This is a genomic window from Polaromonas sp. P1_F8 (assembly GCF_056405635.1).
On record NZ_JBFUBS010000008.1, the window covers coordinates 1 to 54,529 of the forward strand.

The 54,529-nt window shown below is 61.2% G+C and carries 59 protein-coding genes (1 of these 59 cut by a window edge); 26 read left to right on the plus strand and 33 right to left on the minus strand.

Going from position 1 to position 54,529, the window contains the following annotated elements:
- Window positions 1–65: 65 nt before the first annotated feature.
- The 4 genes from AC1D1J_RS20375 to AC1D1J_RS20390 all read left to right on the plus strand — a co-directional run bounded on the left by AC1D1J_RS20375 (window position 66) and on the right by AC1D1J_RS20390 (window position 2,662).
- Window positions 66–1,049 carry a hypothetical protein gene (locus AC1D1J_RS20375; protein ID WP_477695706.1) on the plus strand — a complete coding sequence of 328 codons (984 nt, stop codon included), beginning with the start codon at window positions 66–68 and terminating at the stop codon, window positions 1,047–1,049.
- 11 nt (window positions 1,050–1,060) lie between these two features.
- A complete protein-coding gene (locus tag AC1D1J_RS20380; RefSeq protein ID WP_477695707.1) occupies window positions 1,061–1,531 on the plus strand; it encodes a DUF6883 domain-containing protein in 471 nt (156 codons plus the stop codon).
- Window positions 1,532–1,539: 8 nt separating this feature from the next.
- Entirely contained in the window at window positions 1,540–1,770 is a 231-nt protein-coding gene (locus AC1D1J_RS20385) for a DUF4926 domain-containing protein (protein WP_477695708.1), read from the plus strand.
- 337 nt (window positions 1,771–2,107) lie between these two features.
- Complete coding sequence (locus AC1D1J_RS20390) at window positions 2,108–2,662, plus strand: hypothetical protein (protein WP_477695709.1); 555 nt, start codon at window positions 2,108–2,110, stop codon at window positions 2,660–2,662.
- 180 nt (window positions 2,663–2,842) lie between these two features.
- Here the strand turns inward: AC1D1J_RS20390 and AC1D1J_RS20395 are convergent, their stop codons facing one another.
- The 3 genes from AC1D1J_RS20395 to AC1D1J_RS20405 all read right to left on the minus strand — a co-directional run bounded on the left by AC1D1J_RS20395 (window position 2,843) and on the right by AC1D1J_RS20405 (window position 4,483).
- Window positions 2,843–3,037 carry a DUF3606 domain-containing protein gene (locus AC1D1J_RS20395; protein WP_477685963.1) on the minus strand — a complete coding sequence of 65 codons (195 nt, stop codon included), beginning with the start codon at window positions 3,035–3,037 and terminating at the stop codon, window positions 2,843–2,845.
- Between the two features lie 403 nt (window positions 3,038–3,440).
- Window positions 3,441–3,944, minus strand: coding sequence for a hypothetical protein (locus tag AC1D1J_RS20400; protein WP_477695710.1), 504 nt, complete (start codon window positions 3,942–3,944; stop codon window positions 3,441–3,443).
- Between the two features lie 170 nt (window positions 3,945–4,114).
- Entirely contained in the window at window positions 4,115–4,483 is a 369-nt protein-coding gene (locus tag AC1D1J_RS20405) for a helix-turn-helix domain-containing protein (protein ID WP_477685961.1), read from the minus strand.
- Between the two features lie 143 nt (window positions 4,484–4,626).
- Between AC1D1J_RS20405 and AC1D1J_RS20410 the strand changes: the two genes are divergently transcribed.
- Together AC1D1J_RS20410 and AC1D1J_RS20415 are read left to right on the plus strand one after the other, a co-directional pair.
- Window positions 4,627–5,496: an XRE family transcriptional regulator gene (locus AC1D1J_RS20410; RefSeq protein ID WP_477695711.1), complete on the plus strand. Its 870-nt coding sequence runs from the start codon at window positions 4,627–4,629 to the stop codon at window positions 5,494–5,496.
- An 82-nt stretch (window positions 5,497–5,578) separates the two neighbouring features.
- The gene (locus tag AC1D1J_RS20415; protein WP_477685959.1) at window positions 5,579–6,949 is read left to right on the plus strand and encodes a sensor histidine kinase; all 1,371 of its coding nucleotides are present in this window, start codon (window positions 5,579–5,581) and stop codon (window positions 6,947–6,949) included.
- A gap of 25 nt (window positions 6,950–6,974) precedes the next feature.
- Here AC1D1J_RS20415 and AC1D1J_RS20420 read toward each other — a convergent pair whose 3' ends face one another.
- The 12 genes from AC1D1J_RS20420 to AC1D1J_RS20475 form a co-directional block, all read right to left on the minus strand.
- Window positions 6,975–7,559, minus strand: a complete 585-nt coding sequence (locus AC1D1J_RS20420; RefSeq protein WP_457279564.1) for a response regulator transcription factor — start codon at window positions 7,557–7,559, stop codon at window positions 6,975–6,977.
- A 211-nt stretch (window positions 7,560–7,770) separates the two neighbouring features.
- The gene (locus AC1D1J_RS20425) at window positions 7,771–9,102 is read right to left on the minus strand and encodes a tryptophan--tRNA ligase (protein ID WP_477685958.1); all 1,332 of its coding nucleotides are present in this window, start codon (window positions 9,100–9,102) and stop codon (window positions 7,771–7,773) included.
- A complete protein-coding gene (locus AC1D1J_RS20430; protein WP_477685957.1) occupies window positions 9,099–9,767 on the minus strand; it encodes a site-2 protease family protein in 669 nt (222 codons plus the stop codon). The genes AC1D1J_RS20425 and AC1D1J_RS20430 overlap by 4 nt, the downstream gene beginning before the upstream one ends.
- 141 nt (window positions 9,768–9,908) lie before the next feature.
- Entirely contained in the window at window positions 9,909–10,544 is a 636-nt protein-coding gene (locus AC1D1J_RS20435) for an L-threonylcarbamoyladenylate synthase (protein ID WP_477685956.1), read from the minus strand.
- Between the two features lie 41 nt (window positions 10,545–10,585).
- Entirely contained in the window at window positions 10,586–11,491 is a 906-nt protein-coding gene (locus AC1D1J_RS20440) for a DMT family transporter (RefSeq protein WP_477695712.1), read from the minus strand.
- Complete coding sequence (locus tag AC1D1J_RS20445) at window positions 11,491–12,351, minus strand: 3',5'-nucleoside bisphosphate phosphatase (protein WP_477648054.1); 861 nt, start codon at window positions 12,349–12,351, stop codon at window positions 11,491–11,493. The genes AC1D1J_RS20440 and AC1D1J_RS20445 overlap by 1 nt, the downstream gene beginning before the upstream one ends.
- A gap of 267 nt (window positions 12,352–12,618) precedes the next feature.
- On the minus strand, window positions 12,619–13,371 hold the full coding sequence (locus AC1D1J_RS20450) for an aspartate/glutamate racemase family protein (protein ID WP_477695713.1): 753 nt from the start codon (window positions 13,369–13,371) through the stop codon (window positions 12,619–12,621).
- Window positions 13,372–13,391: 20 nt separating this feature from the next.
- Window positions 13,392–14,105, minus strand: a complete 714-nt coding sequence (locus AC1D1J_RS20455; RefSeq protein ID WP_477695714.1) for a GntR family transcriptional regulator — start codon at window positions 14,103–14,105, stop codon at window positions 13,392–13,394.
- Complete coding sequence (locus AC1D1J_RS20460) at window positions 14,102–14,986, minus strand: ABC transporter permease (RefSeq protein WP_477695715.1); 885 nt, start codon at window positions 14,984–14,986, stop codon at window positions 14,102–14,104. The genes AC1D1J_RS20455 and AC1D1J_RS20460 overlap by 4 nt, the downstream gene beginning before the upstream one ends.
- Window positions 14,987–15,901, minus strand: coding sequence for an ABC transporter permease (locus AC1D1J_RS20465; RefSeq protein WP_477685951.1), 915 nt, complete (start codon window positions 15,899–15,901; stop codon window positions 14,987–14,989). It lies immediately after the preceding gene.
- A gap of 156 nt (window positions 15,902–16,057) precedes the next feature.
- Window positions 16,058–17,353, minus strand: a complete 1,296-nt coding sequence (locus AC1D1J_RS20470; RefSeq protein WP_477695716.1) for an ABC transporter substrate-binding protein — start codon at window positions 17,351–17,353, stop codon at window positions 16,058–16,060.
- A gap of 72 nt (window positions 17,354–17,425) precedes the next feature.
- Window positions 17,426–18,493: an ABC transporter ATP-binding protein gene (locus AC1D1J_RS20475; protein WP_477695717.1), complete on the minus strand. Its 1,068-nt coding sequence runs from the start codon at window positions 18,491–18,493 to the stop codon at window positions 17,426–17,428.
- A 260-nt stretch (window positions 18,494–18,753) separates the two neighbouring features.
- On the opposite strand from AC1D1J_RS20475, the gene AC1D1J_RS20480 reads away from it, so the two are divergent.
- A complete protein-coding gene (locus tag AC1D1J_RS20480) occupies window positions 18,754–19,422 on the plus strand; it encodes a glutathione S-transferase (RefSeq protein ID WP_477695718.1) in 669 nt (222 codons plus the stop codon).
- Between the two features lie 46 nt (window positions 19,423–19,468).
- Here the strand turns inward: AC1D1J_RS20480 and AC1D1J_RS20485 are convergent, their stop codons facing one another.
- The 3 genes from AC1D1J_RS20485 to AC1D1J_RS20495 form a co-directional block, all read right to left on the minus strand.
- Window positions 19,469–20,221, minus strand: a complete 753-nt coding sequence (locus tag AC1D1J_RS20485; RefSeq protein ID WP_477695719.1) for a DUF2325 domain-containing protein — start codon at window positions 20,219–20,221, stop codon at window positions 19,469–19,471.
- A 226-nt stretch (window positions 20,222–20,447) separates the two neighbouring features.
- Window positions 20,448–22,172 carry a single-stranded-DNA-specific exonuclease RecJ gene (gene recJ, locus AC1D1J_RS20490; protein WP_477669732.1) on the minus strand — a complete coding sequence of 575 codons (1,725 nt, stop codon included), beginning with the start codon at window positions 22,170–22,172 and terminating at the stop codon, window positions 20,448–20,450.
- A gap of 18 nt (window positions 22,173–22,190) precedes the next feature.
- Entirely contained in the window at window positions 22,191–23,207 is a 1,017-nt protein-coding gene (locus AC1D1J_RS20495) for a hypothetical protein (protein WP_477695720.1), read from the minus strand.
- Between the two features lie 115 nt (window positions 23,208–23,322).
- On the opposite strand from AC1D1J_RS20495, the gene AC1D1J_RS20500 reads away from it, so the two are divergent.
- Both AC1D1J_RS20500 and lolD read left to right on the plus strand, forming a co-directional pair.
- Complete coding sequence (locus AC1D1J_RS20500) at window positions 23,323–24,576, plus strand: lipoprotein-releasing ABC transporter permease subunit (protein ID WP_477695721.1); 1,254 nt, start codon at window positions 23,323–23,325, stop codon at window positions 24,574–24,576.
- On the plus strand, window positions 24,569–25,303 hold the full coding sequence (gene lolD, locus AC1D1J_RS20505; protein WP_477695722.1) for a lipoprotein-releasing ABC transporter ATP-binding protein LolD: 735 nt from the start codon (window positions 24,569–24,571) through the stop codon (window positions 25,301–25,303). Before AC1D1J_RS20500 ends, lolD begins: the two co-directional genes overlap by 8 nt.
- A 306-nt stretch (window positions 25,304–25,609) precedes the next feature.
- Here lolD and AC1D1J_RS20510 read toward each other — a convergent pair whose 3' ends face one another.
- Both AC1D1J_RS20510 and AC1D1J_RS20515 read right to left on the minus strand, forming a co-directional pair.
- Window positions 25,610–26,200, minus strand: coding sequence for a hypothetical protein (locus tag AC1D1J_RS20510; RefSeq protein WP_477685943.1), 591 nt, complete (start codon window positions 26,198–26,200; stop codon window positions 25,610–25,612).
- Window positions 26,201–26,315: 115 nt separating this feature from the next.
- Window positions 26,316–27,029: a hypothetical protein gene (locus AC1D1J_RS20515; RefSeq protein WP_477685942.1), complete on the minus strand. Its 714-nt coding sequence runs from the start codon at window positions 27,027–27,029 to the stop codon at window positions 26,316–26,318.
- A 266-nt stretch (window positions 27,030–27,295) separates the two neighbouring features.
- Here AC1D1J_RS20515 and AC1D1J_RS20520 point away from each other — a divergent pair, with 266 nt between their 5' ends.
- The 4 genes from AC1D1J_RS20520 to AC1D1J_RS20535 are packed head-to-tail and all read left to right on the plus strand — an operon-like array spanning window position 27,296 to window position 30,225.
- Complete coding sequence (locus AC1D1J_RS20520; protein WP_477685941.1) at window positions 27,296–27,571, plus strand: DnaJ domain-containing protein; 276 nt, start codon at window positions 27,296–27,298, stop codon at window positions 27,569–27,571.
- 45 nt (window positions 27,572–27,616) lie between these two features.
- Window positions 27,617–28,198, plus strand: a complete 582-nt coding sequence (locus AC1D1J_RS20525; protein ID WP_477695723.1) for a hypothetical protein — start codon at window positions 27,617–27,619, stop codon at window positions 28,196–28,198.
- A gap of 30 nt (window positions 28,199–28,228) precedes the next feature.
- Complete coding sequence (locus AC1D1J_RS20530; RefSeq protein WP_477695724.1) at window positions 28,229–28,987, plus strand: hypothetical protein; 759 nt, start codon at window positions 28,229–28,231, stop codon at window positions 28,985–28,987.
- Between the two features lie 14 nt (window positions 28,988–29,001).
- The gene (locus tag AC1D1J_RS20535) at window positions 29,002–30,225 is read left to right on the plus strand and encodes a hypothetical protein (RefSeq protein ID WP_477695725.1); all 1,224 of its coding nucleotides are present in this window, start codon (window positions 29,002–29,004) and stop codon (window positions 30,223–30,225) included.
- Between the two features lie 369 nt (window positions 30,226–30,594).
- On the opposite strand, the gene AC1D1J_RS20540 is transcribed toward AC1D1J_RS20535, so the two are convergent.
- The 4 genes from AC1D1J_RS20540 to AC1D1J_RS20555 form a co-directional block, all read right to left on the minus strand.
- Window positions 30,595–31,083 carry a nuclear transport factor 2 family protein gene (locus AC1D1J_RS20540; protein ID WP_477695726.1) on the minus strand — a complete coding sequence of 163 codons (489 nt, stop codon included), beginning with the start codon at window positions 31,081–31,083 and terminating at the stop codon, window positions 30,595–30,597.
- A gap of 76 nt (window positions 31,084–31,159) precedes the next feature.
- Window positions 31,160–31,558: a hypothetical protein gene (locus AC1D1J_RS20545; protein WP_477685936.1), complete on the minus strand. Its 399-nt coding sequence runs from the start codon at window positions 31,556–31,558 to the stop codon at window positions 31,160–31,162.
- 102 nt (window positions 31,559–31,660) lie between these two features.
- Complete coding sequence (locus tag AC1D1J_RS20550; protein ID WP_477695727.1) at window positions 31,661–32,029, minus strand: hypothetical protein; 369 nt, start codon at window positions 32,027–32,029, stop codon at window positions 31,661–31,663.
- 118 nt (window positions 32,030–32,147) lie between these two features.
- Window positions 32,148–32,426, minus strand: coding sequence for a hypothetical protein (locus tag AC1D1J_RS20555; protein ID WP_477695728.1), 279 nt, complete (start codon window positions 32,424–32,426; stop codon window positions 32,148–32,150).
- A gap of 349 nt (window positions 32,427–32,775) precedes the next feature.
- On the opposite strand from AC1D1J_RS20555, the gene AC1D1J_RS20560 reads away from it, so the two are divergent.
- From AC1D1J_RS20560 to AC1D1J_RS20575, 4 genes are all read left to right on the plus strand, one after another.
- Window positions 32,776–33,267: a VOC family protein gene (locus AC1D1J_RS20560; protein WP_477685933.1), complete on the plus strand. Its 492-nt coding sequence runs from the start codon at window positions 32,776–32,778 to the stop codon at window positions 33,265–33,267.
- 308 nt (window positions 33,268–33,575) lie between these two features.
- Window positions 33,576–33,791 (plus strand): glycine zipper 2TM domain-containing protein, encoded by a 216-nt coding sequence (locus tag AC1D1J_RS20565; protein ID WP_477685932.1) that lies wholly within the window; start codon window positions 33,576–33,578, stop codon window positions 33,789–33,791.
- Window positions 33,792–33,874: 83 nt separating this feature from the next.
- Window positions 33,875–34,726: an alpha/beta fold hydrolase gene (locus AC1D1J_RS20570; RefSeq protein ID WP_477695729.1), complete on the plus strand. Its 852-nt coding sequence runs from the start codon at window positions 33,875–33,877 to the stop codon at window positions 34,724–34,726.
- Window positions 34,727–34,767: 41 nt separating this feature from the next.
- Complete coding sequence (locus AC1D1J_RS20575; RefSeq protein WP_477695730.1) at window positions 34,768–35,124, plus strand: nuclear transport factor 2 family protein; 357 nt, start codon at window positions 34,768–34,770, stop codon at window positions 35,122–35,124.
- Between the two features lie 45 nt (window positions 35,125–35,169).
- Here AC1D1J_RS20575 and AC1D1J_RS20580 read toward each other — a convergent pair whose 3' ends face one another.
- The 8 genes from AC1D1J_RS20580 to AC1D1J_RS20615 all read right to left on the minus strand — a co-directional run bounded on the left by AC1D1J_RS20580 (window position 35,170) and on the right by AC1D1J_RS20615 (window position 43,683).
- Window positions 35,170–36,240, minus strand: a complete 1,071-nt coding sequence (locus AC1D1J_RS20580; protein WP_477695731.1) for a VWA domain-containing protein — start codon at window positions 36,238–36,240, stop codon at window positions 35,170–35,172.
- A 48-nt stretch (window positions 36,241–36,288) separates the two neighbouring features.
- Window positions 36,289–37,245, minus strand: a complete 957-nt coding sequence (locus AC1D1J_RS20585; RefSeq protein WP_477685928.1) for a DUF58 domain-containing protein — start codon at window positions 37,243–37,245, stop codon at window positions 36,289–36,291.
- A 135-nt stretch (window positions 37,246–37,380) separates the two neighbouring features.
- Entirely contained in the window at window positions 37,381–38,400 is a 1,020-nt protein-coding gene (locus AC1D1J_RS20590) for an AAA family ATPase (RefSeq protein ID WP_477685927.1), read from the minus strand.
- A 21-nt stretch (window positions 38,401–38,421) separates the two neighbouring features.
- Complete coding sequence (locus AC1D1J_RS20595) at window positions 38,422–39,366, minus strand: S1C family serine protease (protein ID WP_477685926.1); 945 nt, start codon at window positions 39,364–39,366, stop codon at window positions 38,422–38,424.
- A gap of 218 nt (window positions 39,367–39,584) precedes the next feature.
- The gene (locus AC1D1J_RS20600) at window positions 39,585–40,445 is read right to left on the minus strand and encodes an ABC transporter permease (protein WP_477685925.1); all 861 of its coding nucleotides are present in this window, start codon (window positions 40,443–40,445) and stop codon (window positions 39,585–39,587) included.
- Between the two features lie 118 nt (window positions 40,446–40,563).
- A complete protein-coding gene (locus AC1D1J_RS20605; RefSeq protein ID WP_477695732.1) occupies window positions 40,564–41,451 on the minus strand; it encodes an ABC transporter permease in 888 nt (295 codons plus the stop codon).
- Between the two features lie 30 nt (window positions 41,452–41,481).
- Window positions 41,482–42,585 carry an ABC transporter ATP-binding protein gene (locus tag AC1D1J_RS20610; protein WP_477695733.1) on the minus strand — a complete coding sequence of 368 codons (1,104 nt, stop codon included), beginning with the start codon at window positions 42,583–42,585 and terminating at the stop codon, window positions 41,482–41,484.
- A gap of 21 nt (window positions 42,586–42,606) precedes the next feature.
- Entirely contained in the window at window positions 42,607–43,683 is a 1,077-nt protein-coding gene (locus AC1D1J_RS20615; protein ID WP_477685922.1) for an extracellular solute-binding protein, read from the minus strand.
- A 227-nt stretch (window positions 43,684–43,910) separates the two neighbouring features.
- On the opposite strand from AC1D1J_RS20615, the gene AC1D1J_RS20620 reads away from it, so the two are divergent.
- The 9 genes from AC1D1J_RS20620 to AC1D1J_RS20660 all read left to right on the plus strand — a co-directional run bounded on the left by AC1D1J_RS20620 (window position 43,911) and on the right by AC1D1J_RS20660 (window position 53,834).
- Window positions 43,911–44,756: a TatD family hydrolase gene (locus AC1D1J_RS20620; protein ID WP_477685921.1), complete on the plus strand. Its 846-nt coding sequence runs from the start codon at window positions 43,911–43,913 to the stop codon at window positions 44,754–44,756.
- Window positions 44,753–45,274 (plus strand): DNA-deoxyinosine glycosylase, encoded by a 522-nt coding sequence (locus AC1D1J_RS20625; RefSeq protein WP_477685920.1) that lies wholly within the window; start codon window positions 44,753–44,755, stop codon window positions 45,272–45,274. Before AC1D1J_RS20620 ends, AC1D1J_RS20625 begins: the two co-directional genes overlap by 4 nt.
- Window positions 45,274–46,041: a class I SAM-dependent methyltransferase gene (locus AC1D1J_RS20630; RefSeq protein WP_477685919.1), complete on the plus strand. Its 768-nt coding sequence runs from the start codon at window positions 45,274–45,276 to the stop codon at window positions 46,039–46,041. The genes AC1D1J_RS20625 and AC1D1J_RS20630 overlap by 1 nt, the downstream gene beginning before the upstream one ends.
- A 55-nt stretch (window positions 46,042–46,096) precedes the next feature.
- The gene (tfpB, locus tag AC1D1J_RS20635; protein ID WP_477685918.1) at window positions 46,097–47,899 is read left to right on the plus strand and encodes a type IV pilus assembly ATPase TfpB; all 1,803 of its coding nucleotides are present in this window, start codon (window positions 46,097–46,099) and stop codon (window positions 47,897–47,899) included.
- Window positions 47,900–48,070: 171 nt separating this feature from the next.
- A complete protein-coding gene (locus AC1D1J_RS20640) occupies window positions 48,071–48,556 on the plus strand; it encodes a tripartite tricarboxylate transporter TctB family protein (RefSeq protein ID WP_477685917.1) in 486 nt (161 codons plus the stop codon).
- A 12-nt stretch (window positions 48,557–48,568) separates the two neighbouring features.
- Window positions 48,569–50,083: a tripartite tricarboxylate transporter permease gene (locus tag AC1D1J_RS20645; RefSeq protein WP_477695734.1), complete on the plus strand. Its 1,515-nt coding sequence runs from the start codon at window positions 48,569–48,571 to the stop codon at window positions 50,081–50,083.
- 96 nt (window positions 50,084–50,179) lie between these two features.
- A complete protein-coding gene (locus AC1D1J_RS20650; protein WP_477695735.1) occupies window positions 50,180–51,148 on the plus strand; it encodes a Bug family tripartite tricarboxylate transporter substrate binding protein in 969 nt (322 codons plus the stop codon).
- A 124-nt stretch (window positions 51,149–51,272) separates the two neighbouring features.
- A complete protein-coding gene (locus tag AC1D1J_RS20655; protein WP_477685915.1) occupies window positions 51,273–52,883 on the plus strand; it encodes a gamma-glutamyltransferase family protein in 1,611 nt (536 codons plus the stop codon).
- A gap of 36 nt (window positions 52,884–52,919) precedes the next feature.
- Entirely contained in the window at window positions 52,920–53,834 is a 915-nt protein-coding gene (locus AC1D1J_RS20660; protein WP_477695763.1) for a DMT family transporter, read from the plus strand.
- Window positions 53,835–53,922: 88 nt separating this feature from the next.
- On the opposite strand, the gene AC1D1J_RS20665 is transcribed toward AC1D1J_RS20660, so the two are convergent.
- On the minus strand, window positions 53,923–54,529 hold the 3' portion of the coding sequence (locus tag AC1D1J_RS20665) for a M48 family metalloprotease (protein WP_477695736.1). 419 nt of this gene lie beyond the right edge of the window; only the last 607 of its 1,026 coding nucleotides appear in the window; its start codon lies beyond the right edge, outside the window; the stop codon is at window positions 53,923–53,925.

Below are 54,529 nucleotides of genomic sequence, written 5' to 3' on the forward strand. Positions count from 1 at the left end.
AGTGAAGAAGTGAAGAAAACGTCGCCACCCTGACAAGCCGAGACGCGTCAACGGCCAACGGCGCGTTGAAGAACACCCTGACCCTGCAGCAAGCGCAGGAACTGCAGGTCCAGCAGCAAAAGGCCAAAGAGAACGCCCAGGCTGCGCAATACATCGGCGCCGTCATCACCAACGCCATTGGCGACCTGGCGGTGAAAAACAAGTGGCCGGAGGGCAGCTGGCAGAAGACCGTGTTGCATGGAATGGCCGGGGTGATACAAGCCAAGGTGGCGGGCACTAGCGCGTTGAGCGGCGCTGTTACAGGTGCGCTGAACGAACAATTGCTGCCGATTATCGAGGCTTACCTGAAAGAACAAGGCATCCCACGCTACAACCAGGATGGCACGCCCAACCAGGAATTCAACACGCTGTTGATTGCGAGTTCAACGTTGGCAGGCGCTGCGATTGGTGCGGCAACGGGAGGCGCCAATGGAGCTGGTTCAGGCACCCTGATTGCAAACAACGCTACGGTTAACAACCGTTTGTTGCATGAGAATGAAAAGGCCAAGATCAAGGAATTGGCAAAAGGGGATGCGGAGCGCGAGAAGAAGCTGGCCGATGCAGCTTGCTATTTAACCCATTGCTCAGCGGGCAAAGCCGATGGTGATCCAGTTAAGCAAGACCTGGTTGCCCAGGAAGCGCGCGGTAAAGAGTACGCCGCCGAAATCGCCCTGTTGCAGAACACGGAACTCTTCACCTACACCGATGCTGATCGGCGCCTGGATCAGCTAAATTCGCTCGACGCCAAAGGAATAGGCGGGCTCAACAAAACGGAACTGGACGCCAAGAACCGTGAGATCGCAGCTTGCCGGACGATAGATACCTGTGAGCAGGGCGTTAAGACCCGCTATGACCGCTTGACGAGTGATCGCACGGAAACCGTGCTGACGTCCATAAACGTCATGAAGATGTATGACCAGTGCGCTATCGGCGATACATCTTGCGTGGCTGGTTCACTCGCGCAGATGACGGCGCTGTCGATAGATATGAAGGCGCGCGCCATACGATAGACAACATCGACATGGTTGGGCTGACCGCGCGTATCGGTGCAGCACAAAGTGATCTGGGGGTCTGGACTGCATTTGCGAATACCGCTGGTGCTGCTGCTATCGGGGCAACTGCCAGCAACGCAGGTAATGCGGTTACTGCAGTTAAGGGCGCGCTGCCCAATGCAGCAAAAGCGGTAATTGATCCAAATAAGTTCACCGCCTACGCATTGAACCCGCAGCATCCTGTTGGAGGAGATAAGGCGAGAGTCTTTGAATCGGCTTTAGGGTACAACCAGTCCAATGCCGATCAGTTGATGGGGAAATTTCAAGAAGGAGTTTTGAAAAATCCGGCGGTGATGGGTAAAGCCGATCAGTTCGGACCGCGGTTTACGGTGGACATGTCGATAACTGGTCCAAATGGCAAAACCGCCTTGGTGAGAACTGGCTGGGTACTTGATCCGGGAACCACAGTACCTAGACTTGCAACTGCATATGTGAAGTAGGAAATGTCATGATTTTTTCAATTTTTGATGTAGTTACATTGCTTAACGATATTCCTGAAGAGGGTCTGCGTGCTGGCATGTTGGGGACGGTAGTCGAGGTATACGAATCACCGGTCGTAGCATATGAAGTTGAATTTTGTGATGCGATGGGCCGGACTGTTGGGCAGCTTGCGTTGCTGCCTGAGCAAATACAGCTTTCCACCGCTGATGAAAGTCGGCATGCCCCCAAGGGGAGTTAATGGGGAGGCGGAGTTGAAATCTCCGATTGGATAACTATGTCAGGTGATATTCAAATTGGTGTTGAATTTCGCCGAAATGTGATCAGGGTGGAGCTAAATTTCCATTCAAAGCTGAGCCATTTATGCTCTATCGACCGGTCTAAAGGAAGAGCAGTGGGAACCTAAGAGTCATATCACCATCGTGAGCGGAGAAGCGGGTCAAGAGTTTATGGAAAGACTGGGTCAGGCTGCAGCGCAATTCAACAGTGAGTACATGTTCGAGCCATTGGTGCTCGACGTGCGCGCGCCAAGAATGACGCTTTAATAGCGACGATTAAACCAAGTAGGCAACACCAGAATGAAAAAGGAAGCTAACACCAACCTCAGAATTTTGGTGGTTTTTGCAGGGGTTGCGCTGCTCTCCGCCTGTACCACCTACCCCAAACCAAGCTATAAATATGTAGCCGCGTCGCCGACCGATCCGGAGTTTGAATTTCAGTCGGAGTTCGGCGTCAACACCGGCTTCATCGCGAAGTACCGCAACCCTGACAGCAACCGCTGCACTGACTACGACACGGTGCCCTACCTTCAGCAGCCAGACTCCTATCTGCGCAGCGAAGACAGCAAGACGATCTGGAAGGTCTCGGCGCCGCCCGATCAGCAGTTTGTGATTTTTGGCGGATGGCATATCCGCCCGCAGACGATGCCTACCGGTGTCGGGGCGATGGCAACGTCTGTGTATTACCCAGGCTCACGCTGCGAAGTTGCCGCGCAAGCCGTCATTCCGAAAGCCGGTGAAAAATATCTTGTGAAGTTGTTTGCCGACGGCCCGAAGTCTTGCAAGCTAGTCATCACCTTCAGGGACGGAGGGCCGGCGCCGGTGACCAAGGTGCAGGAGTGCAGCAGGGACTGAGAATCACCTGTGGCGCAGCCCAGCGGCTACCGACACCACCCAGTTTGGCGAAAATTTTGGCGCCAAAGTCTATTTCCGCAACGATCACGCCGCGCAAGAGTTGGTGATGGACTGCAAGGTAGTGGTGGAAGGGAAACCCGGAAAGGCTTCCGACACTGACGGCTATGCCTCAGCTCGTAATCATTGCTGGCAGGTGTCTCTGCTGCGATGAAAATAACTGCGGATCTCATCGGGTTCGCTGCCTACCGCATAGACCGCCACACGCAATTCATACTCTGTGCATTTCAACTCGGAGCACCACGCCTCCACGACGCGCGGATTAGTCAGGCTGATGCGGTTGGTCGTGCTGTCTGCGTCAGGAAATTTTTGTGACATGACGTACCCTCTTCAAATGGGACATTTCATGGAGGCCCACTGAAGCGAAGCAGTGCGGACCTGTAGTAAGTAATTGGTGCAAAAAATCACGCCATATTGCACCGACCACGCTTTACCTGTGCACTTTCCTATATTTCGATGAATATCACATCCTTCAATTAGAGGAGATGTTTGCAGAGGCACATGTCACGATATGTGACAAGGCTGGCGCCATGAAACCGTTCCATGCGCTCATGCTGCTGTGGTTTTTTGGGTTTGCTGCTGCTCACGCTGACGGCACGGATGCGCGGTGCTGGTGACTGTCACTGCCGCTGCGCCTGGCAGAGGCGGCGGCTGCCGCAACGGCGTCGGTGGCCCCCTCAGGACAGTACCGGCGAAGGATGGAAGGCTTTCCAGGCTACGGTTACGCTTTCAGGCGGTCGCCGCTGTTTAATGGGCTGGTCATCGCCTGCACAAATTCAACGCACATCATCCTGATGGGATGAACTTCGGCTTCGGTCACGCTGGCTTTGGCCATTGCCGCTTTCTCGATGTCTTCGTTTTCCAGTTCTACAAAGACGTTTTCACCGTCGTGGGTACGTAGATGAACGCGTAACTTGATTCCGGTGCTGGATAGCAGCATGTGATTCCTTTGTGATCGGGTTGACTGGATGTCGTGTCGGTGTGGATGAGGTGGCCGCCGTAGCGCGGCGCCGGCCATTCGTCTTTCGATGAATTCATTTCTGGCTGCCTGCCAGTCAACCCATCGGCGGATGGGCCAATCGGCCCATTTAGTCACCGTCTGGGTGGCGGGTTCCTGGTCCGGCTCAAGGCCGGGCAGAGTTTGGCAATCGGGGGTGACGCTGTAGCTCAGCCGGCTGGTCTGGTGGCGGCTTTCCACAAAGCCGCCCGCTTCCAGCATGTCCATGGCTTGCTGGACATCGTTGGGTTCGTACGTGGGTTTCCAGTGAGGGAGAAGCGAGGCCAGCGTCCACCAACCGCCGGTGGCGCGCAACCGCAACCACAGGGCGCGTACATCGTGGGTGATAAGGTCGCCCATGATTGATCGCGATCTCGCTCAGGCGCTCTGATGATGTTTTACGGTTGGGAGCACGGAGGCCCATCCGTGAGGGCGTTGTTGGCGGTCAGCTCATGTGCCAGTTTGCGCTGAGCCTGATTGCGCTGGTGCGGCATGGTGACCGTGATCTTGCGCGTTTGCTGAAAGGCCAGCGCCCGGCTGGCGGGATTGAGGTAGCGCGACGGCCAGAGATCCTCGGGTCTTTTGTCGAGGGCGCGAGCCACGAGCTGCTCGGCTGCCAGCCAGGGGCTGGTCAGCACGCGTTGTATGTGGCTGTAACCGTTTTCCATGGCAATTTTTCGAAGACTGGTACCGCGTTTGCGGAGGGCAGCAATGACATCGGCGGGGTGCATATCTTCCTGTGCGGGTGTCGATTTAATTGTGCTCATATCTAATATTTTGAGTACAAAACAAGCCAAGTCAAACATTTTTTTCTGCTTGTTTCAATTTGTGCTACTTTTATTGTATTTTTTACCAATTAAATGAGTGTTATGTTTGCTCATTTTGTGCTTGGGGGAACAAAATAGTGTTCATGAACACAAAAGAAGCAGCATCGGGGGAGGGCGGTTCTGGCTCATCTGGCAAGCTCCAGCACTATTCCTTTACCGCAGTAACGCCGGTCAAGGCGGAAGAGCCTGTTGCGTGGTACCTGCATGAGGCCGCAGCAGCCGTCGACAAGGCGAGTGCCAGGTCAGTGCGAACCGAAGCCAGGTCGGTTTTCATGCGCCAGTTTGGCCAGCGCTGCCGCATGGCCCGGGGCACAAGGGAAATCAATGAGGTTGCGGCTACGGTCGGGGTTCACCGCAACACCATCTGGAACATAGAGCGTGGCGACAGCCTGCCGGATGCGTTCGAGCTGGAAGTACTCGCCAGGGAATACCGGTTGACGCCCGGGCAGCTACTGGGCCGGGAAGCTCCAGACGAAACCCGGGCTGCTGCGGCAGTGGCGCGCGACGTGCGCGCGGTCGAGACCGGCACGTTTGTCTATGCGCCCCTGTTTGACCTCCGCGCTTCGCCGGGCCGGGACGTATTCAACGACCTTGGGTCGGTCGTGGCGATGCGTCCCTTTGATGTGCAGTTCATCCGGTATGACCTGGGCATTGACCATAACGACATTGTCATGTCCACGGTGGCGGGCGCCTCCATGGAGCCGTGGCTGCATTCCAGGGACGCAGTGCTGACTGACTTGCGGGATCGCGATGCCCTGACCGAGGGCATGCACATGGTACGGCTTGACGGCGCCTTGCTGGTCAAAAAACTGCAGCGCCTGCCCGGCAAGATATTGCGCGTCAGCAGCTACAACCCGGCGTATGAACCGTTTGACATCCAGGGCTACGAAAGTACGGACCGGGATTTTGCCGTGCTTGGCCGCGTGCGTTGGGCCGGCGTGACTTTTAACTGAGCGTAAGTCCCTAGACCGCAACGCAACAGGCGTGCGCCGCTGATGGCATTGCGCCCCCGGATGCGACGTAAACTCGCATTCCATGGACCACCCCACAGCGATCCGGCCTATCCAGGGCGCGCCAGATATCTCGCGCGAGGATTGGGTGGAAATGCGGCTGATCCATATCTTCATGCGGTATGCCCGCCCGGCCCTGCATTCCGCGCTGGTCCTGATCGTGTCCATGGTGGCGATTCTTTACCGCCATGTAGACCTGCTCAGTCTGGGCATCTGGGCAACGGCGGCGACGCTGGTGACCCTGGTGCGGTACCGTGTCATCGGCATCTACCAACGTTCCCTGGTGGGCGTCAGCGGCCCTGCGTTGCGCGCATTCATGGCGCGCTACACGTGGACGTGGCCCATGAGTGCCATGGTCTGGGGTGCATCGATGTTTGTGTACTTCCTCAAAGCGCCCGTCTATGACCAGTTCCTCGGCATGATCGTCCTGGTCGGAATGGCCGGGTTTGCGGTGGGCACCTTTTCCTCCTGGCTCCCCTGCTTCAAAGGCTATGTGAACGGCCTGGGCATTTCCACCCTGACGGTATTTTTCTACCAGCTGATGCTGGAAAGAGGAATTTCTTCCACGTTCAATACCTGGGGCATGGTGGTGCTGATCGTGATTTACTGGGTGGTCATTCGCGTGTCCGGCCAGCGCTTTCACCAGGTGCAGCGTGCCAATCTCGAACTGCAGTACGACAACTCCGAACTGATCAAATCGTTGACTGAAAAAAGCCGTGCTGCCCTTGAGGCCATCGAGATCAAGAACCGCTTTATCGCCAGCGCCGCGCATGACCTGCGCCAGCCGGTGCATGCCCTGGACCTGTACGCCGGCTGGCTGGCCGCCGAGCCAGAATTCGTGGCGCAGATAGCACCCAAGATCGTCCGGTCCACCAAGGCGGTCAACGACCTGTTCAACTCCCTCTTCGATCTGGCGGGGCTGGAGTCCAGCCCACTGCGGGTTAACCTGCAGACCGTAGACCTGGCGGGGCTGGTGCAGGATCTGGAGGCGCAATACGCACCCTTCGCGCGGGAGCGCAACCTGCGCCTCAGGATCCGCCCTGCGGTGGGACAGGTAAGGTCCGACCCTGTACTGCTTCAGCGGCTGGTCGGCAACCTGTTGTCGAACGCGCTGCGCAACACGCATCGAGGCGGTGTGCTGCTGGCTGTGCGCCGGCGGCGCGGAGTCCCATGCATCGAGATATGGGACACCGGTGTGGGCATCGCGAAAGAACACCAGAAGGCGATCTTTCAGGAGTTCTACCGGATTCCCCTGCAGGGTACCGAAGAAGGTTTTGGGTTGGGCCTGGCCATCGTTTCGCGCCTGAGCGAGGCGCTGGGGCATCCTGTGAGGCTTGCTTCCAGGAGCGGGCGTGGCAGTGTCTTCTGGGTAGAGTTGCGCACGCCGGGCCAGTGACCCGGCCCGGTGTTGCCCGACGTTGTTAGAGCAAGCCCTGGGTGCGCGCCAGGTGGCTGGCCTGCGAGCGGCTCTTGACATTCAGGCGCCGGAACAGCCGCCACAAATGCACTTTCACCGTGTGCTCGCTGATCTGCAGCTCTTCGGCGATGTCGCGGTTGCTCATGCCCTTGTCGAGCATGACCAGCAACTGCTTTTGCCGCTTTGACAGTTTTTCCGTCGGGGTGGATGGCTCCGGGTCGAGTTCTTCGCTCAGGAAGACGCGCAGGACGTTCGATATCTCGGTGGCCCCCGCAGACTTCTGGATGTAGGCATCGGCACCTGCCTCGATGGACAAGTCCTCGTAGTCCTGGGCCGGCGCGGCCGACAGCACTACCAAGGGCACGTTGGGGAATTGGTGTTTGAGCTCACGCACGCCCGAAACACCATTGGTGTCAGGCAACCTCAAGTCGAGGCAGATGAGTTCGGGGACACCGTGTTGCTGCACGGCAGGCATTACCGCGGCGAGCCGGTCCAGCTCGGTCACAGTGGCCTTGCTGCTAAGGCGGCGAATCAACATGACAACCGCTTCGCGCATCAGCGGATGGTCATCTATTACAAAAATACTCATTAGTTCACGTCTGAAGTATCGTTCCTGTCAGCTATCGAGCATAACTGGTGAATGTCAACTTTGGGGCACTAATAAACTTGAAATTGCGGTATTTTTTCAGGGTGGTAATACCCCAAAACAACAATGAATAAGTCTTTCGTACCAATGTGATTCTGTTGAGAGCCGCCGCGTACGGCTAAAGCCCCTGGCCCAAATTGCTTAATCCCGCAACTCAGGGGGTTACAGGTGCAAAGAAACGTAGCGCCGTTTCCACCTCGGCCGCCTCGATACCGGGCAGGATTTGAAGCTTATCTTGCAGTGCAGCAAGCGCGCCGGCCCCTTCGTTCTGCAGGGTGGAAATCAGCAGCGCGGCATCACGGGGAGATTCAAAGCCCTGGCTCTGCAGAAGCACCTTGGCATCAGCATCCTGCAGCTTGAAATAGAACTGGCCGTCCTTCTCGCGGTATTGTTTGAAGGCCGGAGCAACACTTTTGACTGACTTCCCTTTCGACGCGCCTGCCGGTTTTGTCGCGAGGTTGCGCAAGCCAACGGCGCGACGCAACTCGCCCATGAAAGGCGTGGCCTCCGCGCGCGCCTTCTGCGCACCCGCTTGCAAGGTCGCCTCGATCTTTGCCGGGTCGCTGATGAGGTCGTGGTATCGCTCACGCATGGGTGCGACTTCACGGTCAATGCGCTCGAACAGCAGCTGTTTGGCATCGCCCCAGGCAATGCCTTCGGCATAGGCCTTGCGCAGAGCCTGCGTTTCGTCGGCGCTCGCAAAGGCCTGGTAAATCTGGAACAGCGCCGAGCCCTCGACTTCCTTGGGCTCGCCCGGTGCGCGTGAATCGGTGAGGATGCCGGCGATCAGCTTTCGCATCTGTTCGCGTGGGGTGAAAAGCGGAATCGTGTTGTCGTAGCTCTTGCTCATCTTTCGTCCGTCCAGCCCGGGGAGTAGCGCGACCGATTCCTCCACCACCGCTTCGGGCAGCACCAGGTGCTCGCCGTAAAGGTGGTTGTAGCGCTGGGCCATGTCGCGCGCCATTTCGATGTGCTGGATCTGGTCGCGCCCCACCGGCACCTTGTGCGTCTTGAACATCAAAATGTCCGCGCCCATCAGCACCGGGTACATGAAGAGGCCGGCAGTGACGTCGGCATCAGGGTCGTTGCCGGCCGCCTCGTTCTTGTCGACAGAGGCCTTGTAGGCATGGGCACGGTTGAGCACGCCCTTGCCCGTCACGCAGGTTAGCAGCCAGGTGAGTTCGGGGATTTCGGGGATGTCGGACTGGCGATAGAACGTCACGCGCTCCGGGTCCAGCCCGGCGGCCAGCCAGCTGGCCGCGATCTCGAGTGTGGATTGCTGGATGCGCGCGGGCTCGTCGCATTTGATCAGCGCGTGATAGTCGGCCAGGAAATAAAAGCTGCGGACATCATCGCGAAAGCTGGCCTGGACCGACGGCCGGATCGAGCCGACATAGTTACCCAGGTGGGGCGTGCCGGTGGTGGTGATACCGGTGAGGAAACGGGTAGTGGAAGCGCCGGCGCCGGCTTGTTTATTTGTCATCATTTCACCAGCATCGCCAACGGCGTCAAAACGGTTTGGATCACGGTAAAGGTTACGTCCATCAAGGGGCGCATCCAGAGGTTGCTGATGACGCCCGAAATCACCAGCCCCATCACGATAAAAAAGCCCCAGGGTTCGATGCGCGACACCAGCATGGCCTGCTTGTAGGGCAGAAGGCCGACCAGCACGCGGCCGCCGTCCAGCGGAGGGAGCGGAAACAGGTTGAAGACGAACATCACAACGTTGACCAGGATGCCTGCCTGGCACATCTTGATGAAAAACGGCTCTGTGATGTCGGCGCCTGCAAGGAAGTAAAACAGGACGCCCCAAAGCAATGCCTGCAGCAGGTTCACGCCGGGCCCGGCCAGCGCCACCCAGATCATGTCGCGCTTGGGGTTGCGCAAATTTCCGAATTGCACAGGCACCGGCTTGGCATAGCCGAACAGGAAAGTGCCCGATGTGGCGATATACAGCAGCAGTGGCATCAGGATGGTGCCGACCGGGTCGATGTGTTTGACGGGGTTGAGCGTGACGCGGCCCAACATCCAGGCGGTGTTGTCGCCGAAGTAGCGGGCGACATAGCCGTGCGCGGCTTCGTGCACGGTGATGGCGAACAACACGGGCAGCGCGTAAATCGCGACTGTTTGAATCAGATCGGAAAAGTCCATGCCTGATTATCGCCCCCACGGTCGCTCACTTCGTGTAGCTCCCTGCCCCCCGAGGGGGCCGCCCGCCTGCGGTCTGGCAAAGCCAGTCCCGCGGCTCATGCTTGAAGGGGCGTGTGTGTTGACCGCGTTCCATTCGGCACGTTATAGGCCTAATCTGGCCACATCACCCCGGCCCTGCCGCACCACGACAGGCTCGCCGCCGTCGCCCATGGCCGTCAGGTCGATCACGGTGGTCGGCTCCTGGTGGCAGGCGCCTGCGTCGATCACGGCGGCCAGTTCATGCTCCAGCAGCTCGCGGATCTCGTGCGCATCATTCAGCGGCTCGGTGCCGCCCCGCGGAATCAGCGTGGTGGCCAGCAGCGGCGCGCCATGCAGCTCCAGCAGCGCCTGCAGCACCTTGTGTTCGGGCACGCGCAGGCCTATGGTCTTGCGCGACGGATGGCTCACGCGGCGCGGCACTTCCTTGCTGGCTTCGAGGATGAAGGTGTAGGGGCCGGGCGTGGCGGCTTTGAGCAGCCGGAACTGCTTGTTGTCGACCCGCGCGTAGTTGGCCAGCTCGCTCAGGTCGCGGCAGAGCAGGGTGAGGTGATGCTTGTCGTCAACGCCGCGGATACGGCGCAGGCTGTCGGCCGCGGCCTTGTCGTCGAGGTGGCATACCAGGGCATAGCTGGAGTCGGTCGGCACGGCCGCAATGCCGCCGCGCTCCAGCAGCGCCACGGCCTGCTTGAGCAGGCGCGTGTGCGGGTTCTCGGGGTGAACTTCAAAAAACTGGGACATGGTGACTCAGGTGGCTTGGATGTTGTCCGGGTATGCCGAATTCAAGACTCAACCGGCTCAATGGCGACCCGGCTGTCGCGCACGGCGAGCCACGCGCCGGTTGCCCCGCAAACGGCGATCATGGCCATGCCCACCATGGACCAAAGATCAGGCACATGCGAAAACGCCAGCCAGCCGCCAATCATGGCAAAGCCGATCTGCGCATACAGAAAGGGCGTGAGGGTCGACGCCGGCGCGCGGCCGTACGCCAGGATCATCATGAAATGGCCCACCGTTCCCAGGAAGCCCATCAGGCAAAGGCCGGCCCACAGCGTCCAGGCGTCCAGCCAGGTCCAGACAAAGGGCAGGGCCAGCGAAGCCACCAGCGTGCCGACCCAGCCGGTATAAAAGTGCATGGTGAAGGGGTCTTCGGTGCGCGCCAGGCGGCTGGTCAGGATCTGGAACCAGGCGTTGGTGACCACAAGCCCCAGTGGTAGCAGCATGGCCCAGGTGAAGTCGTCGCCGTCGGGCCGGATGATGATCAGCGTGCCGGCAAACCCGCCAATGACCAGCGCCCAGCGCAACCACGACACCCGCTCTCCCAGGGTGAGGGATGCCAGCAGCGTGATGACCAGCGGCGTGATCATGACGATGGCCGTGAACTCGCCGACCGGCATGTGCTTCAGGCTGAAAAACGCCAGCATGCTGCTGCACAGCAACAGTACACCGCGCAGGCACTGGAATTTCGGGTGTGCAGTGCGCAGCACAGACCAGCCGCGCGACGGTAGTACAGCCACGGTGGTAGCAACGGCCTGGAAGGCGTAGCGAAACCACAGGGCCATCAACAGCGGCACACCGGCGGAAATGAATTTGGTGGTGGTGTCCAGAATCGCGAAGCAGGCCACTGCGGCTACCAAAAGCGCAATGCCGGTCGGAACGTGCGAGGTGTTGTTCGCGGGGCCGGCCATCACTGGATGCGGTCCGCCAGCAGCTCCCACACCGGTGTCAGTTCGCCCGGCAGAAAGGGCAGGGTGCCCAGGTCGGTGTGGCTTTCGTCGGGGCTGTGGAAGTCGCTGCCGCGCGAGGCGGCCAGGCCGAACTCTTTGGCCGTTTCGGCGTACCTGAGGTATTCCTGCGGCGTGTGGCTGCCAGTGACAACCTCCACGCCACGCCCGCCATGGGACTTGAACTCGGTGAACAAGGCGTATTCCTCGTTGGGGGTGAACTTGTAGCGGCCCGGGTGCGCAATCACGGCAATGCCCTTGGCTTCGGTGATCCAGGTGACGGCGTCGCGCAGGTTGGCCCAGCGGTGCGGCACATAGCCAGGCTTGCCTTCGGTCAGGTATTTGCGAAAGACCTCAGGCGTTTCGCGGCACACGCCGGATTCCACCAGGAAACGGGCAAAGTGCGTGCGTGAAATGAGCTCGGGGTTGCCGACAAACTTCAGCGCGCCTTCGTAAGCCCCCATGATGCCGACCTTGGCCAGCGAGTCCGACATCTCCATGGCGCGCTGTTCACGGCCGCCGCGGGTATTGCGCAGGCCTTGTTGCATCGCAGGGTCGTTGGCGTCGAAACCCAGTCCGACGATGTGGACTGTTTGCCCCGCGAAGGTAACGGACACCTCGGTGCCGGTGAGGTAGTGCATGCCCTGCGCTTTGGCAGCGGCGGCGGCGCGGTGCTGGCCGCCTATTTCGTCGTGGTCTGTCAGGGCCCAGAGTTCGACCCCGTTGGCCTTGGCCCGCTCGGCCAGTGCCTCCGGTGTCAGCGTGCCGTCTGACACCACAGAGTGGCAGTGCAGGTCGGCATTCAGGATGTTTTTGGGAGTCACTGAGCCATTTTAGGCTTTGCGGGGTAATGGTGCAGGCCGGGCGCAATCTCCCTGGCCCCAGGAGGCTCGCTTTGCGCGTGCGCGCGATGCCTTTGCACTGAAGGCGGTTTTGAGATGTTTCAGGCCGCTAGCCCAATAAAAACGGGCGCGAGCAGCTATGAATTTAATAGCGTTTTCAGCCTGACCTGATTCACGCCACTAATCTTGAAACGATTGGTTGCTATGAAATATATAGCTGCTCGCGCCCGTTTTTATTGGGCTACAGCCTTAAAGCCCCAAAGCAGTGAGCTCCGGCGAGAGTTTCTCCCATGGCACGTCGAAGCCCGGCTGGCTGCGCTGCGGTGGCGGCGCATGGCTGCGCAGGGCCCAGTGGGCGCCGGCCAGCACGCTGTCGATCAACGGCACGCTCACCCCGGGTTGCAGGGCCGCGGCCATGCCTGCCAGGCCTGCACCCCCCAGAATGACGGCCTGCGCGCCCAGCTGGCGCACCGCGTCGCGGCAGGCCTGGGCGAGCAGGGTGCGCGCGGCGGTGGGGTCCGCCGCAAGCTGTGCCCCGGTCGGCGCGACGGTGTGGATGCCGGCCAGCGAAGGCGCATGGCCCAGCGCCTGGGCCAGCCGCTGAAGCATCGGGCCCCAGCGTTCGCCCCCGGTGACGATGGCAAAGCGTCCGTGGCGCGCCGCCTCGATAAACGCTGCTTCGGCCAGGCCGGTGACCGGCACCGGGCTGCTTTCGCGCAACGCCAGCAGGCCGGGGTCGCCAAAGCAGCCGATCAGCACCGCATCAGGTGTTTCTGGTGCGCCACCCGTTTCACCTGTGCCGGCCAGCGCAGCGGCCCAGGCGTCCAGCGTGGCGTGGGAGGCGACGGCATAGCTGGCTTCATCCGAGATATAGGGCGCACCGAACCGGGCGGTGACGGTGTGCACGTTCACATGCAGACCGGCGGCCGTTTGCACATGGGTTTGCAACAGCGCGCTGACCGAAAGCGACGTGTTTGGATTAATGACCAGCAGTCGACGCATGGTTAGGCATTCACCTCTGATCAACTGAACAGCGTAGACAGATCAGGCGCGTCATCCGCCGGCGGCGTGAACTGCAGTTGCGACTCCAGCCGCGTCAGGTGCTCGCGCATGTGGCGCGCGGCTTCCTGGACGTCGCGCAGGCGAATCGCGTCAAGCAGCTTGCGGTGCTCACGGCAGCCGCAGGCGGCGGCTTCGTCGCGGCTGTCCTTGTGGGATGTGCTGTAGGTCATCAAAATCAGCGACGTGCGCGAGGTGAGCTCGCGCAGGATGCGGCCCAGCGTCTGGTGGCCCGCGCGTTCGGCGATCTGCAGGTGAAAGTCGCCCGACAGGCGGATCGCGCGGTGCATGTCGCCGGCCAGGCGCGCGGCTTCCTCGTCGTCGATGCAGCGTTTGAGCTGTTGCATGTCGGCCTCGCTCGCCTTGGCAATGAACAGCTCCACCAGCGTGGGTTCAATCAGCCGGCGCACCTCGAAGACTTCGCGCGCCTCCTGCTCGGTGGGCTGGGCCACGGTGGCCCCGCGGTTGGGGATGAGGGTGACGACCTGTTCATTGGCCAGGCGCACCAGCACCGGGCGTATGCGCGTGCGCGACACGCCGAAGGCACCGGCCAGCTTGTCTTCGACCAGCTTGGTGCCCGGCGGCAGGCGGTGGTCCAGGATGGCCGAGATCACGCGCTCATACATTTCGCTGTCGGTCAGGGGGGGTGCCTGGGTTACGGGCGTTGCCTCGCTCATCGGGTGCCTTTCTTTTGCCGGCGGCCCAGCCACCAGGCCAGGCCCAGGGCCAGCGCCATGACCAGCAACGACACCACAGTGGTGACGGTACCCAGAGCATAAATGGACGGCGTGGTGACGGTGGTGGTCAGCCCCTGCAGCTCCAGCGGCAGGGTGTTCACGTCGCCGATGGCCTGCGAGGTGCGGGCGATTTCGTCCCAGCTCAGGGTAAAACCAAACATGCCGATGCCCACCACCGACGGCGCAATCAGCGGCAGCACCACATGCCGGAAACCCTGCCACGGCGTGGCGCCCAGGTCGCGCGCGGCTTCTTCATAAGCCGGGTTGAAGCGGTTGAAAATCGCGAACATGATCAAGAGGCCAAAGGGCAGCGTCCAGGTCAGGTGCGCGCCCAGCGCCGAGGTGAAGAGCCCCAGCGACGTGCCATACCCTTCCAGCGCATCGGCCATGCCGAAAGCCTCCAGTGCTTTCTTGACGCCGGTGTCGAGCAGGCGAAACTCCAGGCCAATACCCAGCGACACGATGATGGACGGCATGATCAGGCTGGCCACCACCACAAAAAACAGCGTGTTGCCGCCCGCGAGCTTCTTGCGAAAGGCCAGGCCGGCCAGCACCGACAGCACCACCGTGAAAGCCATCACGGCCAGGCCCAGGCCCAATGAGCGTTTGAGCGCCGCGCCGATGTCGACCACACCCAGCCCTTCGGCCAGCTTGTAAAACCAGTGCAGCGACACGCCGCGCAGCGGAAACGTCAGCCCGCCTTCAGGCCCCTGAAAACTCAGCACCACGATGACAAACATCGGGCCATAGAGAAACAGTACAAACAGCGCAAAGAATGCGGCGAGAAACCAGAAGCCGGCGGGGCGTTTGTCGTTGGTCATTCAGAGCTCTTTCCGGATGTCGACCAAGCGGGTCAGCGCCCAGATGATCATCAGCACGATGGCCAGCAGGATCACCGCATTGGCCGCCGCCAGCGGAAACTGCAGGTAAGACGTCTGCACCTGGATGATCTTGCCGATAGACGCGATCTGCTGGCCGCCCATGACGCCGATGGTCACGAAATCTCCCATCACGATGGTGATGACAAAAATCGAACCGATGATGATGCCCGTGCGCGACAGCGGCACGATGACGTTCCACAGCGTTTGCCAGGCCGAGGCACCGCTGTCATTGGCCGCTTCGATCAGGCTGCGGTCTATGCGCATCATTGAATTGAAGATCGGCACGATCATGAACATGGTGTAGAGGTGCACAAACGCCAGCACCACCGAAAAATCAGAAAACAGCAGCCACTCCACGGGCTGGTTCACGATGCCCAGGCCCGTCAGGCTCTGGTTCACCAGGCCATTGCGGCCCAAGAGTGGCACCCACGAGATCATGCGGATCACGTTGGACGTCCAGAACGGGATCGTGCACAGCACAAACAGCAGCGTCTGCACGCTTTGCGAGCGCACATAAAAAGCCAGAAAGTACGACACCGTGAAACCAGTCACCAGCGTGATCAGCCAGACCAGGAAACTGAATTTGAACGTCGACAAATAAGTCTTGAAGGTGACGCACAGCTCAGACGTATTGCCGCAACCTTCAAAGATGGCGAAGTAGTTCTTCAGCGTAAAACCGGGCAGCAACTCATATTCATTGAAATCCCAAAAGCTGACCATCAACACCAGCGCCAACGGAACCAGAAAGAACACCACAAACACCGCCGTCAACGGCGTAGCCTGCCACCAGGCCGCAAGGCTGCGCCCCGGCACCTTGGCCGGAGCGGAATGCGCAGCAACTGCAGGAGCACTCATAAATATCCAAAAGTAAAAAAATGAGCTACCAAGGGCAAGCGAAGCGAAGCCTGTTCCAGGACACCGCGGAACCGGCTTTGCCGGGCCGCAAGTGTCGTCCCCTGCAAGGGGAGAGGACGCTACACGAAGTGAGCGTCAACAGGGGTGTGCCGATTTTTAGGCAGCTACGAACTCATTCCATTTCTGGACCATGTAATTGTTCTCATCCATCACCGCATTCCAGCAAGCGATGCCGCCCATGCGCGCTTCATAACTGCCGCCGTCGCGCACCGCGCCGGTCTTGGCCAGCACATCACCGTTGGGGCTCTTGATGTCCTGCGAAGCCGGCTTGCCTTCCATCCAGTAGGCCCACTCATAGGCTTCCATCTTGGCCTTGGCGGTTTCCAGCACGGCGCTGTAATAACCCTGGCGGTTCAGATACGCGCCGGCCCAGCCGTCGAGGAACCAGTTGATGAACTCATACGCACCGTCCAGCTTCTTGCCCGACAGCGTGGCGGGCAGGCCGAAGCCCGCTGCCCAGGCGCGGTAGCCTTCTTTGAGCGGCTGGAAGTTGCAGGCGATGCCCTTGGTGCGCACGGCCGTCACGGCGGGGCTCCACATCGACTGGATCACCACTTCGCCCGAGGCCATCAGGTTGACCGACTCATTGAAGTCTTTCCACAGCGCGCGGAACTGGCCGGCCTTCTTGGCTTCAATCAGGGTGGCGATCGTCAGGTCGATCTCCTTCTTGGTCATGTTGCCCTTGTCCGGGTACTTGTAGATGCCCTTGGCTTCCACCACCATGGCGGCGTCCATGATGCCGATCGACGGAATGTTCAGGATGGCCGCCTTGCCCTTGAACTCGGGGTTCAGCAGCTCGGCCCAGGAGCTGATGGGGCGCTTGATCAGGTCGGGGCGTATGCCCAGCGTGTCGGCGTTGTAGACCGTGGGAATGAGCGACATGAACTGAGTCGGGCTTTTGGCGAAGACCTTGCTTTTTTCGCCTTCGAGGTAAATCACCTTCTTGGGCGCGGTGCCCTGGTCGCCCACGGCCTTGCCGGCCACGGTGCCGGTGGTGAAGAGCGTGGTGATCTTGTCGGCGTTCTTGATGCGCTTGGTGTCAATGCCCTTGAGGTTGCCGGTGGGCACGATCTTTTTCAGCGAAAAGTATTCGGTGTCGATCAGGTCAAAGCTGTTGGGTGCGGTCACGGCGCGCTTGGTCACGTCGTCGGTGGTGACGGCCACATACTGAATCGTGATGCCGGTGTCGGCCTTGAACTTCTCGGCAATCGCCTTGTCCTGGTTCACCGCGGTGCCCAGGTAACGCAGTACGATTTTTTCCTGCGCGTGCACGGCGGGGAACAGGCCCGTGGCCAGAATGCCGGCCGTGCCCTTGAGCAAAGCGCGGCGCGGCACGCCGCCCACAGAGGTGTCGGTGGCGGTGTCTTTTTGATCAGGAAGAGCGTCGGACATGGTGAAAACTCCTGGTGGCTTGGGTAAAAATCTTCTTGCGAAGGGACGGGTAAAAACTCGGTAATCCGGGTGTCAGGCACTAATGACGGCAGGAGGGGCGGTCTGCAGCGTGTGCGCCGCCTCGGGCGCCCATGACAGCTGCACGCTGTCACCCGGCGCATAAGGCCGGGCCGCAAACGTCGCCTCGGGCACCATCACCGACAACTCGGCGGTGGTGTGGGCCGTCGGTGAAACGCCCGGGTTTTGCAGGCCCAGCAGCACATACGGGCCCTGGTATTCGACGTCGGTCACCACGGCGCGCCGGTTGTGCGGCGCGTCGGGCGCGGCCTGGCCGGCCGGGGTGATCTGCATGTGGTCGGTGCGCACGCCGATCTTGCCGGCGGGGGTGTCCAGCACGTTGTGCCCGCCCATGAAGCGCGCCACAAACTCACTCGCGGGGCGGTTGTAGATTTCATGCGGCGAGCCCACCTGCTCGATCAACCCGTGGTTCATCACCACCATGGTGTCGGCCAGTGCCATGGCCTCTTCCTGCGAGTGCGTGACGTGGATGAAAGTCAGCCCCAGCTCTTTTTGCCAGCGCCGCAGCTCGGCGCGCATCTGGATGCGCAGGAAAGGGTCCAGCGCCGACAGCGGCTCATCGAGCAGCAGCACGCGCGGCTGCGTGATCAGCGCGCGCGCCAGCGCCACGCGCTGCTGCTGCCCGCCCGAAAGCTCAGCCGGCTTGCGTTCTGCCAGGTGGCCCATCGCGACCCGCTCCAGCAAGTCTTTGGCCTGCTGGCGGCGGGCCGCCTTGTCCACGCCTTTCATCTTCAAACTGAAGGCCACGTTGTCGAGCGCTGAAAGGTGCGGAAACAGCGCAAAGCTCTGAAACATCATGGCCGTTCCGCGGCCGGCGGCAGGCAGGTCGGTGATGTTGCGGTTTTCCAGCAGGATGTCGCCGCTGGTGACGGACTCGTGGCCCGCCATCATGCGCAGCGTCGTGCTTTTGCCGCAGCCCGAAGGCCCGAGCAGGCAGCAGTAGCTGCCGCTGGCAATGCGCAGGTTGATGCCGTCAACCGCTGGCTTGTCTTGCTGCGCGTACCGTTTGGTCAGCGCAATGGCTTCAATGGCGGCAGGGGGCGGGCTGGCAAGAGCGTTCATGCCAACCTTCTGTGCAAGGCTTGTGCCAGCTTTGTATGCGATCTATGACTAGATTGTGTACAAAATGCATGGTTCTGGTGCTGAAGAAGCCGTGCCTGCCTGCCATGCTGGTGCATGCTGTAACCAGAAGTTCCTGAAACTTCCGGCTGTCAGGTTTGGGGTGCCGCGTTCCCCTTTTCAGGTCTTCTCCCTGTCACCGCCGGAGCTTGAAGCCAGCAGTCCATGGCCTACCATCAGCGCTGTGTCTTATGGAGCCGCCCTTGATCACCTTGCACCACCTCAACAATTCCCGCTCGCAACGCATCCTCTGGCTGATGGAAGAGATGGGCCTGCCCTATGAAATCCAGCGCTACCAGCGCGACCCCAAAACCATGCTGGCGCCGCCTTCACTGCGCGCGGTGCATCCGCTGGGAAAGTCACCGGTGATCACCGATGGTGAGTTCACGCTGGCCGAGTCGGGCGCCATCATTGAATACCTGGTGGCGCGCTACGGCGCCGGCCGCCTGGCGCCCGAGGCCGGCACGCCGGCGCACCTGCGCTACACCTACTGGCTGCATTACGCCGAAGGCTCGGCCATGCCGCCGCTGCTCCTCAAGTTGGTGTTCGACAAGGTAGAGAACTCGCCCATGCCGTTTTTTGTCAAGCCGATTGCCCGCGCCATCGCCGGCAAGGTCAAGAAGACCTTTATCGAGCCGCAACTACGGCAGCACCTGGATTACCTGGAAATGTCATTGGGCCAAAGCGACTGGTTTGCCGGCGCCGAGTTCAGCGGCGCAGACATCCAGATGAGCTTTCCGCTGGAGGCGGCCGCCGCGCGCGGCGGGCTGAACGAGAGCCGGCCGAAGCTGATGGATTTCCTGGCACGCATCCATGCCCGGCCCGCCTACCAGCGTGCGATTGCGCGTGGCGGGGAGTTCGAGCTGCAGTGATATCAGCAAGATTTGCTATTAAATCAATAGCTGCTCGCGCTCGTCCTTAAAGGGCTCGAGCCGTTTTTGGCTTGCAATCTTCGGCTTCTGGCGTGATTGACAGGCCAGGCGCCTGCCGGCTGCGCACGAACTGCATGGCCTGCGGCTGGCCGACCAGCACACACTGCTTGCCGGTGCGCCGGCAGTGGTCCTGCACGCGCCAGTAGGCGTCGTGGCTCACGCAACCGGTCTGGCAGATCACCAGGTCGGCAGCGACCAGGCTGGCCTCCAGTGCGGCTGCGTCCTGCAGATCGTCACCCGCATGGTGCAAAAAGTGCCCGCCAGCCATTTCAACAACGCGCCGTGCTGCGGTAGTGCCGGCGCCTTGCTCGCCCACGCACAGCACCGACTTTTCATGCAGGGCGGCTGTGGCTTGCGATGCTGATAAAGCCGCCGCCAGCGTGGTGGCGGCCTGCGGGGCCGCCGCGTTCTTTTGCCGGCCCAGGCGTTCCCGCACCAAACCCTGCAAATCATGGACACGGCCCATCAGCCACTCCACCCGGCGCGCCAGCGTCAGCCGTTTGGGCAGGCCGGGGATGGCCGCCTCCACAGCCTGCCGGTCTTCACGCTCCCAGGCCAGCGCTGTCTCCCGCACCATCGCCACCGCGCGCAGGCGCACCGCCTGGGATTGCAGGCGCGAGATTTCTGCGGCCTGCGCGGCAATCACCGTGCTGCAGCGTTTCTGGATCTCGCCATACTGGGCGAGCAGGGCGCGGTGTTCGCGGTCAAGGCCGGGCAGAGAGGTACAGGGTCCTTGCATGTCGGGTCTCCAGAAGATGAAGGTGCCCCACTCAACAGCCGGCGATCGGCAGCCGAAGAAAGGGGCAAAACCCATCTTAAATGAGAATTGCTCTCATTTGGAGTAAAAATTGAGCACGTCTCCAGTCAACCGATGAAGCCCGGTTTGCTATGAATTCAGGAGCTGCTCGCGCACGTTCCTATTGCCCAGAACCCCGATTTCACTTGAAATTTGGGCGCCAGGGCCGTCAGAGTTCAGCCGCTTCCACCAGAAACCGCACCCGTTTCACGCCCTGCCACTCATCCGCATCCAGCCGGAAGGCCAGCTTGACCCGTGCGGGCAGCGATTCGGTGTGCCCAAACCAGATGCCATCGACCGGCTGGCCCTGGTGTTTGAGCTTGAGCGCCAGGTGTTTTTCACCCACCAGCCGCTGCGACACCACTTCCACCACTTCGCTGAAGGTGGGGGCTGCAAACCCCTGGCCCCAGACTTCCTTGTGCAGCGTGTCGACCACGTCGGTGCGGCGGTATTCGGCCGGCAGCGGGCCGTCGGTGTCCATGCGGCGCGTCAGCGTGGCGGCATCCAGCCATTCGTGCGCCACCTGCTGCAGCGCACTTTCAAACACTTCAAAGTGCTCTTCGGCAATGGTGCAGCCGGCTGCCATGGCGTGGCCGCCAAAGCGCAGCAGCACGCCGGGGTGGCGCTTGGCCACCAAATCGAGCGCGTCGCGCAGGTGAAACCCGGGAATCGAGCGGCCCGAGCCTTTGAGCTCGTGCTCTTTGCCGTCGGCCTGGCTGGCGGCAAACACGAACGTCGGGCGGTGCAGCTTGTCTTTGACGCGTGAGGCCACGATGCCGACCACGCCTTCGTGGAACTCCGGGTCGAAGATGGCAATCGCCGGCGGCGGCTCCTCATCTTCGTCAATCATTGCGTCGGCCGCCAGTTGCGCCTGCTCGCGCATGCCGGCCTCAATGTCGCGGCGTTCGCGGTTGATGCCGTCCAGCATTTGCGCCAGCTCGTCGCCGCGCGCCGGGTCGTCGGTCAGCAGGCATTCAATGCCCAGTGTCATGTCGCTGAGTCGGCCTGCCGCATTGATGCGCGGGCCCAGCGCAAAGGCAAAGTCAAACGTGGTGGCTACCGGCGCCTGCCGGCCCGCTGCCTTGAACAAGCTGGCCAGGCCCGCGGGCAAATGGCCCGTGCGTATGCGCTTGAGGCCCTGCGCCACCAGCCGGCGGTTGTTGGCGTCCAGCTTCACCACGTCGGCTACGGTGCCGAGGGCCACCAGCGGCAGCAGTGCGTCGAGCTTCGGTTGTGTGGCGGCGTCAAACACACCACGCGCACGCAACTCGGCACGCAGCGCCAGCAGCACATAAAACATCACACCCACGCCGGCAATCGATTTGCTTTCAAACGTGCAGCCAGGCTGGTTTGGGTTGACGATCACGTCGGCCTCGGGCAGCACCACTTCGCCGTCTCTCAGCGCGGGCAGGTGGTGGTCAGTCACCAGCACCTGCATGCCCAGCGCGCGCGCACGCGCCACGCCGTCGATGCTGGCGATGCCGTTGTCTACCGTCACCAGCACGTCGGCGCCAGCGGCCTTCACCCGCTCGGCAATCGGAGGCGTGAGGCCGTAGCCATCAGTGACGCGGTCAGGCACCAGGTAGCTCACATGCTGTGCACCCAGCAGCTTGAGGCCACGCAGCGCCACAGCGCAGGCGGTGGCGCCGTCACAGTCGTAGTCGGCCACCACGCAAATCTTTTTGCCGGCCGCCATCGCGTCGGCCAGCAGGCGCGCCGCCTCAGCGGCGCCGTGCAGCGAAGCGGGCGGTAGCAGCCGGGCCAGGCCGTCGTCCAGCTCGTCTGCCGCGTTCACGCCGCGCGCGGCATACAGCTGCGCCAGCAGCGGGTGAATGCCAGCTTGCTGCAGCGCCCAGACGCTGCGTGGGGGCACATCGCGTACCTGTATTTTCATGTGTGTCTACTATCTTTTTTATAGCTGCTCGCGCCCGTACCATAAGGGCTGCGGCATCAAAAGGCTTGAAATTTTGGCCAAAAAACCGGTTTTTTGTGTCTCAAACGTCTGCCAGCCGCGCTCGCCGCACAGCGTCAGCCGCACGGTCTCGCCCGCGCGCTGGCGGGCCAGCAGCTGCGCGATGTCGCCCGCATCCAGCGCAGCCCAGGCCTGGGCATAGGCTTGCCAGTCGTCGGCAAAAACCGCTTGCGCCAGGCTGCGCGGCACGGTCGGCGCCTGGCTGGTGGGTGCATACCCAGCGGGCAGGGCGCCGCTGCCGCTCAGCCAGAAAGAATTGACCGGCAATTGGCGGCGCTCGGCGCGTTCATCGTTCAGCGCGTGGGTGTACAGCAGCATCTGCATTTCGTTTTGCAGCAGCTTCATCTTGCGGGCCGTGCTGCCCTTGGCCTCGGTTTTTCCGCCGGGCAACCACGGGTCGACATTGCGGCCCATCACGCGGTCTAGTGAAGCGGTGGGCAACGTGCGAAACAGCTCGCCTTCGGCCAGCCAGCGCGCCGGTCCCAGTGCGGGCACATGGTGCAAGGTGATGCCGTCAGTTTCAAAGTAAGGCTGCATGGCCGCCAGCAGCGCGCGGGACTCGGCTTCAGTCAGGCCCAGCGCGGTCGGGTCCGTCAGAGTGGCGTGCTCACGCCCCATGGCCCAGTGGCAGGGCGTTACCCAGGCCCAGGCCTTGCCGGTGCCGGCTTGCAGGTGCTGCGCCGCATCCTGCGCCGCCCACGGAATCAGCCCGTCGGGCGTGTCCGCAGTGGCAAGGCCCAGCGCCTGGCCCAAAGCGCGCTCGTGCGGCGGCGACAGCGTGTGAGCATCTGCCGTATCAGTGTGTACTGACTTCATGCCTTTGAGTAATTGGCTCAGGTTGTGCGTGCTTTGCGCCGGCAGCGCCTTCATGGTGGGCAGCCAGGCCTCCGCACTGCAGGCCGCAAAAGGAATCAGCAGGTGCGGCCCTGTGAAAGGAGTGGGGGAATTGGCTGACATGGGGCTATTGTCCGGGATGCCACAATTGGCCTTCAAATTTGGCGCTTAAATCGCACCGTATAAGAATCCGTTCGAGCTGGCCACCCGTGGCCCGCAACGACTACCCAGGTTGAGTATGCAAATTCCTTATGAGCTGATAGTGGGCTGGCGCTACACCCGCGCCGGCCGTGCCACCCGGCGCAACGGCTTTATCTCTTTTATTTCAGGCGTGTCCATGCTGGGCATCGCGCTCGGTGTGGCCGCGCTCATCATCGTGCTCAGCGTGATGAACGGCTTCCAGAAGGAAGTGCGTGACCGCATGCTGGGCGTGATCTCCCACATCGAGGTGTTCGCCCCCAACGGCGCTGCCCTGCTGAACCCGCAAAAAACACTGGCTGAAATCAAGGCCAACCCGCAAGTCACCGGCGCCGCCACCTTCATCGCCGCGCAAGCCCTGCTGGCACGCGGTGAAGACATGAAGGGCACGATCGTGCGCGGCATAGACCCGGCGCTGGAAGGCCAGGTCACCGACCTCGCCGTGACGTCTGGCCCCACGCTGGCCAAGCTGGTGCCCGGCAGTTTCGGTGTGGTGCTGGGCGGCGAGCTGGCTCGCGCCATGGGCGTGCGCGAGGGCGACAGCGTCACGCTGATCGCGCCCAGCGGCCAGGTCACCCCGGCGGGCGTGGTGCCGCGCCTCAAACAAATGACAGTGGTCGGCACTTTTGACTCCGGCCATTTTGAATACGACTCGGCCCTGGTCATGATGCACCAGGACGACGCGGCGCGGATATTTCGTCTCGAAGGCCCCACCGGCATCCGCATCAAGCTCAAAGACCTGCATCAGGCGCGCGAAGTGGCATTTGAGCTGTCACGAAGCCTGAGCGGCGACTTGCTGATTCGCGACTGGACGCGCCAGAACAAAACCTGGTTTGCCGCCGTGCAACTTGAAAAACGCATGATGTTCATCATCCTCACACTCATCGTGGCGGTGGCGGCTTTCAACCTCGTCAGCACGCTGGTCATGACGGTGACCGACAAGCGCGCCGACATCGCCATCCTGCGCACCCTGGGCGCCAGCCCCAAAAGCATCATGAAAATCTTCATGGTGCAGGGCGCGCTGGTCGGCGTGATCGGCACGCTCTCGGGCCTGCTGCTGGGCCTGGGCATCGCCTTCAACATCGACGTCATCGTGCCGGCCATTGAACGCGCGCTCAACGCCAGCTTTTTGCCCAAAGACATTTACCTCATTAGCCGCATGCCGAGTGAACCGCAATACGCCGACATCATGCCGATCGTCGTTATCTCCCTGGTGCTGTCTTTCCTGGCCACCATCTACCCCAGCTGGCGCGCCAGCCGCGTGAACCCGGCGGAGGCCCTGCGTTATGAGTGAGCTCAAGAACGATATGACCGCAACGCTGCAAAGCGCCAACGCAAACGGCGAAGTAGTGCTCAAGGCCAGCGGCCTCACCAAACGCTTCCACGAAGGCCTCATAGACCTGACCGTGCTGCACGGTGTAGACCTGCAAGTGCACGCCGGTGAAACCCTGGCCATCGTCGGTGCGTCAGGTTCCGGCAAAAGCACATTGCTCCACCTGATGGGTGGCCTCGACGCCCCCACCAGCGGCCAGGTCGAGCTGAAAGGCAAAACCCTCTCAGCCCTGTCCCCCCAACAACAAGGCGACCTGCGTAACAAGCACCTGGGCTTCGTCTACCAGTTCCACCACTTGCTGCCCGAATTCAGTGCACTGGACAACGTCGCGATGCCGCTGTGGATACGCCGCGAGTCCCCGGCCGAATGTGCACGCATCGCCACCAAGATGCTGGCGGCTGTGGGCCTGCAAGATCGTATCCACCACCGCCCTGCAGAACTCTCGGGCGGTGAACGCCAGCGCGTCGCGATTGCGCGTGCACTCGTTACGCAGCCCGCGTGCGTACTGGCCGATGAGCCAACCGGTAACCTGGATCGCAGCACGGCAGACGGCGTGTTTGAACTCATGCTGCAACTCGCACGCGATTTCGGCACCGCCTTTGTGCTGGTCACGCATGATGAAACGCTGGCGTCACGGTGCAGGCGACGGTTTAGGTTGGTGTCGGGGCGGTTGTCGGAGTGGGGTTGATCGGCTGAGCCGAGATGTTGGATAAAAACAGGTGGGGTTAAAGTGACCGAGGCCCGCTCAACGTGGCCGCGCAGCGACCGGATACCGTTGGCCGTCCGCGTTGATCGACACGACAGGTTAGGGTGACCGTTTTTAATAGACGCTCCCTTTCGTATCACATTCAAGAAGTGCTACGCGTTCCTTTTTGCGCGCTTCGTAAATGAGGCGTAGCCGCCGACTTATGCCGGCACATTCCCTTCATCTGGCCTTCCAATTTAGTGGCTGACTGAAACGGGCCGCTGTAGGCGGGTTCGCTTGAAGAAAAGATCAGGCGCGCGTATTGGATACCTCATCGCAGGCATCCTTGAACTCTGGCACGATAAGCAGTTCGTCGATGACCACTTGAATATTTGCGTCGGTCTTGGCGTGGCTAAGTAGTGGGCCGGCCGCGTAGAGCAACGCCTCATGGCGGAAACCGGGCATGGCGTTCTTTAATCCTGCCAGGATTTGTTCGCGTTCAATGCCGTGTGCGGCAAAGCGGCAAAGTATTTCGATTGCGTTACCTTGTGTCCAATCATATTCACCAAAAGCAACCCTTCGAAGTACAGGTAGCGATGCCGGCCCGAGGCAGAACAAGACCTCGAATATCGAGAACTGCCGCGCGGCAATCCATTGGCCCAGGCCCGGAAACTTGTTCGCAATTTCCTCGGGAGGGCTGGATTCAGTGTGAAACTCCGCAGCGAGAAGTTCAATCGCGCCTGCTCCGACCACTTTCGCCGTTTCGTGTGCTCGGCGTGAGAACTCTGGCGGATCTCCGATTGCCTCAGCAATCCGACGAATCTCGATCGAGATCATCGATTGCTTTTGCTGCCTCGGCTGCGCAAAGCGGCCAATTAGTTGACGGAGACGAACGGACATGAATTTGAGTGCCTGACGTAATGCATCCCGCAAGGGCCGCGGTAAAACAATTCTAGGGCGGGCAGTATGGTCTCGGCCGCTAGCGCGTCGCGATCACTCGCCTCTCCCAAAGCGCTCATTTTTTCGGTGAAATAATCTTTCGGTCAATGATTTTCCAGTTGCCCTTGGCATCCACTTTCACGGTAGCCCTGACATCGGTTGAGGGACAGCAATTCCCATCATTCGGTCCATACGCCTTGCCCTCGACAGTCAGGGAGTCTGCTGTGGTTCCCACGAGGCGTTCAACATATCGGACCGGAATCTCATGCTTGATGGAAGGCGATGATCGGAGGGGGTCGACAAAAAACCTGTTTCCTGCGCCAATGTTCACCGTGGAAATGGCCGGATTGACGGAGCCCGTACCGCCCTCGCATCCGATATCTCCCGACCAAACGACAAGGTATCGGGCATCATCGCGTGCATCCGCTTTGTAGGGGACCAGGGCCGCAATGTTTTTTGCACTGATCTTTGGGTGCCCGCATGAAATGGCGTCGGCATAGGCTGTGGCTACCTTCACAACGCCCCGCGTAATTTCCTGAGCACTCAGGATGGGTTGTGCCGACGCTTCGCCGATACCGGTCCCAGTCAGAACAAGCAGAGCCAAAAGCTTCGCCGCGCACCTACCAATGCTTGCCAATCTCATACTCATACGCTCTCCCGCGATGTGTTTGAACTGCCGGCCATTGTAGGTTTGCTGAGGTGCAATGCCGAAGCCCTCGGCGGGCACACACAGCGTGGCATCCGGCGCAAAGCGCGCGATTTCGGCACGACTTTTGTGTTGGTCACCCACGATGACGCTGGCCGTGCGTTCGGGCGGCGGTTCACGCTGGTGCCGGGGCGGCTGCCGGCCTGGGAGTGAGGCGAAGTACCTGTTGCGGCCTGACCTGCGGGCGCCAGAACGGAACAAGGCCATTTACGGCCGCCAGCCCGCACGGCGCTAGACAGGCATAATCCTTGATCCCTCCGCCGCGCGCGTAGGCGTATCGCCTCACTTCGTGAGTCTTTCAACATGCCGTGCAGCTCCCTGCCTGCGGTCCAGGACACAGCCACCTTCGCATGACTGATCACTACACCGCCCTCGGGCTGGACAGCGCGGCAACGCTGGCCGATGTCAAAAAAGCCTTTCGCCTGAAGGCCTCCTTCTGGCACCCGGACAAAAATGCCAGCCCTGATGCACCCGAGCGCTTCAGGGCGGTGCAGCAGGCCTATGAGGTGCTGTCGGACGCCGACAAGCGCCAGGCCTATGACGACAACCGCCGCCGCAACCTGCTTGACAGCCCGATAGACACGGCGCGTGCCATCTGGACCGACTATTTCAACCCGTTACTGTGACCCTTGCTGACCGAAAGAAAAACACCCCATGAAAAACCCGTCAGCATGAGCGTCTCCCCCTATTTCCTTGACCTGCGCTCGGCCTACCAGTCCGAGATGGATGACCTGCGATTCGACTCCGAGGGGCGTGACGTGTTGCACCAGCGCCTGTCTGGCAAACGCCAGGAGATGGCCTTTCTGGTGCAGATGATGGACACCAGCCCCGAGATGGTGGCGGTGGTGTTTCACCAGGGTTTTGATTTCACGGAAAAAGCCGTGATGGAACACCTGCTCACCCACGATGTCGATACCGATGCCTTTCCGGCCTGGAGCAGCCTGGCGGATGGCTTTGTGCTGGCGCCCTGGGCCCAGGACCTGGCGCACATCGTTCTGCAGGTGCCCGGTGGGGAGAAATTCCTGACGCTGACGGCGGGGCTGGAATACATGGCCGGGCTGCCGGTGGCCGCATCCATTGCGAGCGCCGAAGCAGATGGTGACGGCGACGACGAAGACAGTGATGAGAACGGTGATGGCGTTGTGGTGATGTTTGAGGGCGATGACGATCGTGAGCAAAGCGCCGATGCCCGGGCACGCCACGAGGCAGGTTCCGACTGGCTGGTCCAGCAGGGCTTTGACGCCAAAGACTGACGCAAGCATGAACTGGAAGGTGAAACCCCAATGACGAACCATCTCGCCCTGATCGAAAAAACCCAAAGCCTGATCGCGGCCGGCGACATCGTCGGCGCCGAGGCTGCGCTGGTCGGCCTGGCCGACGAAGAAGGTGACGCAGCGCTGATGGTGGTGCTGGAGCAGTTGCCGCCCAAGGACGTCCTGGCCGTCATTCGCGAATACGACAACTCCCGGGAGTCGGTGGTCGGCCTGCTGGTCACGCCCGCGCAGTTTGCCCGCGCCGTGGTGATTGAAAAGCTCTACAAGGACCTGACCCGCACGCATCTGCGCGGCATGGTCAATGCGGTGATCTTCCGGGAGGACGCGGACCCGTTGGAATTTCTCAGCGCGATCGGCGACCTGGAGGGTGGCAGCGAAGCCCTCGCCGATTATTTTTCGGACCAGTGGAGCCGTGTCGAGGGCTTTGCGCGCAGCGGCAGCTTTGAGGCGGCCGACGAGTACGGCAAGATGCTGTCGCAGTCCGCCCTGCTGGCCTCGGCCTACGAAAGGCCGCGTGTCCAGCAAGAGGAGGTCGCCGACAACGACTGGATGCAGCTCGCCTGGCTGCTGCGCTACGAACTGCCGGACCTCTTCATTGAAATGCTGATGGTGCTGCGCGCCAAGGGCAGTGCGCACAAGGCGGCCTCTGATGAGGATGAAGAGAACGAGGACGATGTGCAGGACGACGGTAAGGTCGAGACCGGTGACACCGATCGCGGCAAGGCCACACCGACTGCGCGCGAGTCCGACGAGGAATCGGCGATCTGAACTTGCGCACCCCCATGTCTTCGCCTTCCACCATCTCGCTCTACGATGCGCGCCCTTTTTTTGAGAAGGCGCTGCAGTACGGCGTGCAGCACGGCATCATCAATGCCGAAAAAATCGAAGCCATGCGGGTCGAAGGCCCCAAGGGCATGGTGCAGATCGCGCGTTATTTCGGCAATGAGTTCTTGCGCCCGGACCTGGAAAAGGCCCGCGATCGTATGGTGAACCTGGTCAGCCTGTACCTCGAACATTCCTTCCAGGGCGATCTCCGGCAGGCGGCCGAATCACTGCGCGATTTCTCGCTGCTGTCGCGTTCCAAGGGCGGCTCGGACATGCTCAAGACCCTGATCGCCATGCCGCAAAACAGCCACTTCGGCATGAATGAACGCGGCGGCTTCACCGACGAGCACATTCCGCTGCTGGCCAAATGGTCGCTGCGCAACCTGGCCGACTACCAGGCCGAACTTGCCAGGCGCAGACAGGTGGCGCAGGTGGTGGATGCTGCCGTCTGGTTAGCTGGCGAGCTGGGCATGGACGCCGCCGAACTCGAAGAAGCGGGCAAGGACGCCGAAGCGGTGATTCGCACCGCCTTGCTGGTGCTGGCGACGGGTCGCACCGAGATGCCCGACTGGGTCGCGTTCGAGAAAATGATCGCCGCCTTGCGCAAAAAACACGGGGCCGTTCCGCCTGCGATTGCGGCTGCGCTGCCGCTCGCCGTTCCCAAAAAGCTTCCTGCCCACCTGCGGGATGTGGTGGAGGCGGTGCGGCAGTCCGTGATGGCCGACGCGCCAAAAATACTCGATCCAGCCTTGCCGCCGCGCCAGCTGTTTGATCGCAGCCCGGTCTTCATGGGCCGCTACTTCTGGGTGGAAGACGGCCTGAACGAGGTCGATCACCATGACCGCCAGGCATCCGCCGTGTGGAGCAAGGTGACCGGCGGCAATGCAGACGATGGTTCGCTGCTAACCCTTTTCCTGTGCGTGGCCGCCGGCTCTGCGCCCAAGACCCTGCTGACCGAGAAAAGCGCCGCAACCCTGCTGCGCAAGATCCGCAAATCTGGCTTCGATCCCACGCTGGCCCACCAGTACATCGCGGACCACGCGCCGGTGCAGCACCAGGACGCCTACGCCAGCTTGTGGGATGACTTTTTGGAAGAGGCGCAGGCCACGCTGCAAAGCGATGCCGTTCAGGCGTTTGACGACGCGCTGGCGTTGCTGCGGCGGGAATGCCACGTGCAATAGGCGGTTTGTGCCTGCGATGGCGGCCCGTAGTACACGACCGCTACTCTCTGCCTCGAATCGCGACCCAGAACATCAAACCGGCGAGTGCAAGCAGGAGTCCGCGTATACCCCAGGGGCCAAGAAAATAGTAGGCTGCTTGAAATAGCGGCTCGAGCAGATTGCCGCAACCGGTTGCGCAGAGAGTTGGCTTGGCGAAGCTTAGCAAGGCAACGCTGAGGAGAAAAACTCCGAGCAATGCAGCGATGAGTCTCGAATTCATTGAACCGAGATCCGATGTTTGGGTTGGGTACTCACATCCGAACAGCGACCAAGACGGCGTAGCTGGCCTGGCATCCGTTTGATGGGGCGGTTGGGTTGCTGCGACAAGGCCTACGGCTTTACGGCCGGATCCCAGTGCTCAGCAATCTTGCCGGCCTCAATACGGAACATGTCAAACCACGTCGTCGTGTACTTCTTCAACGGATCCTTGGGATCCGTCTGCTCGCGCACAAAACTAAGGATGACCAGGTTTCCTTCCGCCGTAATGGCCACGAGTGGAGCTGCGACCTTGGTTTCTATCGGCTTCGGCTTCTTGAACTTGCCGAAGAACTCGACAAACGCTGCGCGACCAGTAGGAACATTCGGGTTGTGCTGGATGTAGTTTTCAGCCAGGTACTTCTCTGCCAACTCGAGCTGGCCAGCCTCGAAGACCTCGCGCCAGAAGTCATAGACAAGGCGCTTGTTTTCCAAAAGTTTTGGATCTGCGCTTTGCAGAAGGGTGGAGTGATCCGACGCCGGCGTAACAGCAACTTGTGCGAAGGCTGCACTGGCAGCAACAGCGCCAAGAAAAAGGGCAACGATGGTGTTTCTCGTACTCATGAATTACCTCGGTTGTGATGTGAGACGCCTAACATTTGGCATGAGCGGCGGCTGGAGACGCGCCAAGCTCGCGTAACTATCGAAGCTTGGGATCCGGAAATGGCAACTGATCTTGCGAGCTGCTCGGCTGGGCCACCCATTTATTGCCGCGGCGGTAAAAATCTGCCTGGGTTGCAGAACTCCCAGCCCCAATTTTCAATGACACCGTGCAGGCCACCTGACCTGGGTGTTTGGCGTCAACGGCCGGGATGCAGGTGCCGAGCTTGAGTTCGGCGGTTTTGTATTCCTGCATCTCCATCATTTCAAGGAATGCCTGCGTAGCCTCTTTTGTATCCGGTAATACGAGTGCAGTGGCACTGGCAGCGGCGGATGTGGTGGCGGGCACTGTGGGTGGGATGACCGCGGTGGGTGGAGACGATGTTTCGCTGCAGGCAGAGCAAAGAAGCAATGTTGACAAGATGACTGTGTAGCGCATGAAGAAATTCTCTGTTGTTGTGTCTGGCGTGAAGATGACCGGACCATAACACCTCTCGGCGAAGGCGCGTTCTGCTGTTGCGGGCTCGTGTCGATTGACATGTTAAGCAGCATTGCTGGCCATTGCCTCCAGGCAGCTTGCGTGGATGGTAGCAACGTCACCTGCGTGCCGCTTACGTATGGATTTGGAAAGGCGCGCGGGTAGTTCTCCTCTATCTGCGACCACCGACAACGCCACAAGAAGCTCTTCCAGGCCTGCGGCCTTGGAAACATTGGTGGCATCGACCGGCCAGAACAAGCCGAGCAGCCGCTTTTCGGGATAGTAAAGGGCGCTGACGTCTTTGCCCTTGCCCTGATACAGGACGATTTGCTGAACCGCAACCAACCATGCACGCGGGAATAACGGGATGATCGATTCAACGTCGCGGCGAGAGAGGCCGTGTGTGGCACCGTTTTGGACAGTTACCTTCATTGGCGCGGCTTGAAGTTGGAGATGACCGGCTGATAGAACGTCCGCGTCGATCGACCTGTTAGACCGTGGTATCCCGGCCGCAGCGAGGTCAGTCGAAATTGAGCGGTAGCCGCCGCGCTCAAGGAGCCAAGTACGCACGTGCCTTTTCCCTCGCCTGGTTTAGTACCTGCGGACTCACGCCTCCAGTCTCCAGGAGTTCTCCCAGCGGGACATACGCGACTTCCTCGAGCGTGGTCATTCCGGCACGAAGGAGCAACACGGCCACTGATTCGGGCACGCCAAGCACGGTCACAAACAAATAGACTGGGTCTTGATCGTCGTCCATGGGTGCTCCTGCGGTATAGCCTGGCCGCTGAAATCCAGCCAGGTAGTTGTTATCAAAAGACTTCTCGTTCATTTTCGGTTTCGTTCAGCTCGATGAAAAGGGACCCAAACCCCGCACCGATTCTAGGGAGACAGTGTGACCACCGCCTCGGCATGGATCAATGCGGCATAAACCTGCGGGCGCGGGGCGTCGATATGGAGGGAGATTCGGGTTGAACTCATCGAGCAGATTAATGCCAGGCACACATAAGAGCAAGCCCGGCACTCCTGGTGGGCACTCGGCGCTTATGTGGACATCGATGCACCCTTACAACGGCATCAGCCGCATCCGACAAACCGGAACCCCATGATGGGTACGATAGGAATTCTTTGCATCCTGGCGGGCGCCGGGTGCCCATGCTCAACTCTTCAGGAGACAAGAAATGACCAGCAAGAAAGTCAGCAAGAACACCATTTGCCTGTGGTACGACGGTGATGCCCTCGATGCAGCGAACTTCTATGCCAAAACATTCCCCGACAGCACTGTCGGCAGGATCTTTTATGCACCGAGCGACTATCCTGACGGCAAACAGGGAGATGCCCTGACGGTTGAGTTCACTGTTGCGGGTATCCCCTGCATTGGCCTGAACGGCGGGCCGCTGTTTAAGCACAGCGAGGCCTTCTCTTTTCAGATCGCAACCGATGACCAGGCAGAAACCGACCGCTTGTGGAACGCAGTCGTCGGCAACGGTGGGCAGGAAAGCGAATGCGGCTGGTGCAAGGACAAATGGGGCCTGTCATGGCAGATCACCCCGCGCGCGCTCACTGACGGCATAGCCGACCCCGACCCCAAAGTGGCCAAGCGCGTGTTCGACGCGATGATGACCATGAAAAAGATTGACGTCGCCGCGATAGAGGCGGCGCGCCGGGGCTGAGGCGCTTGGTGGGATGACGCGTTTGTGTTCCGCTGCACGTACGCTCCTGTTCAGGCTTGAGAAGTGGTCCGGGCGGGACTTGCATGCGAAATTTCCTCCGGAGGTACCGGGCGTAGTACGTACCGATATCGGGAGTTCGTCCTACACCACAGAACCCGCAGCCTCCTAGCATGAAGACACCAGCAATGAAAAGCCACCCCGGCGTGCAGCCGGTAACCGTGTGCGATTCATTCACGTGAAGAGGCTCTGGCGGCGTGATCAAGCGGCATTTGCTCTTCACTTTCATTAACGTTCTCAAGGAGACTGAAATGATTGGAATCAAACAAACTGCACTTTGCGCGGTGATATTTGCAGGTTTGGCGGGCTGTAGCGGCATGACGACTCAGGAGAAAAACACCGCCATCGGCGCCGGTGTAGGCGGTGTGGCCGGCGCGGCTCTGACCGGCGGCAGTGCCTTGGGGACCGTAGGCGGCGCCGCAGTCGGCGGTGTGATCGGGCACGAGGTCAGCAAACCGAAGAGGTAAACCGGTCCTCGTTCACAGAACGACTCGCACGCGCGTGAGTGTCCTTGTTGGCGCTCCATGCGCGTGCATTCGTACATTGCCGTATGCGCGTCGACACCGTAGAGCATGAAGGCCTGAGCCTGGGCTTGCTGGTGGCAGGTAATTCCGCCAGGCCCGCGATTGTGCTACTGCACGGCTGGCCTCACTGCAAGGAAGTCTATGCACCGGTGGTCGATGCGCTTGCCACCGAACATTTTGTTCTGGCCTTTGACTTGCCGGCGATAGGAGATTCGCGCGGCGCACCGCCTTCTGCCGAAAAAACCATCCTGGCAGATATCGTCGTCAGTGCAGCAGAACGCGCCGGCGCGCGCTCAATGGTGGTGGCTGGCCTTGATGTCGGCGGGATGATCGCCTATGCAGCCGCACGCGACCACGGGCACCGCATCGCGGGGGCTGTGGTCATGAATACCGTCATCCCCGGCATAGATCCCTGGGAAAAGGTGCTGTCGGATCCTCGCATCTGGCACTTTGCATTTCATGCGCTGCCGGAGCTGCCGGAGCTGCTGGTTTCAGGCCACCAGCGTACCTACTTTGATTTTTTCACGGACTTCCTGGCGGGCAACAAGGAGGCCGTGACTGAAGCACATCGCGCCGCGTTTGCGCGCGCCTATGAGCGTCCCGAGGCGCTCAAGGCCGGCTTCGACTGGTACCGCACCCTGCAGGCCGATGCCCAGCACAACAGCAGGCACAAAAACATCGAAACACCGATGCTCTACCTCCGCGGCGACGCCGACGGGCGTTCGCCGGACGACTACCTTCCCGCCTTGAAGGCCGCCGGCGTCAAGCACATCAAAGGCCAGGTGCTGCGCGGCAGCGGCGAATTCGCGCCGCTGGAGGTCCCTGAAGCCTTCACGCAGGCACTGACTTCGTTCGCGAAGGAATGCCAGAAGCATTGAACGGGTAGAACTGCGGCAAGTCTCAAAGAAGGGATTTTTTGATGTCAGAGAAACACAAAGAGATTCTGAGGAAGGCCAACGCGGCTATCGCCGAAGGCGATATTGAAGGATTCCTGAAGTTCTGCACGGAAGATTCGGAATGGGTTTTTGTGGGCGACAGGACGATCAAAGGGAAAGAAGCCGTTCGCCAGTGGATGACAACTGCGTACCAGGAGGCACCGAAGTTTGAAGTCCATCACATGATCGCGGAGCACGACTTTGTCGCCGCGCTCGGTGAAATCACCTTGAAGGACGAAGAGGGAAAGGCGGTGCGCCATGCCTACTGTGATGTCTGGCGCTTTCGGGATGGCAAGATGGCCGGGCTGCGGGCCTTTGTTGTCGAGGCTGGGTCGACCTGATGATCACTTTTGCGTCGTAATCGCTGCTGCCGCAGGGGCTTTGTCTTAAAGAATCCGGTTAAACCACAGCAGCGACAAACTCGCCGACACCAACGCCAGCACGGCGGCAAGCAGCGCCAGCAACCCCGAGACCTCGGTTTCTTTTTTCTCAATCGCCAGGCGCGAACTGAGGGTTTCATACACTTTCTTCAGGTCGGCCGCCGTACCTGCGTAAAAGTACTCGGCCTGTGTTGCACGGGCAATGCCTTTGAGGGTTTCCTCGTCGAGCTTGACGCGCATGGACCAGCCTTCAAAACCAATCGTTTCCCCATCCACCGTGCCCACGCCGACGGTGTAGATGCGGACACCGCGGTCTGCTGCGAGCTTGGCGGCGTCGATTGAATCCACGCCCGTGGTGCGCTGGCCGTCGGTCAGCAGGATGATGGCGGCCGAGGTGTAGGAGCCGGGAGCGACGGGGGTGAATTCTTTCTTCGCGTTCTTGTCGGGGTTCAGGGCCTGGTCCAGCGATGTGCCGCGGGGCTTTTCCCTTCCGTATTGCATGGACGCGATGTCGATGCCTGCGTCGGGGAACAGCTCGGCCAGCGACACGACGATGCCATTGCCAATGGCGGTGCCGCGCTGCAGCTGGAACTTGTCAATGGCTGCCGTCAGGTCTTCGCGGCTGAGGGTGGGCTGCTGCACGACGGCGGCAGTACCCGCAAAGGCGACGATGCCGACGCGCACATTGCGCGGCAGGTCGGCCAGAAAAGCCTTGGCGGCGTTCTGTGCGGCCACCAGGCGGTTGGGCTGAACGTCGGTGGCGCGCATGCTGCCTGAGACGTCCATCGCGAGGATGATGGTCTCGCGCTGCGACGGCAGGCTGATCACGGCGAAGGGGCGTGACGCCGCCACCAGCATGGCGGCGATGGACAGCAAAAAAAGCAGGGGTGGAACATGCCGGCGAAAGCTCTGGCCGCGGCCCATGGCTTCGCGCACGATGGACAGGCTGGCGTAGCGCAGCGCCATCTTTTTCTTACGGCGCAGCAGCCACACATACACGACCACCAGCAGGGGAATGGCCAGCAGCAGCCACAAAAATTCCGGCCAGAGGAAAGTCGGCAGAGGTAGCTTTGACATGAATGAGGTGAGCCAACTGAAGTTCATAGGTGTTCCTTGGCGGCTTCTTCAGGCGGCGTGTTGCAGGTGGGCTGGCAGCTTGCCGCCCGCTGCGTTGGCGCCTGATGTACGGCTGCGCCGTTTGCGGAGCTCGGTAAACCGCAGGATGGCGTCAACCAGGTTGTCGTCTGTGGACAGCTCCAGCGTGTCCACGCCGGCACGCGCCAGCGACTGCCGCAGCTCGGCCTCGCGCTGGGCCGCGATGCGTGCAAAGCGTTTGCGAAAGCCCGCGTCGTGGGTATCGACCAGCAGTTGCTCGCCGGTTTCGACATCGCGGATGGGAATGAGGCCCAGGTCGGGCAAGTCCAGCTCCAGCGGGTCGAGCAGGCGCACGGCCACCACTTCATGCCTGCGGGCGAGCTGGCCCAGCGGCTTTTCCCAGCCCGGTTCGCTGATGAAGTCGGACACCACAAACACGGTGGAGCGCCGGCGTATGAAGCTGGCCGCGGACTCGAGCAACTCGTGAAGGCGTGTAGGGCCGAGGTCTGTGGTTTCGGGCCGGGCCTGCAAGGTGTGCAGCAAATGGAGAACGTGGTGGCGGCCGCCGCGTGCGGGAATCACGGCATCAACACCGGAGCCATAGAGCATGGCGCCCACGCGGTTGCCGTGGCGCGTCAGCATGCGGGCCAGCACGGCGACAAATTCAGCGGAAACATTGCGCTTGCGCAGCTCGCTGGAGCCAAAGTCCATCGAGGGGCTCAGGTCCAGCAGGAACCAGGCGCTCATTTCGCGGTCTTCGGTAAACACGCGCACATGGGGTTGTTCGAGCCGGGCAGTGACGTTCCAGTCGATGTGGCGCACGTCGTCGTGGTGCTGGTACTCACGCAGGTCGGCCAGGTCCATGCCGGTGCCGCGCAGCAAGGTGCGGTAGTCACCCTGCAGCAGGCCGTCGAGCCGGCGCAGCACAGTCCACTCCAGGCGGCGCAGCAGTTGTTCGGCGTTGGATGAGGAGCCGTTCACGGACATGCTCCTGACGGTCGCAGAGTCGAGGGGTCTTTAACCAAGCCGGGGCCGCGGAACCGGCTTTGCCGGGCCGCAGGCGCAGCGGCCCCCTCGGGGGGCAGCGACCCGCGTAGCGGCGGAGCGTGGGGGCTCACTTTTTTAGGCTGCGAGTTTTTCATGCTCTAAGGGTTTCGCTGGGGGCGGGATTTTGGCCATGATCTTCGCGACGAGGCCGTCGGCCGATAGCCCTTCGGACAGCGCCTCATACGACAGCACCAGCCGGTGGCGCAGCACGTCGGGCACCAGGTCGGTCATGTCTTCGGGCAGGGCGTAGCTGCGTCCGCGCAGCATGGCCAGCGCGCGGGCGCCTTCGGTCAGGTTGATGGTGGCGCGCGGGCTGGCGCCGAAGGTGATGAAGCGCTGCAAGTCTTTCAGGCCGTGCTTTGTCGGGTTGCGTGTGGCCGACACCAGCCGTACGGCATATTGCACAAGGGACGGGTCAACGTAGATGCGTCGGCATTCGGCCTGCAGTGCGGCCAGCTGTTCGGTAGTGGCCACCGCGCTCACCGCCACAGCCGGGCCGGTCACGCGCTGGACGATGACGAATTCTTCTTCGTCGGTCGGGTAGTCCACCAGTACCTTCATCATGAAGCGGTCGACCTGCGCTTCGGGCAGCGGATAAGTGCCTTCGGTTTCAATCGGATTTTGCGTGGCCATGACGAGGAAGGGCTCGGGCACTTTGTGGGTGATGCCTGCAATCGTGACCTGGCGTTCCTGCATCACTTCCAGCAGCGCGCTTTGCACCTTGGCGGGCGCGCGGTTGATTTCGTCGGCCAGCAGCAGGTTGGTAAACACCGGCCCGAGCGAGGTGGTGAACTCGCCGGTTTTCTGGTTATAGATGCGCGTGCCCACCAGGTCAGCCGGCACCAGGTCGGGGGTGAACTGGATGCGCTTGAAATTGCCCTGCACGGTGTTGGCCAGCGTCTTGATGGTCAGCGTCTTGGCCAGGCCGGGAACGCCTTCCACCAGCAAATGCCCCTGCGCCAGGATGGCGACCATGACGCGCTCAAGAAAGCGGTCTTGCCCCACCACCACGCGTTTGACTTCATAGAGGATCTGCTCCATCAGCTGCGCGGTGGCGTCATGGCTGGCGGAATGTTCGGGCGTGTGCTGTTCCATGCGTCGATGTCCTTAAAGTCTTCAGAAGGGGGGCATGCCGGCGGCCGAAGCCGCATTTTCAATCGGCACCGCAAAACCGATGCCGACAAACGTGCGCTGCTGGTTGGGGTTGAAGATGGCGGTCACGATGCCGATCACTTCGCCGTCCATGGTGACCAGCGGACCGCCCGAGTTGCCGGGGTTGGCGGCAGCGTCGAACTGGATCAGGTTGCTCATCATCTGCTTGCCTTCGGGCGAGCGGAAGTTGCGCTTGAGACCCGAAATGACACCGGCCGAGGCCGAGGGCCCGATACCGAAGGGATAACCCACGGCCATGACCTGGTCGCCCGGCGCCAGGTCGGCGGTGGAGCGCATGGTGGCGGCAATCAGGTCGTCGGGAATCTTGTGGGCCTGCAGCACGGCCAGGTCGTTTTCGGGTTGCACGCCGGTGATGCTGGCGGTGGACTCCAGGCCGTCCGCGAACGTGACCTTGATGGTTGTTGCGCCCTGCACCACATGCAGGTTGGTCAGGATGATCCCTTTGTCGACGATGACCACGCCGGTGCCCACGCTACGCTCGCCATCTTCCTTGCCGTCCTTGTCTTTACCCAGCCCCACGATGCGCACGACGGAGGGAATGATGGTGTCGTAAGCCCGGGTTCCAGGAGAGGGAAGGACCGTGGTTTCCAGCGTTTTGAGGACGGCCGCGTTGATGTCTTCCTGCGTCAGCTTGCGGGCCGCAGGCCGCAGCGGGGAGGCAAAGCTGATGGCCAGCAGCAGGGCCAGCAGGCCGACGACCGACCAGAGCAGGTAAAGCTGGTTTTGGGCAAGCCGTTTGGCGAGGCGGGAGACCCGGGGGAAACGGGAAGGTGCGGGGGCTGTAATGGCGCCGTCTGGGCCGGCAGCCTGCTCGGGCGGCTGCGCCTGGGCATCACCCGCGCCCTGCGCCGGACGGTTTGAACTGCTGTAAAGGGCTGGCCTGCGCATCCGTTCACCTGTGAGGTCAATGTCAAAACCGGGCTGATACCACCGGGCGTGAAAACCTGCTTCAGGCCCCGTATTTACAGTTGCACCGTATCACGATTTGTGCATCCGTGCACGTGATTTGGGTATAGGCGTAGGGGGCTTTGTAAAGCGCTTGTTACTGCGCAGTCTGGGCTCGATTCGAGCCCGATTTTGGGGCGGCTTGGACTGCTTCAGGCGCTTCAGGCGCCGGGGCTGTCGGCGGGCTTGCGCAGCAGGGTCAGCGCCAAGGCCGCCGAGGCCAGCATCAGGAACAGGCTGACGGCATTGAGCACCGGCGTGGCGCCCTCGCGCATGCGTCCGTACATCATGACGGTCAGCGGTGCGTCCGAGCCGACCAGCATCAGCGTGGTGTTGAAGTTCTCGAAGGACATCAAAAACGAGATCGCTGCAGCGCCGATGAGCGCGGGTTTCAGGTAAGGCAGGGTGATGGTGGCGAAGACCGCGGCGCGGGAGGCGCCCAGGTTATAAGCGGCTTCTTCCAGGGTGATGTCAAAACGTTTCAGGCGGGCCGAAATGATGAGCGTGGCGATGGACACGATGTAGGAAAACTGGCCGAGCACCACCAGCGGCAGGCCTGGGCGCAGGAAATCCAGCTCCAGCCCCCACCAGTCGTCGGCAAACTGGGCCAGGCGGCTGGCAAACGCCAGGATGGAAATACCCAGGATGACGCCGGGAATGACCAGCGGCGCCAGCATCAGCATCGACAGCACCTGTTTGCCCGGAAAGCGGCTGCGTTCAATCAAAAAGGCGTTGGTCGTGCCCACCAGCACCGCCAGCAGCGTGACCCAGCCGGCCACCACCACGCTGGTCCAGAGGCTGGCGAGCATGGGGCCGTCGGCAAAAAGGCCTGTGCGTCCGGACTTGCTGCCAAAAAACCAGTCGAGCGTGAAGCCGCGCCAGGGCGGCGCCGGGTAGGGTGCGTCATTGAAGGCAAACACCGCGACCACGACCAGCGGCAGGAACAAAAAGGCGAAAAAGGCCAGCGCGTACACCACCGTGCCTGTGCGCAGCCAGACGGGCCGGGGCAGGGAGGCGATCATCTAACACTCTCCCCAAGTCTTCGCCAGTGACGGCGCGGAACCGGCTTTGCCGGGCCGTAGCGGTCGCCCCCTGCTAGGGGGGAGGGAGCTACACGCAGTGAGGTCCAACGGGGGTGTGTCATGTTTTTCTCATCACTTCGCCGAACTTCTGGCCCGTTAATTTAAGGCCAAGCCAGACGATCGCAGTAGACAAACCCAACAGCAAGAAACCAAACGCCGCGCCTTGCTCCCAGTTAAAGCGCGTGATGAACTGGGTGTAAATCTGCTCGGTGAACCACAGCGAATTTTTGCCGCCCAGCAGAGTGGGTGTGAGGTAGTTGCCCAAGGTCAGCATGAAGACCACGATGCAGCCCGCCAGGATGCCGGGCGCGGCATGCGGAATGACGATTTGCCGCAGGATGGAGGGGCCATTCCCTCCCAGGTCATAGGCGGCCTCGATCAGCGTGTCGTCCAGGCTTTCGAGGGCGCTGATCAGCGGCACCACCATGAACAACATGGACGTGTACACCAAGCCAACCAGAATGGTGGCGTCGCGGTAGAGCAGTTCGACAGGTGCATCGGTGAGGCCCAGCTGCACCAGCACCGCGGGCAGCACGCCGGATTCGCGCAGCAGAATCATCCAGCCCAGGGTGCGCACGGTTTCGCTGACCCAAAAAGGAATCAGGCACATCACCAGCAGCAGCGACTTGGCACGGCCGCGCACCAGCTTGGCAATCGTCCAGGCGATGGGAAAGGCCAGCAGCAGGGTGATCAGCGTGGCCAGGATGGACATGACGGCCGTGCGCACAAAGGTGTGCCAGTACAACGGCTCGTCGATGAAGGTGCGGTACTGCGCGATGCTGGGTGCGTATTGCCGGGGTGCGATGCGTTCGCGCAGCGACAGGATCGCCAGGTCGATGTGCGGCAACACGATGAGGCCCACCAGCCAGATCAGCGCCGGCGCGAGCAACAGCAGCAGGATGAGCCTGGCCTGCGCCGATGCGGGTCCGGCATTTGCTGCGGGCATGGCGGCTGCGGCTTGCATCGTTTGCGGGCGCTAGGCGCCGGCTGTCCCAAAACAGGTGGCTTGCGCGGGGTCGAAGCTGAAGGCCACTGTTTCACCGACGCGCAGGTCGGCAAAGCGGCCGGTCTGGGGTAGTGCGATGCGAAATTCCGTGCGGCTGGTGGTTTCGCTCAGCAAGACGGCCGAATTAGCGCCGTCGAAGAGAAGGCTCTCAACCTGGCCCGCATAGGCGGTGTGGTCAGCAGGCAGCTCTGCGGCGTCGCGGGCCAGGCTGATCGCTTCGGGCCGCACGAAAGCCTGCACGGTCTGACCCGGCAGAACTTTGCCGACGGCACGGGCATGCATGGCAAGGCCCTGGCCGGTCGTCAGTGCCGCCACGTTGCCGGGCTCGGCGCCTGCGGTGGCACCGCCCTTCAGCTTGTTGTTGGCGCCCACAAAGCCCGCCACAAAAGGCGTTTGCGGCTGGTAGTACAGCTCTTGCGGTGTACCCACCTGCTCAAAGCTGCCGGCATTCATGACTGCGACATGGTCGGACAGCACCAATGCCTCGGACTGGTCGTGCGTGATGTACACAAAGGTGGTGCCGAAGGCCGCCTGCAGCTGCTTGAGCTCGACTTTCATGTGCTCGCGCAGCTTTAAATCCAGCGCTCCCAGGGGTTCGTCGAGCAGCAGCAGGGTGGGCTCGAGCACCAGGCTTCGCGCAATCGCCACGCGCTGCCGCTGCCCGCCCGATAGCTGGTCGACGCGCTTGTCCTGCATGCCGGGCAGGCTCACGCGTTCGAGCATGGCGCCGACCTTGGCGCTGATGTCGGCGCGCGAGAGGCCGCGCCGTGCCAGGCCGTAGCCGACGTTTTCACCGACCGACATCATGGGGAACAGTGCCAGGTGCTGGAACACCATGTTGACGGGCCGCTGGTTGGGCGGCACGCCGTTCATGGGTTTACCGCCGATGTGGATCTGGCCCGCATCGGGCGACAGAAAGCCGGCGATCATGCGCAGCAGCGTCGTCTTTCCGCAGCCCGAAGGGCCGAGGATGGAAAAGAAGCTGCCGCGCTCCACGGTAAAGGACAAGTCCTTGACCGCGGGCTGGCCGGCGTAGGTTTTACCGACGTGTTCGGCTTGAAGGTCTGCGTGCACCGGTGATAGGCCGGTTGCCGGTTATTGGGCTGCTTTCACGCGGTCTAATACGCGGCCTTCGATGTCCTCGATGCCTGCAGGCACTGCGGGATACCACTTCACGTTTTTCAACGCGGCTTCAGGGAAGCTGGCGGCGAACTGGGCCTTGAGCTTGGGATCGGCCAGCTGGTCGGCACCTTTGGAGGCGGTGAAGTTGCCGGCAGAACCCGCGACCTTGGCAGCGATTTCGGGGCGCATGTTGAAGTTGATCCAGGCGTAGGCGGCGGCATCGTTGCGGCCTTTGGCCGGGATGGCGAAGGTGTCGATCCAGCCGAGCGCGCCCGACTTCGGTGCGATGAACTGGATTTCAGGTTTTTCGGCATTGAGCTTCCAGCCGCCGGTGTCCCACATCATGGCGCCCACCACTTCACCGGCGCGCATGCCGTTGAGCAGCTGATCCTTGTTGTCCCAGTAGAACTTGATGTTGCTCTTGCAGGCGATCATGGTCTTGCCGACTTCGTCCATCAGCGCGCCGTAGGCTTTCGGGTCCTTGTAGAGCGCAAACGGGTCTTTGCCGGAAGCAAAGGCGAAGGCCAGCAGGGTGGGGCGCTTCAGGCGCACGGCGGTCTTGCCCTTGACGTCGGCCTTGCACAGGTCAGGGTAGTCGGTCATCTTGGCCAGCTTGGTGTTCACCACCAGGCCGTCGGTACCCCAGATGTGCGGCAGGCCGTAGACCTTGCCGTCCAGCGTGGTGTTTTTCTTGGTGGCTTCCAGCATGGACGGGATGAACAGATCGGATTTGATCTTGCTGAGGTCCATGGGTTTGTAGATGCCGAACTCCTGCTGCGGGCCGGTGATGCGATCCTGCGAGGGTTGGGCCAGGTCAAAGCCGGCGCCGCCGGTGGCGCGCAGCTTGGAAATCATCTCTTCGTTGTTCGAGAGGGTCAGCTCAACGTCGATCCCGGTTTCTTTCTTGAACTGCGCCACGACATCAGCCGGGACATAGTCGGCCCAGGTAATCAGCCGCAACTTCTGGTCTTGTGCCCAGGCGGGGCTGGCCATGCTTGAAACAACGAGGCCGGCTCCGAGAATGTGGCTCATCAGACGGGATAATTTCATGTTGGCTTTTCCTTGGGTTATCAGTCGACGGTGGTTGACAGAGGTTGACGAAAAGAGATCGGGGCAAAAAACGGTAACGAATTGCGTGTGCATTTCCTCAAAAAAAGCATAGCGTGTCCCGATTTCATTTCTGTGTCAACATCTTCCGCAAGCAAGGCCTGCGCCAGGTCTTCCCCTTTTCCTGCACCTTTTCTTTTCGCATCCCGGGTGCCTACCGCATTGACTGAATGACTTTCTGGATAGACACACACTGCCATCTTGACGCCGGTGAACTGTCCGCCGATGTCGCTGAAGTTCGTGCGCGGGCTGCCGCTGCAGGCGTTGCACACTGCGTGCTGCCGGCGGTGGGCGTGTTCAATTTCGAGGCAGTCCGTGTGCTGGCATACCGTTTTTCCGACAGCTATGCGCTGGGCATCCATCCGCTGTGTGTGCCCCAGGCGCAAGACGCCGACCTGCAGGCGCTGGATAACGAGCTTGCGTTGAGGCGGTCTGATCCGCGATTGGTCGCGGTGGGTGAAATCGGCCTTGATTATTTTGTGCCTGCCCTGACACAAAGCCCGATGCGTGAACGCCAGGAGCACTTTTACCGTGAACAACTCAAGCTGGCGCGCAAGCACGGCCTGCCGGTCATCCTGCACGTGCGGCGTTCGGCCGACAAGCTGCTCAAGCACCTGCGCGACCTGGCGCCCGAAGGCGGCTGGCACGGCATCGGCCATGCGTTCAATGGCAGCGAGCAACAGGCGGGAGAATTCATCAAGCTGGGCTTGAAGCTGGGCTTTGGCGGCGCCGTCACGTTTGAGCCTGCCTTGCAACTCAGGCGCCTGGCGGCAGAACTGCCCCTGGAGGCGCTGGTGATGGAAACGGATTCGCCCGATATCCCGCCTCACTGGATCTACAAAACAGCGGCGGAGCGCGAAGCGGGTCAGGCCCAGGGCCGCAATGAACCGGGCGAGTTGCCGCGCATTGCGCAGCAGGTGGCGGATTTGCGGGGAATTTCGCTCGCGTCGCTGGCGGCCGCAACGACTGCCAACGCATTGCGGGCGCTGCCGAAACTGGGAGCCCTTCTGGCGTGAAAAAGGGCACCGCGAAACCTGTGTTGGCGGGCTTGGCGCCGCTGGTTTCTCCCGGCACCCGCCTGCTGGTACTGGGGAGCTTTCCGGGCGTCGCCTCGCTGGCTGCGCAGCAGTATTACGGCCACCCGCAAAACCATTTCTGGAAGATTTTGCAAACCATTTGGCCCGATGGGCCAATGGGGACGGGCGCTAGCAGCTATCAAATTCGTAGCGAATGGCTTTTGTCAAAAGGGCTTGGCCTGTGGGACGTGTACGCTGCCTGTGAGCGCGAAGGCAGCCTGGACAGCGCGATCCGCAATGCGCAGGTCAACGACCTCGCCAGCCTGCGGCGACTGTGTCCGGCGCTGGAAGCGATTGCCCACAATGGCGGCGAAAGTTTCAAGCATTCGAAGCACACCTTGCAGCTGGGCCTGCCGGTCTACAAACTGCCTTCTACCAGCCCGGCGAATGCATCATGGAGCTTTGAGCGCAAACTCGCTGCCTGGCGTGAAGTTTTTGAAAAGCATGGATTGGTTTGATGTCGAAAAAAGAAGCAGCGAAAACGGTGGCCGAGTTACCCGAAGTCAATTTCTCCGACTACGGTGAGGTGCGCTTTTTGCACTTAGGCACCGAGTGGGTGCAGGGCTCCATGCTGCGCGATGCACCGTATGACATCGAACTGGAGTACGTACAGCGCATGATGGCGGGGTTGCTGTTCACCGACGCGGCGGCTGTGTCCAAAAAGCATGCGATGCAGCTGGGCCTGGGTTCTGCCGCGCTGACCAAGTTTTGCTATAAAAAGCTGCGCATGAAAACCACGGCGATTGAAATCAATCCGCAAGTGATCACGGCCTGCCGGCTCTGGTTCAAGCTGCCGCGGGACGACCTGAGGCTGCATGTCATTGAGGCCGATGCGGCGCTGGAAATCAAAAAGCCTGCGCACCAGGGGACGGTGGACTTTCTGCACGTCGACCTGTATGACCACGAAGCGGCGGCACCGGTGCTGGATAGCGCGGAATTTTATGAGGACTGCCGTGGACTCCTGGCAGAAGACGGCGTGATGACGGTGAATCTTTTTGGCCGTGACTCGAGCTACTTGCAATCGCTGACAAAAATCGCGGAAGCGTTTGGACCCGAGGCGGTCTGGGCGTTCCGGCCTACGCGCGAAGGCAACACTGTGGTGCTGGCCCAACGCGACCCTACACGTCCCGAGCGGGCCGACCTGCTGCAGCAAGCCGGTGTCATTGAGTCGTACTGGAAGCTGCCTGCCAAAAAATGGCTGCGGCTCTTCGCACCGGCGGCGTAATGATGCGGCCGGGGTGGATGGTAAAGACCCGGGTGGATGGGGTACAGTGCGACCCATGAGCGCCGTGACGCACCCCAAACACCCCAAAGACCTGCACGTGAAAAAGACCCACACCGGGCTGCTGGACTGGCGCATGCTGGTTGAATGGCTCAGTGAAGATGGTGTCATCAGCGCGGCCGAAGCGCAGCGAACGATTGCACGCTGCTCGCAGGTGCAAAGTGCGCAGCCGCCCCTGACCCGGCTTGCCAGTGTCGGCATGACACGTGTGGCCGACGGCAAACCCCTGGACATGGAAACGATTACGCAGTGGCTGGCCGGCCGGGCCGGCCTTGCCTATCTGCGGATCGACCCGCTCAAGGTGGATGTGGGCAAGGTGGCGGACACCATGTCCGCCATGTACGCCGAGCGGCACAAGGTGCTGCCGGTGCAAGTGACCTCCAGCGAAGTGGTGATTGCCACTTCGGAGCCTTTTGTGACCGACTGGGTGCAGGAAGTCGAGCGCCAGGCCAAGCGCAGTGTGCGGCTGGTGGTTGCCAGCCCCCTCGAAATCACCAAGTTCACCGCCGAATTTTTTGCACTGGCCAAATCCGTCAAGGCGGCGATCAAGGCCGGCGGTGGGGCGACGTCGGCGAGCTTTGAACAACTGGTTGAGCTGAACAAAAGCAACAAGCAGCTGGACGCCAACGACCAGGGCGTGGTGCAGGTGGTGGACTGGCTCTGGCAGTACGCCTTTGACCAGCGCGCCAGCGACATTCACCTGGAGCCGCGGCGCGAGCAGGGCGTGATCCGCTTTCGCATCGACGGCGTGCTGCATCCCGTGTATCAGCTGCCCATGGGCGTGCACAACGCCATGACCGCCCGCATCAAGCTGCTGGGCCGCATGGATGTGGTGGAAAAGCGCCGCCCGCAGGATGGCCGCATCAAGACCCGCAACCCGCGCGGCGACGAAGTGGAGATGCGCCTGTCCACCTTGCCCACGGCCTTCGGCGAGAAGATGGTCATGCGTATTTTTGATCCGGACACCACGGTCAAGGACCTCGATGCGCTGGGGTTTTCGCAGCATGACGCCGAACGCTGGGAGCAGCTGGTCAAGCGGCCCTATGGCATTGTCCTGGTCACCGGGCCTACCGGTTCCGGCAAAACCACCACCTTGTATTCGACCCTCAAGCGGCTTGCGACTGAAGAGGTCAACGTCAGCACGATTGAGGACCCGATTGAAATGATCGAGGCCTCCTTTAACCAGACGCAGGTCCAGGCGCACCTGGACTTCGATTTTCCCGAAGGGCTGCGCGCGTTGATGCGGCAGGACCCGGACATCATCATGGTGGGCGAAATCCGCGACCTGCAGACCGCCGAGATGGCCGTGCAGGCGGCGCTGACCGGTCACCTGGTTTTCAGCACGCTGCATACCAATGACGCCCCATCGGCGGTTTCCCGCCTGATGGAACTTGGTATTCCTTCCTACCTGATCAATGCCACCTTGCTGGGTGTGCTGGCCCAGCGGCTGGTACGCACCTTGTGCAGCAATTGCCGCCAGCCCGACGAGGCCGCCTCACGCGAAACACTCGCCGACCTGGTCAAACCCTGGCAAATCAGCGGCGGCTACCGGCCGTACAAGCCGGTGGGCTGTGTGGATTGCCGGATGACCGGGTTCCGTGGGCGCATGGGTCTTTATGAGCTGCTGACCGTCACGGAAGGCTTCAAGGAAAAGGTCTCGAAAGAGCCCAATATCGATGCGCTGCGCCGCCAGGCGGTCAGCGAAGGTATGCGCCCGCTTCGGTTGGCCGGCGCGCTGAAAGTGGCAGAGGGTCTGACTACCATCGAGGAAATTTTGGCCTCCACCCCGCCCTTGTCCTGAGAGACCGCGAGCCAATTCCGGCATTGCGGGTTTTCACAGGGTCCGGCCTCGATGTAAGCAAGAGGTAAGCCAAAAGATTGCGAAAGGTAAGTGAAAGCCACATGGCGGGGGCCGGGTGATTGAATGCACAATCCACCGATTCTTTCTTTTATATGTATTGAGGAGACAGCCGTGAATATCAAGAGTCAGAAAGACTTTTTCTCCGGCCTCATGTTCATGGGCGTCGGTGTGGCGTTCGCATGGGGGGCAACCACCTACAACGTAGGTGAAGGTGCCCGTATGGGACCGGGGTACTTCCCCCTCATGCTGGGTATTTTGATGGCTGTTCTGGGAGGTGTTATTACCTTCAAGGCGCTGGTGGTGGAAACCGTAGGCGGCGACAAGATCGGCAAGTGGGCCTGGAAGCCCCTCATTTTCATCATTCTGGCCAATCTGCTATTCGGCATTTTGCTGGCCGGTTTGCCGAGCATCAAGATTCCCGCCATGGGCATGATCGTGGCGATTTATGCGCTGACCTTCATTTCCAGCATGGCCGAAGAGGGCTGGAAGGTCAAAAACACCTTCATTCTTGCGACGGTGCTGGCCATCGGCAGTTACCTGGCTTTCGTCGTCCTGCTCAAGTTGCAGTTCCCGGTCTGGCCATTCTTTATCGGCTAAGGAGAATAAAAAATGGAATTGCTAAATCATTTGTCGATAGGTTTTGGCGTGGCATTCACGCCGATCAATTTGTTGTACTGCCTGATCGGCTGTATTTTGGGTACCTTGATTGGTGTTCTGCCGGGTATCGGCCCTGTGGCTACGATTGCCATGCTGTTGCCGGCCACCTACGCGCTGCCTCCCGTGTCGGCGCTGATCATGCTGGCCGGTATTTATTACGGCGCCCAGTACGGTGGCTCCACCACCGCCATTCTGGTGAATCTGCCAGGGGAGTCGTCTTCAGTGGTGACCTGTATTGACGGGTACCAGATGGCGAGAAAAGGCCGGGCCGGCCCCGCGCTTGCCGCGGCAGGCCTGGGATCTTTCTTTGCCGGTTGCGTAGGCACCTTGATCCTGGCCGCGTTTGCACCGCCGCTGACCGAACTGGCCTTCAAATTCGGCCCTGCTGAATATTTTGCGCTGATGATTCTGGGTCTGATCGGCGCCGTGGTGCTGGCTTCCGGCTCGCTGCTCAAGGCGATTGCCATGATCGTGCTGGGCCTGTTGCTGGGTCTGGTCGGAACCGACGTGAATTCCGGTGTTGCCCGCTTCAGCTTTGACATTCCCGAACTGACTGACGGCATTGGTTTCGTGACCATCGCCATGGGTGTGTTCGGCTATGGCGAGATCATCAGCAATCTGGCGCAGCCGGAGCATGAGCGTGAGGTTTTCACCGCCAAGGTCTCGGGACTTTTCCCCACCAAAGAAGACTTCAAGAACATGGCGCCTGCCGTGCTGCGGGGTACTTTCCTGGGTTCGGCACTGGGGATTCTCCCGGGCGGTGGCGCCTTGCTTGCCGCTTTTGCGGGTTACGCCCTTGAGAAGAAAATCAAGATGCGGCCTGGTGAAGTGCCTTTCGGTCAGGGCAACATCCGCGGCGTCGCAGCCCCTGAGTCGGCCAACAATGCCGGCGCGCAGACCTCCTTTATTCCGCTGCTGACGCTCGGCATCCCGCCCAACGCCGTAATGGCCTTGATGGTGGGCGCGATGACGATCCACAACATCCAGCCGGGCCCGCAGGTCATGACCAGCAACCCCGAACTGTTCTGGGGCCTGATCGCCTCGATGTGGATCGGCAACGCGATGCTCGTGATCCTGAACCTGCCGCTGATCGGCATGTGGATCAAGCTGCTGACCGTGCCTTACCGCTACCTGTTCCCGGCCATCGTGCTTTTCTGCGCGATTGGCGTGTACTCCACCAACAACAACACCTTCGACATCTGGATGGTGGGCATCTTTGGTGTGATCGGCTACATGTTCGTCAAGCTCGGCTGCGAACCCGCTCCCTTGCTGCTGGGCTTCATCCTGGGCCCCATGATGGAAGAGAACCTGCGCCGGGCCCTGCTGCTTTCGCGTGGCGACTGGAGCGTGTTTGTGACGCGTCCCCTGTCGGCCGGACTGTTGGGAGCCGCCCTACTGCTGCTGGCCATCGTGCTGCTGCCGAGCATCAAAAACAAACGGGAAGAAGCTTTCGTTGAAGCTGACTGATCGACGGGAAACACATAAAAAAAGGCACCTTCGGGTGCCTTTTGTTTTGCCTGTTTGCTACATAGTCGGCGCTCAAAATCGTTGCACAATGGCCAGATGAAACGTAGACATATTATTTTCCTGGCTGCGGCTTCCGCCGTAACTTTCGCGGGCCCGGCCATGGCCCAGAACTACCCGTCCAGACCCATTCGCATGATCGTGCCGTTTCCGGCAGGCGGTGCGACGGACATCCTGGCACGGGCCCTGTCGCAAAAGCTGGGCGAGAAAATCGGCCAGACGGTCGTGGTTGAAAACCGGCCGGGTGCCGGCGGCACGATAGGCGCCGATGCGGCGTCCAAATCGTCTGCTGACGGCTACACGCTGCTGCTGGCGACTTCAAGCACCCACAGCATCGGGCCGGCCGTCAACCCCCGGATTCCCTACAACGCGGAAACAGACTTCACGCCGATTGCCTATGTGGCAAGTTCCCCCAACGTCGTGCTGGTGCCTAACACGTCGCCGGCAAAGACCATGGGCGAATTCATCGATCATGCCCGCAAGAACCCCGGACGCCTGAACTATGCGTCCAGCGGCAACGGCACCATCATCCACTTGATGAGCGAGTACTTCAAGGCGCAATCGGGGACCTTCATCCTGCACATCCCTTACCGCGGCACGGCGCTGGCCATGCCGGACCTGATCAGCGGCAAGATCGACGTGCTGTTCGACTCCTTCGTCACCGGCATGCCGCATGTGAAAGACGGAAAGCTGCGGGCCCTTGCGGTTACCAGCCTCAAACGCACGGCGCTCGCTCCCGATCTGCCGGCGGTGGCGGAAACCCTGCCGGGCTTTGAGTCGGTCACCTGGTTTGGGGTGTACGGCCCCAAAGGCATGCCGCCGGACCTGGCAGGCAAGGTCAACCAGGCCGTGAATGCCGCCCTGGCCGACGCCGACGTGAAGGACCGCTTCGCCAGGCTGGGTGCCGAACCCACGGGCGGTACGCCGCAGGCCTTTGCGGCCATGGTGAAGACGGACACGGCCAGGTGGAAGAAAATCATTGTCGAGCGGAAAATCAGCGCCGATTGATACCTTTCACCGCATCGCGCCACCGGTGGTGACGATGCCGGTCAGTTTGACTTTGCCGCCTGCGGTTGCACGCCATGACCGCCGGCACCCATTTTTTCTTTGCCTTGCCTTCAACAGGTGACCCATGAATTTCAACTACAGCAACCCCTACACCTCCACCCGCCTGCCGCTGTTTGCCCGTAACGTTGTTTCGACTTCGCACCCGTTGGGCGCGCAGGCCGGTTTGCGCATGATGCTCAAGGGCGGCAATGCAGTAGATGCCGCGATCGCCGCTGCCGCCGCCATGACCATCGTCGAACCTGTCAGCAACGGCCTGGGCAGCGATGCTTTCTGCATCCTCTGGGACGGCAAGGAACTGCATGGACTGAATGCATCGGGCCGCGCGCCGCAAAGCTGGACGCCGGATTACTTCAAGCGCAAATACGGCAGCGATGCGCAGACGCCGCCCAAACGCGGCATGGATTCCGTGAGCGTGCCAGGCGCGGTTGCCGGCTGGGTGGCCTTGAGCGAGCGTTTCGGCAAGCTGCCCTTCGCCGACCTGATGGAGCCTGCAATTGAAATCGCCGAGCGCGGCTATTTGTTGCCGCCCGTGGTGCAGCAGAAGTGGGCGGCCGCTACGGAGGAGTTGAAGTCGCTGCCGGGCTTTGCCCAATCTTTCCTTCCCTGGGGCCGGGCGCCGAACGTCGGTGAACTGTTCCAGTTCAAGGCCGCGGCCAAAGCGCTGCGGTCAATTGCGCAAACCAAGGGCACGGCGTATTACGGTGGTGCCATTGCCCAAGCCATCGAAAAATTCTCTTCACAAAACGGCGGCAGCATCACCGCCAAAGACTTTGAAAGCTACAAGCCGGAATGGGTCAAACCCATCGGCAAGGATTACCGTGGCTACACCTTGCACGAGATCCCACCCAACGGGCAGGGTATTGCGGCGCTGATTGCGCTGGGCATCCTTGATAAGTTCGATGTAGCCGGGCTCCCGGTCGATGGCGTGGATTCCCAGCATCTGCAGATCGAAGCCATGAAGCTGGCGTTTGCCGATATTTACCGGTACGTGGCTGAGCCTTCGTCAATGGAGGTGACGGCCGAGCAAATGCTCGATGACGCGTATCTGGCATCCCGTGCCAAACTCATCGACATGAAAAAGGCACAGGACTTTGGCGCGGGAAATCCCGTCAAGGGCGGAACGATCTACCTGACGGCCGCCGATGAAGACGGCATGATGGTGAGCTTCATCCAGAGCAACTACATGGGTTTCGGTTCGGGCTGTGTCGAGCCCGAGTTCGGCATCAGCCTGCAGAACCGCGGACACGCCTTCAGCCTGCAACCGGGCGCCAACCAGGTTGCACCGGGCAAGCGGCCTTTCCACACCATCATTCCGGCCTTCCTCAGCAAGGACGGCAAACCCGTGATGAGCTATGGCGTGATGGGCGCCAACATGCAGCCGCAGGGCCACATGCAGACACTGGTGCGCATGCTGGACTACGGCCAGGGCCCACAGGTGGCTTGCGATGCACCGCGCTGGCGCTACAACGCCGGCCTGGAGATCAATGTGGAAGCCACGATGGACCCGAGTACCGTGCAGGGCCTTGCCGACCGCGGCCACCGCATGGAGGTCATCAACGACTCTTACCAGGACTTCGGCGCCGGCCAGTTCATCTGGCGCGCCGGCAACCCCAAGGTCGAGGGCTATGTGGCGGCGAGTGATCCACGCCGCGACGGCCAGGCCGTGGGTTTTTAAGAAGCGACCTTGAGCGATAAATCTGATACAAAGAGGCTGCCAGGCCAGGAAGGACGGGCGCAAGCAGCTACTAAAAGCATAGCGCCCGGTTTGCTGCTGGCCACTTTCGGAGCGATTGCCTTCAGCGGCAAGGCCATCATTGTCAAGCTGGCTTACCGCTACGGCGTCGATGCGGTCACGCTGATCATGTACCGCATGCTGTTTGCGCTGCCCATCTTTGCGGTGATGGCGTGGTGGGCCAGCCGGGGCAAGGCGCCGCTGACGCGCAAAGACTGGCTGGGCGTGCTCTGGCTCGGTTTTACCGGCTACTACCTCGCCAGCTTCCTGGACTTCGCCGGCCTGGCATTTATCAGTGCGTCGCTGGAACGGCTGATCCTCTATCTCAACCCCACGCTGGTCTTGCTGCTGGGGCTGGTGATGTACAAGCGCCGCGTCGGCGGGTTGCAAATCATTGGCATGGCCATCAGCTACTGCGGTGTGGTGCTGGTGTTCGGCCACGAGATCACGCTGCAGGGTGCGGACGCTGCCTGGGGTGCGCTGCTGGTGTTCCTGAGCGCGGTGAGCTATGCGCTCTACCTGGTTTACAGCGGTGAGATGGTCAGGCGGCTCGGCTCATTGCGTCTGGTGGGGCTGGCTACCTCTGTGGCCTGCCTGTGCTGCCTGCTGCAGTTCGTGTTGCTGCGGCCCCTGAGTGCAGCGGCCGTGGCGCCGGAGGTAATCTGGCTGTCACTGCTCAATGCCACGCTGTGTACTGCCGTGCCGGTGCTGATGGTGATGATGGCCATTGAGCGCATCGGCGCCGGCATGGCCGCGCAAACCGGCATGGTGGGCCCCATGTCCACCATCCTGATGGGTGTGCTGATCCTGGGTGAGCCGTTCACGGCCTGGGTGGCGGCGGGAACGGTGCTGGTTATCGCCGGCATCTTTGTTTTCACCAGAAGCCGGACATAACAGCAGAGCTCTTCACCAGCAGGGGCCGCAGGCGCAGCGCCCCCTCGGGGGGGGCAGCGAACCACACGAAGTGGGGAGCGTGGGGGCTCTACTTCTTTGCCGTAGGCCGGCGGTTCGAAGCGCTCATTCGCTGCGCTACCGTGACGGACGGCTGGCCCGCGTAAGCATCGAGCCGGTTACCCATAGCCTGCTCAAGCTGGTTCAGGCGAACCTGTGCCGGTGGATGGGTGCTGAGCGACAGGGCAAATAGCGCATCGTCCGGCGCTGCGCTGCGCAGTTGCTGCAGCACCGCCACCAGGCCGTAGGGATCGAACCCAGCGCGCGCGGCGAGAGCCACGCCGGTCCGGTCGGCGTCAAACTCGTCCTGCTGGTCCAGGCCCTTGGTGTACATGTTCTTGCCCAGTGCCAGCAACTGCGACGACACCAGGCCGCCCAGGTCGCTCTTCAGCTGAGAGCTGATCACCTGCGTCAGAAGGCCGGCGCGTGCCGCCTTGTTCATGGCGATCAGGTGGTGCTTGGCTGTGACATGGGTGATTTCATGGGCCAGGATGCCGGCCAGTTCGCTTTCGTCCGCCACGCGGTCCATCAGGCCCTTGGTGACGAAGACATAACCGCCTGGCGTGGCAAATGCGTTGAAGCCGGGGTCGTCGAGGATGGCGAAGGTCCAGGGCAGGTCGGGCCGCGATGACTGCAGG

Excerpts from the sequence above, each read along its gene's own strand:
- AC1D1J_RS20415 (WP_477685959.1), top strand. The coding sequence starts at position 5,579 with ATGGACCACCCCACAGCGATCCGGCCTATCCAGGGCGCGCCAGATATC.
- AC1D1J_RS20510 (WP_477685943.1), bottom strand. The coding sequence starts at position 26,200 with ATGTCCGTTCGTCTCCGTCAACTAATTGGCCGCTTTGCGCAGCCGAGG.
- AC1D1J_RS20620 (WP_477685921.1), top strand. The coding sequence starts at position 43,911 with ATGACTTTCTGGATAGACACACACTGCCATCTTGACGCCGGTGAACTG.
- AC1D1J_RS20600 (WP_477685925.1), bottom strand. The coding sequence starts at position 40,445 with ATGATCGCCTCCCTGCCCCGGCCCGTCTGGCTGCGCACAGGCACGGTG.
- lolD (WP_477695722.1), top strand. The coding sequence starts at position 24,569 with ATGAGTGAGCTCAAGAACGATATGACCGCAACGCTGCAAAGCGCCAAC.
- AC1D1J_RS20595 (WP_477685926.1), bottom strand. The coding sequence starts at position 39,366 with ATGCGCAGGCCAGCCCTTTACAGCAGTTCAAACCGTCCGGCGCAGGGC.
- AC1D1J_RS20405 (WP_477685961.1), bottom strand. The coding sequence starts at position 4,483 with ATGAGCACAATTAAATCGACACCCGCACAGGAAGATATGCACCCCGCC.
- AC1D1J_RS20545 (WP_477685936.1), bottom strand. The coding sequence starts at position 31,558 with ATGCGCTACACAGTCATCTTGTCAACATTGCTTCTTTGCTCTGCCTGC.
- AC1D1J_RS20410 (WP_477695711.1), top strand. The coding sequence starts at position 4,627 with ATGAACACAAAAGAAGCAGCATCGGGGGAGGGCGGTTCTGGCTCATCT.
- AC1D1J_RS20650 (WP_477695735.1), top strand. The coding sequence starts at position 50,180 with ATGAAACGTAGACATATTATTTTCCTGGCTGCGGCTTCCGCCGTAACT.
- AC1D1J_RS20525 (WP_477695723.1), top strand. The coding sequence starts at position 27,617 with ATGAGCGTCTCCCCCTATTTCCTTGACCTGCGCTCGGCCTACCAGTCC.
- AC1D1J_RS20495 (WP_477695720.1), bottom strand. The coding sequence starts at position 23,207 with ATGTCAGCCAATTCCCCCACTCCTTTCACAGGGCCGCACCTGCTGATT.
- AC1D1J_RS20530 (WP_477695724.1), top strand. The coding sequence starts at position 28,229 with ATGACGAACCATCTCGCCCTGATCGAAAAAACCCAAAGCCTGATCGCG.
- AC1D1J_RS20440 (WP_477695712.1), bottom strand. The coding sequence starts at position 11,491 with ATGGCCGGCCCCGCGAACAACACCTCGCACGTTCCGACCGGCATTGCG.
- AC1D1J_RS20475 (WP_477695717.1), bottom strand. The coding sequence starts at position 18,493 with ATGAACGCTCTTGCCAGCCCGCCCCCTGCCGCCATTGAAGCCATTGCG.
- AC1D1J_RS20570 (WP_477695729.1), top strand. The coding sequence starts at position 33,875 with ATGCGCGTCGACACCGTAGAGCATGAAGGCCTGAGCCTGGGCTTGCTG.
- AC1D1J_RS20560 (WP_477685933.1), top strand. The coding sequence starts at position 32,776 with ATGACCAGCAAGAAAGTCAGCAAGAACACCATTTGCCTGTGGTACGAC.
- AC1D1J_RS20580 (WP_477695731.1), bottom strand. The coding sequence starts at position 36,240 with ATGTCAAAGCTACCTCTGCCGACTTTCCTCTGGCCGGAATTTTTGTGG.
- AC1D1J_RS20520 (WP_477685941.1), top strand. The coding sequence starts at position 27,296 with ATGACTGATCACTACACCGCCCTCGGGCTGGACAGCGCGGCAACGCTG.
- AC1D1J_RS20630 (WP_477685919.1), top strand. The coding sequence starts at position 45,274 with ATGTCGAAAAAAGAAGCAGCGAAAACGGTGGCCGAGTTACCCGAAGTC.
- AC1D1J_RS20465 (WP_477685951.1), bottom strand. The coding sequence starts at position 15,901 with ATGAGTGCTCCTGCAGTTGCTGCGCATTCCGCTCCGGCCAAGGTGCCG.
- AC1D1J_RS20615 (WP_477685922.1), bottom strand. The coding sequence starts at position 43,683 with ATGAAATTATCCCGTCTGATGAGCCACATTCTCGGAGCCGGCCTCGTT.
- AC1D1J_RS20590 (WP_477685927.1), bottom strand. The coding sequence starts at position 38,400 with ATGGAACAGCACACGCCCGAACATTCCGCCAGCCATGACGCCACCGCG.
- AC1D1J_RS20455 (WP_477695714.1), bottom strand. The coding sequence starts at position 14,105 with ATGAGCGAGGCAACGCCCGTAACCCAGGCACCCCCCCTGACCGACAGC.
- AC1D1J_RS20555 (WP_477695728.1), bottom strand. The coding sequence starts at position 32,426 with ATGAACGAGAAGTCTTTTGATAACAACTACCTGGCTGGATTTCAGCGG.
- AC1D1J_RS20500 (WP_477695721.1), top strand. The coding sequence starts at position 23,323 with ATGCAAATTCCTTATGAGCTGATAGTGGGCTGGCGCTACACCCGCGCC.
- AC1D1J_RS20485 (WP_477695719.1), bottom strand. The coding sequence starts at position 20,221 with ATGCAAGGACCCTGTACCTCTCTGCCCGGCCTTGACCGCGAACACCGC.
- AC1D1J_RS20425 (WP_477685958.1), bottom strand. The coding sequence starts at position 9,102 with ATGATGACAAATAAACAAGCCGGCGCCGGCGCTTCCACTACCCGTTTC.
- AC1D1J_RS20390 (WP_477695709.1), top strand. The coding sequence starts at position 2,108 with ATGAAAAAGGAAGCTAACACCAACCTCAGAATTTTGGTGGTTTTTGCA.
- AC1D1J_RS20470 (WP_477695716.1), bottom strand. The coding sequence starts at position 17,353 with ATGTCCGACGCTCTTCCTGATCAAAAAGACACCGCCACCGACACCTCT.
- AC1D1J_RS20575 (WP_477695730.1), top strand. The coding sequence starts at position 34,768 with ATGTCAGAGAAACACAAAGAGATTCTGAGGAAGGCCAACGCGGCTATC.
- tfpB (WP_477685918.1), top strand. The coding sequence starts at position 46,097 with ATGAGCGCCGTGACGCACCCCAAACACCCCAAAGACCTGCACGTGAAA.
- AC1D1J_RS20535 (WP_477695725.1), top strand. The coding sequence starts at position 29,002 with ATGTCTTCGCCTTCCACCATCTCGCTCTACGATGCGCGCCCTTTTTTT.
- AC1D1J_RS20540 (WP_477695726.1), bottom strand. The coding sequence starts at position 31,083 with ATGAGTACGAGAAACACCATCGTTGCCCTTTTTCTTGGCGCTGTTGCT.
- AC1D1J_RS20435 (WP_477685956.1), bottom strand. The coding sequence starts at position 10,544 with ATGTCCCAGTTTTTTGAAGTTCACCCCGAGAACCCGCACACGCGCCTG.
- AC1D1J_RS20430 (WP_477685957.1), bottom strand. The coding sequence starts at position 9,767 with ATGGACTTTTCCGATCTGATTCAAACAGTCGCGATTTACGCGCTGCCC.
- AC1D1J_RS20655 (WP_477685915.1), top strand. The coding sequence starts at position 51,273 with ATGAATTTCAACTACAGCAACCCCTACACCTCCACCCGCCTGCCGCTG.
- AC1D1J_RS20460 (WP_477695715.1), bottom strand. The coding sequence starts at position 14,986 with ATGACCAACGACAAACGCCCCGCCGGCTTCTGGTTTCTCGCCGCATTC.
- AC1D1J_RS20395 (WP_477685963.1), bottom strand. The coding sequence starts at position 3,037 with ATGTCACAAAAATTTCCTGACGCAGACAGCACGACCAACCGCATCAGC.
- AC1D1J_RS20645 (WP_477695734.1), top strand. The coding sequence starts at position 48,569 with ATGGAATTGCTAAATCATTTGTCGATAGGTTTTGGCGTGGCATTCACG.
- AC1D1J_RS20385 (WP_477695708.1), top strand. The coding sequence starts at position 1,540 with ATGATTTTTTCAATTTTTGATGTAGTTACATTGCTTAACGATATTCCT.
- AC1D1J_RS20585 (WP_477685928.1), bottom strand. The coding sequence starts at position 37,245 with ATGTCCGTGAACGGCTCCTCATCCAACGCCGAACAACTGCTGCGCCGC.
- AC1D1J_RS20565 (WP_477685932.1), top strand. The coding sequence starts at position 33,576 with ATGATTGGAATCAAACAAACTGCACTTTGCGCGGTGATATTTGCAGGT.
- recJ (WP_477669732.1), bottom strand. The coding sequence starts at position 22,172 with ATGAAAATACAGGTACGCGATGTGCCCCCACGCAGCGTCTGGGCGCTG.
- AC1D1J_RS20420 (WP_457279564.1), bottom strand. The coding sequence starts at position 7,559 with ATGAGTATTTTTGTAATAGATGACCATCCGCTGATGCGCGAAGCGGTT.
- AC1D1J_RS20605 (WP_477695732.1), bottom strand. The coding sequence starts at position 41,451 with ATGCCCGCAGCAAATGCCGGACCCGCATCGGCGCAGGCCAGGCTCATC.
- AC1D1J_RS20550 (WP_477695727.1), bottom strand. The coding sequence starts at position 32,029 with ATGAAGGTAACTGTCCAAAACGGTGCCACACACGGCCTCTCTCGCCGC.
- AC1D1J_RS20400 (WP_477695710.1), bottom strand. The coding sequence starts at position 3,944 with ATGGACATGCTGGAAGCGGGCGGCTTTGTGGAAAGCCGCCACCAGACC.
- AC1D1J_RS20380 (WP_477695707.1), top strand. The coding sequence starts at position 1,061 with ATGGTTGGGCTGACCGCGCGTATCGGTGCAGCACAAAGTGATCTGGGG.
- AC1D1J_RS20450 (WP_477695713.1), bottom strand. The coding sequence starts at position 13,371 with ATGCGTCGACTGCTGGTCATTAATCCAAACACGTCGCTTTCGGTCAGC.